The 54,027-nt window shown below is 71.4% G+C and carries 60 protein-coding genes and 1 pseudogene; 32 read left to right on the forward strand and 29 right to left on the reverse strand.

Annotation, left to right across the window (positions count from 1 at the left end; all coding sequences use genetic code 11):
* From AB0I79_RS54925 to AB0I79_RS54940, 4 genes are all read right to left on the reverse strand, one after another.
* A partial coding sequence (locus AB0I79_RS54925; RefSeq protein ID WP_357892556.1) for a fatty acid desaturase occupies window positions 1-698 on the reverse strand: 698 nt, incomplete at its 3' end.
* Window positions 699-725: 27 nt separating this feature from the next.
* Window positions 726-1,037, reverse strand: a complete 312-nt coding sequence (locus AB0I79_RS54930; RefSeq protein WP_357892559.1) for a UBP-type zinc finger domain-containing protein — start codon at window positions 1,035-1,037, stop codon at window positions 726-728.
* Window positions 1,038-1,270: 233 nt separating this feature from the next.
* Entirely contained in the window at window positions 1,271-2,647 is a 1,377-nt protein-coding gene (locus AB0I79_RS54935; RefSeq protein ID WP_357892562.1) for a hypothetical protein, read from the reverse strand.
* 137 nt (window positions 2,648-2,784) lie between these two features.
* A complete protein-coding gene (locus tag AB0I79_RS54940) occupies window positions 2,785-3,204 on the reverse strand; it encodes an HIT domain-containing protein (protein WP_357892565.1) in 420 nt (139 codons plus the stop codon).
* A gap of 166 nt (window positions 3,205-3,370) precedes the next feature.
* On the opposite strand from AB0I79_RS54940, the gene AB0I79_RS54945 reads away from it, so the two are divergent.
* Window positions 3,371-4,345, forward strand: coding sequence for a hypothetical protein (locus AB0I79_RS54945; RefSeq protein ID WP_357892568.1), 975 nt, complete (start codon window positions 3,371-3,373; stop codon window positions 4,343-4,345).
* A gap of 39 nt (window positions 4,346-4,384) precedes the next feature.
* Window positions 4,385-4,661, forward strand: a pseudogene (locus AB0I79_RS54950) (ATP-binding cassette domain-containing protein); the annotation flags it as partial.
* Between the two features lie 112 nt (window positions 4,662-4,773).
* Here AB0I79_RS54950 and AB0I79_RS54955 read toward each other — a convergent pair.
* Both AB0I79_RS54955 and AB0I79_RS54960 read right to left on the reverse strand, forming a co-directional pair.
* Complete coding sequence (locus tag AB0I79_RS54955; RefSeq protein ID WP_357892571.1) at window positions 4,774-6,198, reverse strand: serine hydrolase domain-containing protein; 1,425 nt, start codon at window positions 6,196-6,198, stop codon at window positions 4,774-4,776.
* A 119-nt stretch (window positions 6,199-6,317) separates the two neighbouring features.
* Window positions 6,318-7,133, reverse strand: coding sequence for a class I SAM-dependent methyltransferase (locus AB0I79_RS54960; RefSeq protein ID WP_357892574.1), 816 nt, complete (start codon window positions 7,131-7,133; stop codon window positions 6,318-6,320).
* An 87-nt stretch (window positions 7,134-7,220) separates the two neighbouring features.
* Here AB0I79_RS54960 and AB0I79_RS54965 point away from each other — a divergent pair, with 87 nt between their 5' ends.
* Together AB0I79_RS54965 and AB0I79_RS54970 are read left to right on the forward strand one after the other, a co-directional pair.
* Window positions 7,221-7,703: a MarR family transcriptional regulator gene (locus tag AB0I79_RS54965; RefSeq protein WP_357892577.1), complete on the forward strand. Its 483-nt coding sequence runs from the start codon at window positions 7,221-7,223 to the stop codon at window positions 7,701-7,703.
* A gap of 167 nt (window positions 7,704-7,870) precedes the next feature.
* Window positions 7,871-8,005 (forward strand): hypothetical protein, encoded by a 135-nt coding sequence (locus AB0I79_RS54970; RefSeq protein WP_357892580.1) that lies wholly within the window; start codon window positions 7,871-7,873, stop codon window positions 8,003-8,005.
* 124 nt (window positions 8,006-8,129) lie between these two features.
* On the opposite strand, the gene AB0I79_RS54975 is transcribed toward AB0I79_RS54970, so the two are convergent.
* The 7 genes from AB0I79_RS54975 to AB0I79_RS55005 form a co-directional block, all read right to left on the reverse strand.
* Window positions 8,130-8,612, reverse strand: coding sequence for a DUF4189 domain-containing protein (locus AB0I79_RS54975; protein ID WP_357892722.1), 483 nt, complete (start codon window positions 8,610-8,612; stop codon window positions 8,130-8,132).
* A gap of 285 nt (window positions 8,613-8,897) precedes the next feature.
* Complete coding sequence (locus AB0I79_RS54980; protein WP_357892583.1) at window positions 8,898-9,323, reverse strand: hypothetical protein; 426 nt, start codon at window positions 9,321-9,323, stop codon at window positions 8,898-8,900.
* A gap of 615 nt (window positions 9,324-9,938) precedes the next feature.
* Entirely contained in the window at window positions 9,939-10,652 is a 714-nt protein-coding gene (locus AB0I79_RS54985; protein ID WP_357892586.1) for an alpha/beta hydrolase, read from the reverse strand.
* A 58-nt stretch (window positions 10,653-10,710) separates the two neighbouring features.
* Window positions 10,711-11,331 carry a response regulator transcription factor gene (locus AB0I79_RS54990; RefSeq protein ID WP_357892589.1) on the reverse strand — a complete coding sequence of 207 codons (621 nt, stop codon included), beginning with the start codon at window positions 11,329-11,331 and terminating at the stop codon, window positions 10,711-10,713.
* Window positions 11,328-12,536, reverse strand: coding sequence for a sensor histidine kinase (locus AB0I79_RS54995; RefSeq protein ID WP_357892592.1), 1,209 nt, complete (start codon window positions 12,534-12,536; stop codon window positions 11,328-11,330). The genes AB0I79_RS54990 and AB0I79_RS54995 overlap by 4 nt, the downstream gene beginning before the upstream one ends.
* Before the next feature lie 34 nt (window positions 12,537-12,570).
* A complete protein-coding gene (locus AB0I79_RS55000) occupies window positions 12,571-14,388 on the reverse strand; it encodes a hypothetical protein (protein WP_357892595.1) in 1,818 nt (605 codons plus the stop codon).
* On the reverse strand, window positions 14,373-15,140 hold the full coding sequence (locus AB0I79_RS55005; protein WP_357892597.1) for an ABC transporter ATP-binding protein: 768 nt from the start codon (window positions 15,138-15,140) through the stop codon (window positions 14,373-14,375). Before AB0I79_RS55005 ends, AB0I79_RS55000 begins: the two co-directional genes overlap by 16 nt.
* A 429-nt stretch (window positions 15,141-15,569) precedes the next feature.
* Here AB0I79_RS55005 and AB0I79_RS55010 point away from each other — a divergent pair, with 429 nt between their 5' ends.
* A complete protein-coding gene (locus AB0I79_RS55010) occupies window positions 15,570-16,442 on the forward strand; it encodes a class I SAM-dependent methyltransferase (protein ID WP_357892599.1) in 873 nt (290 codons plus the stop codon).
* A gap of 126 nt (window positions 16,443-16,568) precedes the next feature.
* On the opposite strand, the gene AB0I79_RS55015 is transcribed toward AB0I79_RS55010, so the two are convergent.
* Genes AB0I79_RS55015 through AB0I79_RS55025 form a run of 3 tightly spaced genes read right to left on the reverse strand, consistent with a single transcriptional unit; the run spans window position 16,569 to window position 18,143 of the window.
* A complete protein-coding gene (locus tag AB0I79_RS55015) occupies window positions 16,569-17,309 on the reverse strand; it encodes a sulfite exporter TauE/SafE family protein (RefSeq protein ID WP_357892601.1) in 741 nt (246 codons plus the stop codon).
* Entirely contained in the window at window positions 17,306-17,677 is a 372-nt protein-coding gene (locus AB0I79_RS55020; protein ID WP_357892603.1) for a nuclear transport factor 2 family protein, read from the reverse strand. The genes AB0I79_RS55015 and AB0I79_RS55020 overlap by 4 nt, the downstream gene beginning before the upstream one ends.
* The gene (locus AB0I79_RS55025) at window positions 17,670-18,143 is read right to left on the reverse strand and encodes a hypothetical protein (protein ID WP_357892605.1); all 474 of its coding nucleotides are present in this window, start codon (window positions 18,141-18,143) and stop codon (window positions 17,670-17,672) included. The genes AB0I79_RS55020 and AB0I79_RS55025 overlap by 8 nt, the downstream gene beginning before the upstream one ends.
* 70 nt (window positions 18,144-18,213) lie before the next feature.
* On the opposite strand from AB0I79_RS55025, the gene AB0I79_RS55030 reads away from it, so the two are divergent.
* Window positions 18,214-18,690 carry an Lrp/AsnC family transcriptional regulator gene (locus tag AB0I79_RS55030; RefSeq protein WP_357892607.1) on the forward strand — a complete coding sequence of 159 codons (477 nt, stop codon included), beginning with the start codon at window positions 18,214-18,216 and terminating at the stop codon, window positions 18,688-18,690.
* Window positions 18,691-18,721: 31 nt separating this feature from the next.
* On the opposite strand, the gene AB0I79_RS55035 is transcribed toward AB0I79_RS55030, so the two are convergent.
* Complete coding sequence (locus AB0I79_RS55035; protein WP_357892609.1) at window positions 18,722-19,357, reverse strand: TetR/AcrR family transcriptional regulator C-terminal domain-containing protein; 636 nt, start codon at window positions 19,355-19,357, stop codon at window positions 18,722-18,724.
* 69 nt (window positions 19,358-19,426) lie between these two features.
* Here AB0I79_RS55035 and AB0I79_RS55040 point away from each other — a divergent pair, with 69 nt between their 5' ends.
* The 3 genes from AB0I79_RS55040 to AB0I79_RS55050 are packed head-to-tail and all read left to right on the forward strand — an operon-like array spanning window position 19,427 to window position 21,802.
* Window positions 19,427-20,386 carry a zinc-binding alcohol dehydrogenase family protein gene (locus AB0I79_RS55040; RefSeq protein WP_357892611.1) on the forward strand — a complete coding sequence of 320 codons (960 nt, stop codon included), beginning with the start codon at window positions 19,427-19,429 and terminating at the stop codon, window positions 20,384-20,386.
* Between the two features lie 37 nt (window positions 20,387-20,423).
* Window positions 20,424-21,614, forward strand: coding sequence for an FAD-dependent monooxygenase (locus tag AB0I79_RS55045; RefSeq protein WP_357892612.1), 1,191 nt, complete (start codon window positions 20,424-20,426; stop codon window positions 21,612-21,614).
* Window positions 21,611-21,802 carry a hypothetical protein gene (locus AB0I79_RS55050; protein ID WP_357892614.1) on the forward strand — a complete coding sequence of 64 codons (192 nt, stop codon included), beginning with the start codon at window positions 21,611-21,613 and terminating at the stop codon, window positions 21,800-21,802. The genes AB0I79_RS55045 and AB0I79_RS55050 overlap by 4 nt, the downstream gene beginning before the upstream one ends.
* 226 nt (window positions 21,803-22,028) lie before the next feature.
* Here AB0I79_RS55050 and AB0I79_RS55055 read toward each other — a convergent pair whose 3' ends face one another.
* Together AB0I79_RS55055 and AB0I79_RS55060 are read right to left on the reverse strand one after the other, a co-directional pair.
* Window positions 22,029-22,457: a hypothetical protein gene (locus tag AB0I79_RS55055; protein ID WP_357892616.1), complete on the reverse strand. Its 429-nt coding sequence runs from the start codon at window positions 22,455-22,457 to the stop codon at window positions 22,029-22,031.
* 394 nt (window positions 22,458-22,851) lie between these two features.
* A complete protein-coding gene (locus AB0I79_RS55060) occupies window positions 22,852-24,375 on the reverse strand; it encodes a hypothetical protein (RefSeq protein ID WP_357892618.1) in 1,524 nt (507 codons plus the stop codon).
* A gap of 644 nt (window positions 24,376-25,019) precedes the next feature.
* Here AB0I79_RS55060 and AB0I79_RS55065 point away from each other — a divergent pair.
* The 8 genes from AB0I79_RS55065 to AB0I79_RS55100 all read left to right on the forward strand — a co-directional run bounded on the left by AB0I79_RS55065 (window position 25,020) and on the right by AB0I79_RS55100 (window position 33,198).
* Window positions 25,020-26,897 carry an AfsR/SARP family transcriptional regulator gene (locus AB0I79_RS55065; RefSeq protein WP_357892620.1) on the forward strand — a complete coding sequence of 626 codons (1,878 nt, stop codon included), beginning with the start codon at window positions 25,020-25,022 and terminating at the stop codon, window positions 26,895-26,897.
* A 156-nt stretch (window positions 26,898-27,053) separates the two neighbouring features.
* Window positions 27,054-27,254, forward strand: coding sequence for a hypothetical protein (locus AB0I79_RS55070; RefSeq protein WP_357892622.1), 201 nt, complete (start codon window positions 27,054-27,056; stop codon window positions 27,252-27,254).
* A gap of 31 nt (window positions 27,255-27,285) precedes the next feature.
* Window positions 27,286-27,816: a MauE/DoxX family redox-associated membrane protein gene (locus AB0I79_RS55075; protein ID WP_357892624.1), complete on the forward strand. Its 531-nt coding sequence runs from the start codon at window positions 27,286-27,288 to the stop codon at window positions 27,814-27,816.
* 9 nt (window positions 27,817-27,825) lie between these two features.
* Window positions 27,826-28,335: a hypothetical protein gene (locus AB0I79_RS55080; protein WP_357892626.1), complete on the forward strand. Its 510-nt coding sequence runs from the start codon at window positions 27,826-27,828 to the stop codon at window positions 28,333-28,335.
* The gene (locus tag AB0I79_RS55085; RefSeq protein ID WP_357892628.1) at window positions 28,332-30,197 is read left to right on the forward strand and encodes an ABC transporter ATP-binding protein; all 1,866 of its coding nucleotides are present in this window, start codon (window positions 28,332-28,334) and stop codon (window positions 30,195-30,197) included. The genes AB0I79_RS55080 and AB0I79_RS55085 overlap by 4 nt, the downstream gene beginning before the upstream one ends.
* On the forward strand, window positions 30,194-30,667 hold the full coding sequence (locus tag AB0I79_RS55090) for a S26 family signal peptidase (RefSeq protein ID WP_357892629.1): 474 nt from the start codon (window positions 30,194-30,196) through the stop codon (window positions 30,665-30,667). Before AB0I79_RS55085 ends, AB0I79_RS55090 begins: the two co-directional genes overlap by 4 nt.
* A 129-nt stretch (window positions 30,668-30,796) precedes the next feature.
* Window positions 30,797-32,893, forward strand: a complete 2,097-nt coding sequence (locus AB0I79_RS55095; protein ID WP_357892630.1) for an AfsR/SARP family transcriptional regulator — start codon at window positions 30,797-30,799, stop codon at window positions 32,891-32,893.
* A 110-nt stretch (window positions 32,894-33,003) separates the two neighbouring features.
* The gene (locus AB0I79_RS55100; protein WP_357892631.1) at window positions 33,004-33,198 is read left to right on the forward strand and encodes a hypothetical protein; all 195 of its coding nucleotides are present in this window, start codon (window positions 33,004-33,006) and stop codon (window positions 33,196-33,198) included.
* On the opposite strand, the gene AB0I79_RS55105 is transcribed toward AB0I79_RS55100, so the two are convergent.
* Window positions 33,195-33,545, reverse strand: a complete 351-nt coding sequence (locus tag AB0I79_RS55105; RefSeq protein WP_357892633.1) for a hypothetical protein — start codon at window positions 33,543-33,545, stop codon at window positions 33,195-33,197. The genes AB0I79_RS55100 and AB0I79_RS55105 overlap by 4 nt on opposite strands.
* A 209-nt stretch (window positions 33,546-33,754) precedes the next feature.
* On the opposite strand from AB0I79_RS55105, the gene AB0I79_RS55110 reads away from it, so the two are divergent.
* The 8 genes from AB0I79_RS55110 to AB0I79_RS55145 all read left to right on the forward strand — a co-directional run bounded on the left by AB0I79_RS55110 (window position 33,755) and on the right by AB0I79_RS55145 (window position 38,306).
* Window positions 33,755-34,270 carry a MauE/DoxX family redox-associated membrane protein gene (locus AB0I79_RS55110; RefSeq protein ID WP_357892635.1) on the forward strand — a complete coding sequence of 172 codons (516 nt, stop codon included), beginning with the start codon at window positions 33,755-33,757 and terminating at the stop codon, window positions 34,268-34,270.
* A 10-nt stretch (window positions 34,271-34,280) separates the two neighbouring features.
* Window positions 34,281-34,799 (forward strand): hypothetical protein, encoded by a 519-nt coding sequence (locus AB0I79_RS55115; protein ID WP_357892637.1) that lies wholly within the window; start codon window positions 34,281-34,283, stop codon window positions 34,797-34,799.
* A 10-nt stretch (window positions 34,800-34,809) separates the two neighbouring features.
* A complete protein-coding gene (locus AB0I79_RS55120) occupies window positions 34,810-34,968 on the forward strand; it encodes a hypothetical protein (RefSeq protein WP_357892639.1) in 159 nt (52 codons plus the stop codon).
* A gap of 18 nt (window positions 34,969-34,986) precedes the next feature.
* Entirely contained in the window at window positions 34,987-35,529 is a 543-nt protein-coding gene (locus tag AB0I79_RS55125; protein WP_357892641.1) for a hypothetical protein, read from the forward strand.
* A gap of 48 nt (window positions 35,530-35,577) precedes the next feature.
* Window positions 35,578-36,096, forward strand: a complete 519-nt coding sequence (locus tag AB0I79_RS55130; RefSeq protein ID WP_357892643.1) for a hypothetical protein — start codon at window positions 35,578-35,580, stop codon at window positions 36,094-36,096.
* The gene (locus AB0I79_RS55135) at window positions 36,096-36,623 is read left to right on the forward strand and encodes a hypothetical protein (RefSeq protein ID WP_357892645.1); all 528 of its coding nucleotides are present in this window, start codon (window positions 36,096-36,098) and stop codon (window positions 36,621-36,623) included. Before AB0I79_RS55130 ends, AB0I79_RS55135 begins: the two co-directional genes overlap by 1 nt.
* Window positions 36,620-36,952 (forward strand): hypothetical protein, encoded by a 333-nt coding sequence (locus AB0I79_RS55140; RefSeq protein WP_357892647.1) that lies wholly within the window; start codon window positions 36,620-36,622, stop codon window positions 36,950-36,952. Before AB0I79_RS55135 ends, AB0I79_RS55140 begins: the two co-directional genes overlap by 4 nt.
* 169 nt (window positions 36,953-37,121) lie before the next feature.
* Entirely contained in the window at window positions 37,122-38,306 is a 1,185-nt protein-coding gene (locus AB0I79_RS55145) for a DUF2786 domain-containing protein (RefSeq protein ID WP_357892649.1), read from the forward strand.
* Between the two features lie 115 nt (window positions 38,307-38,421).
* On the opposite strand, the gene AB0I79_RS55150 is transcribed toward AB0I79_RS55145, so the two are convergent.
* From AB0I79_RS55150 to AB0I79_RS55165, 4 genes are all read right to left on the reverse strand, one after another.
* Window positions 38,422-39,156, reverse strand: a complete 735-nt coding sequence (locus AB0I79_RS55150; protein WP_357892651.1) for an FtsX-like permease family protein — start codon at window positions 39,154-39,156, stop codon at window positions 38,422-38,424.
* A gap of 30 nt (window positions 39,157-39,186) precedes the next feature.
* Complete coding sequence (locus AB0I79_RS55155) at window positions 39,187-39,828, reverse strand: TetR/AcrR family transcriptional regulator (protein WP_357892653.1); 642 nt, start codon at window positions 39,826-39,828, stop codon at window positions 39,187-39,189.
* A 20-nt stretch (window positions 39,829-39,848) separates the two neighbouring features.
* Window positions 39,849-40,499, reverse strand: coding sequence for a hypothetical protein (locus AB0I79_RS55160; RefSeq protein ID WP_357892655.1), 651 nt, complete (start codon window positions 40,497-40,499; stop codon window positions 39,849-39,851).
* A 305-nt stretch (window positions 40,500-40,804) separates the two neighbouring features.
* Window positions 40,805-41,368: a nuclear transport factor 2 family protein gene (locus tag AB0I79_RS55165; protein WP_357892657.1), complete on the reverse strand. Its 564-nt coding sequence runs from the start codon at window positions 41,366-41,368 to the stop codon at window positions 40,805-40,807.
* A gap of 96 nt (window positions 41,369-41,464) precedes the next feature.
* Here AB0I79_RS55165 and AB0I79_RS55170 point away from each other — a divergent pair, with 96 nt between their 5' ends.
* Window positions 41,465-41,992: a nuclear transport factor 2 family protein gene (locus AB0I79_RS55170; RefSeq protein WP_357892659.1), complete on the forward strand. Its 528-nt coding sequence runs from the start codon at window positions 41,465-41,467 to the stop codon at window positions 41,990-41,992.
* A gap of 133 nt (window positions 41,993-42,125) precedes the next feature.
* On the opposite strand, the gene AB0I79_RS55175 is transcribed toward AB0I79_RS55170, so the two are convergent.
* Window positions 42,126-43,769 carry an AMP-binding protein gene (locus AB0I79_RS55175; RefSeq protein ID WP_357892661.1) on the reverse strand — a complete coding sequence of 548 codons (1,644 nt, stop codon included), beginning with the start codon at window positions 43,767-43,769 and terminating at the stop codon, window positions 42,126-42,128.
* A 44-nt stretch (window positions 43,770-43,813) separates the two neighbouring features.
* Window positions 43,814-44,653 carry a YafY family protein gene (locus AB0I79_RS55180; protein WP_357892663.1) on the reverse strand — a complete coding sequence of 280 codons (840 nt, stop codon included), beginning with the start codon at window positions 44,651-44,653 and terminating at the stop codon, window positions 43,814-43,816.
* A gap of 61 nt (window positions 44,654-44,714) precedes the next feature.
* On the opposite strand from AB0I79_RS55180, the gene AB0I79_RS55185 reads away from it, so the two are divergent.
* The 3 genes from AB0I79_RS55185 (at window position 44,715) to AB0I79_RS55195 (ending at window position 48,196) form a co-directional block, all read left to right on the forward strand.
* Window positions 44,715-45,611 (forward strand): NAD(P)H-binding protein, encoded by an 897-nt coding sequence (locus AB0I79_RS55185; RefSeq protein WP_357892665.1) that lies wholly within the window; start codon window positions 44,715-44,717, stop codon window positions 45,609-45,611.
* A gap of 280 nt (window positions 45,612-45,891) precedes the next feature.
* Entirely contained in the window at window positions 45,892-47,322 is a 1,431-nt protein-coding gene (locus tag AB0I79_RS55190) for an MFS transporter (protein ID WP_357892667.1), read from the forward strand.
* A gap of 268 nt (window positions 47,323-47,590) precedes the next feature.
* Entirely contained in the window at window positions 47,591-48,196 is a 606-nt protein-coding gene (locus AB0I79_RS55195) for an ADP-ribosylglycohydrolase family protein (protein WP_357892724.1), read from the forward strand.
* Here AB0I79_RS55195 and AB0I79_RS55200 read toward each other — a convergent pair.
* Complete coding sequence (locus AB0I79_RS55200; protein ID WP_357892669.1) at window positions 48,166-49,038, reverse strand: oxidoreductase; 873 nt, start codon at window positions 49,036-49,038, stop codon at window positions 48,166-48,168. The genes AB0I79_RS55195 and AB0I79_RS55200 overlap by 31 nt on opposite strands.
* A gap of 70 nt (window positions 49,039-49,108) precedes the next feature.
* Window positions 49,109-49,861, reverse strand: a complete 753-nt coding sequence (locus tag AB0I79_RS55205; RefSeq protein ID WP_357892671.1) for an alpha/beta hydrolase — start codon at window positions 49,859-49,861, stop codon at window positions 49,109-49,111.
* Between the two features lie 95 nt (window positions 49,862-49,956).
* On the opposite strand from AB0I79_RS55205, the gene AB0I79_RS55210 reads away from it, so the two are divergent.
* From AB0I79_RS55210 to AB0I79_RS55220, 3 genes are all read left to right on the forward strand, one after another.
* A complete protein-coding gene (locus AB0I79_RS55210) occupies window positions 49,957-50,880 on the forward strand; it encodes a LysR family transcriptional regulator (RefSeq protein ID WP_357892673.1) in 924 nt (307 codons plus the stop codon).
* A 227-nt stretch (window positions 50,881-51,107) separates the two neighbouring features.
* Entirely contained in the window at window positions 51,108-52,292 is a 1,185-nt protein-coding gene (locus tag AB0I79_RS55215) for a histidine kinase (RefSeq protein WP_357892675.1), read from the forward strand.
* Window positions 52,289-52,978, forward strand: a complete 690-nt coding sequence (locus tag AB0I79_RS55220; protein ID WP_357892676.1) for a response regulator transcription factor — start codon at window positions 52,289-52,291, stop codon at window positions 52,976-52,978. The genes AB0I79_RS55215 and AB0I79_RS55220 overlap by 4 nt, the downstream gene beginning before the upstream one ends.
* A gap of 36 nt (window positions 52,979-53,014) precedes the next feature.
* On the opposite strand, the gene AB0I79_RS55225 is transcribed toward AB0I79_RS55220, so the two are convergent.
* Window positions 53,015-53,911 (reverse strand): CPBP family intramembrane glutamic endopeptidase, encoded by an 897-nt coding sequence (locus AB0I79_RS55225; protein ID WP_357892678.1) that lies wholly within the window; start codon window positions 53,909-53,911, stop codon window positions 53,015-53,017.
* Window positions 53,912-54,027 lie beyond the last annotated feature (116 nt).

Consider the following 54,027-nt stretch of genomic DNA (forward strand, 5'->3'; position numbering starts at 1 on the left):
CAGGTGACGTGCTGCAGCAGCGCGACGCGGATCAGCCCGGCCCACAGGAAGGCGGTCAGCCCGCCGTACAGGGTGCCGGTGATCGCCCAGCCCGCCGCGAACGGCAGCGCCAGCGACAGCGCGCACAGCGCGGGAAAGGCGCGGGCGACGCGGCGCATGGCCGGGTCGGCCAGCAGGTCCGGGGCGTAGCGCTCGGCCGGGGTCGGATCGCCGTCGAACAGCCAGCCCAGATGGGCGTGGGCAAGCCCCCGAAGCTGCCCGCGCAGGCCGGTGCCGTACCGGTAGGGAGAGTGCGGATCGCCCGGCCGGTCGGTGAAGGCGTGATGGCGGCGATGCACCGCCACCCAGTCGATCACGTTGCCCTGGAAGCCCATGGACCCGGCAACCGCCAGCACCACCCGCAACCAGGGCCGGGCGGTGAAGGAGGCATGGGTGAGCTGCCGGTGGAAGCCGACCGTCACCCCCAGGCCGGTCACCACGTACAGGACGGCGGCCAGCAGCAGATCGGTGAGCATGACTCCCTGCCCCCACGCCAGGAAGACCGCGACCGCGAGCGCGACGAACGGCACGACCACGATCCCCGCCGTCAGTCCCACCTGGAGCCGACCGGCGGGAACGTGCTCTTCCGCCCCGGGGAAGGGCGAGGTGCCGTCGTAGTCCTGACGGCGTTCCGCCGCCTGCTCGGAAATGGTGGTCATAGGTTCTCTTTCGTCTCGTTCATGCGTCTATACGGTGCGGCGGTGCACGTAGCACCAGCGCCAGGTGGATCCGGGTTCCAGGGTGGCCACGACCGGGTGGTCGGTCTCCTCGTAGTGGGCGCGGGCGTGGCCACCTCGCGCATCGTCGGAACAGGCCACCCACCCGCAGCTCAGGCACACCAGCAACCGCGTCCAGACCCGGCCGAGTGCCAGGCACGCCGTGCACTCGGGCGGTCCGTACGCCACGGTCGAGGGCTGGTCGGCGTGATCACAGCGCGGAGCCTGACCGTTCAGGCCCGCGCGGTCGGTCGCCTTCGTTCCTTGTGCGTCCAGGGTCATCACGACGCCCTCACGGTGACAGCGACGCAGGTTGCGCCGTCTGGTCACCAACAGTCAAGGGGACCAGCGGGCCGAGGGAAACACGCAATCCCAGCTCGTCTCATCAGCTACGGCGATTGCGGGGCTCCCGGCAGGAGGACGAGGCGAGCCCGGTAGAGGGCCTTGTGCCGGTACGAGCCGTGCCGGGGAACCCGTCCGAGGACACCGGCCGACGTACAGCCGGCCCGAGCCGGTCAGCCGGTGTAGCGCAGGATGTGGACGCCCTGGTTCTTGTCGGAGATGTAGATGTAGCCACGCCGGTCCACGACCACGTCCTCCGTCTGGGCCACGAGCCTGTCTTCGGGCATCGGGCCGTACCTGCGGGTGGGGTCGGGCGGGACGAAATAGCCGACCTCGCGCGGCAGCCGGGTGTTCGAGACGTCGTAGACCCGTAGGCCGGCGTTGAAGTGCGCGACGTAGAACAGGTCGCCCTGCCGCTGCACGTCGGGGTGGTGCTGGTGGTGGTTGATGTTGTGCGGCCCGCTCCAGCCGCCCCTGCCGGAGAAGTCCGGGTACGGGGCTCCGGGCGGTGGCTCCGGCGTCGGCAGCAGCGACAGCAGCCACGGGTCGGCCGGGTCGGAGATGTCGACGATCGAGGCGTGCGGCGCGGCGCCCTTGCCGTAGGAGACGTCCTCGGAGTTGGCGAAGGCGATCTTCCTGTCCGGGATGGGCAGCACGCCGTGCACCCCGAAGCGGGAGTGGAAGGGCGGGCTGAAGTTCAGCCCGCCGACCGGCTTGGGCGCGGTCACGTCGGAGATGTCCAGCACGATCAGTCCGGCGGCGCCGTAGGGCAGGTAGGCGAGGTCGCCGGCCACGTACGGGGGGCCGTGCAAGGACACGTCGGCGCCGTTGGCGCAGCAGAAGCCGTGCGTGTGCGGGCGCCGCGGCGAGGGCGAGCTCCCCTCGCCGTCGCGCTGCCCGGGCACCCACCAGCGTCCCACCTCCCGGGGCCGGGCCGGGTCGCCGATGTCGACGATGGTGTAGATGTTGCCGCGAAACCCCTTCGCCCCGGCCGCCACGTGCACGTGGCGGCCGCCCGGATAGAGGTTGCGGTGCGTGCCGGTCCCGCCGGTCGTGTAGTGGCCGAGCCTGCGGGGGCGTACCGGGTCCTTGATGTCCCAGACGTACAGGCCCTCCTCGAAGGCGGCGGCGGGGTCGCCGCCGAAGTTCGGGAAGATCTGCTCCAGCGCGGTCACCATGAGGTCGCCGTGCAGATCGACCTGCAGCGTCCAGGTGTCCTCGGGCCCCGGCACGAACGCCACCACCTCCGGCCGCCGCGGATCGGTGACGTCCACGACGCTCCAGCCGGAGTGCCAGAAGTGGCCGGTGTAGAGATACCACCTCCCCTTCGCCTGGCGAATCGCCATCTTGAAGGCCGGCCGGTGATCCATGTCGGTGTAGCCGACGACCTCCACGTTGCGGGCGAACTGCCCCCTCGGACCCGCGGTCACCGCGTCGGCCTGCGCCGGTGCGGGGACCGCCTGGGTGGCCGCCAGGGCGGAGGCCGCCGTCAGCGAGGTACGCAACGCCTGCCGCCGGGACACCCCGATGCCTTGTCGCTCGACTTCCACGTCTCTCCTCACGCAGACGATCAAGAACGCGACCAGCCAAGCCGACCCCCGGTGAAATCTCCCGAAAGATCATCTTTATCCGGTCGAGCGTCCCGACGGGCCCTTGATCGAAACCGCGCGAAGCCGGCGGGCCGCTTTCAGGAGGCCGCGGCGGTCCTGATGTGATCGGCCAGTGGCGCCAGCGACGACAGCGGCAGTTCGCGATGCGTCCATGCCTGCCTGAGATCCTCGGGGGTGTAGCGGGGCAGCAGGTGAAGGTGGAAGTGGAAGACGGTCTGCCAGGCCGTGGGGCCGGTGGCGTGCCAGATGTTCATCCCGCCCGGTTCCAGCGCGCGCCGCAGCAGGGCGGCGCTGTGCACGGCGGCCCCCATCAGCAGGCCCGCCCGGTCCGGGCCGATGTCGGTCAGGTCCCGGCAGTGCTCGCGGGGGACGACCAGGGTGTGGCCGCGCGTCGCCTGCGAGATGTCGAGGAAGGCGACCGCGTGCTGGTCCGAATAAATGATCTCCGAGGGGATCTCTCCGGCAACGATGCCGCAGAACGTACAGGTTCCGGTCATGACCGCCCTTCCTCCCACATGATCGAGCCAGAGTGTAGCGACGCCTCCCGGGCGACGAGGAAATTTGCCCGCCTCAGCGCCTTTTTGTCCCATTAGTGAGCTGGTCACCCCCGATCGGTGATCCCGTCTCTGGTTCGTGAACCCGCACGTCAGCAGGCTTTGTTGCATGACGAACACACTGAAGCCGGCGCATCGGCCGCTGGCCTACTGCACGGCCGCGATGGCGCTCCTGGCGGTCGTGAGCGGCATCGGGCTCATCGTGGACGAGCGGACCGTGCTGGGCGAGGCTGTCTGGCTCAAGCCGTTGAAGTTCTCCGTGTCCTTCGCGCTGTACGCGATCACGCTGGCCTGGCTGATCGGCCAGATGGACCGCTGGCGGCGGACGATGTGGTGGCTGGGCACCGTGATCGTCGCGGGCTTCGTCGTCCCGGAGGTCTCCGCCATCACCTTCCAGGCCGTCCGTGGGGTGAGCAGCCACTTCAACCTCACTCCCGGGCTGGACGAGACCGTGTTCATGGTCATGGGCGGCGCCGCCTACCTCGGCTGGCTGTCAACCTTCGCCCTGGGCGTCTTCCTGGTGCTCCAGCGCCGCGTGGACCGGGCCATGGCCTGGGCGATCCCGCTGGGCTTCGTCATCTCCCTGGCAGGCATGTCCGTCGGCTACCTGATGACCGCCCCGACCCCTGACCAGGCGCTGAGCCTGGCCGCCGGGCTCGACCTGACCACCATCGGCGCGCACGGCGTCGGCGTGACCGGTGCCGGCTCCGGCATGCCGCTCACCGGCTGGGAGACCGGCGCCGGTGACCTGCGCGTCGCGCACTTCGTCGGCATCCATGCCCTCCAGGTGCTCCCGCTGCTCGCCGTCGTGCTCAGCCGCCTGTCGTGGCGCATCCTGGACGGCGCCAGGACCGGCCTCGTGGTCGTCGCCGCCGCAGGCTACGCGGGCCTCACCGGCCTGCTGCTCTGGCAGGCCCAGCGCGGCCAGGCCCTCATCCACCCGGACGCCCGGACCATCGCGGCGGCCGCATCGCTCGCCGCGCTCGTCGTCCTCGCCGCGGCGGCCGTCCTCGCCTGCGCCGCCCGGCGCGCACCCGCCGCCGCCCCGGCACCCGCCTCCGCCCCGGCGCCCGCCGCCGGCTGATTCGGCCGGGCCCGGGCACTGGACGGGCTGGACCTGCGCGTGCGGACCGGGGAGGTGCACGGCTTCCTCGGCCCGAACGGAGCCGGCAAGTCGACCACCATCAGGACCCTGCTGGGGCTGCTGCGCGCCGACCCCGGCCGGGCCGTGCTGCTGGGCGGCGACCCGTGGCGCGACGCGGCCGAGCCGCACCGGCGGCCGGCGGCCGGCGTACGTGCCGGGCGACGTGAGCCTGTGGCCGGGCCTGACCGGCGGCGAGGTGATCGACCTGCTCGGGCGGCTGCGCGGCGGCCTGGACGCGGCCCGCCGGGCGGAGCTGCTGGAGCCGGACCTCAGGCATGGATACCCGAGGTACCGGCCGCTGCGGTGAGCGATGGACACGGCGTCCGCGCGGTGCGCGAGCCTGCCGGACCTCGCCCCGCCCCCGGCGGTCAGGCCCGGCGGGCCAGGCGGCCGCCGCCGTTGCGAAAGCGCGCCTGGCCGTCGCGGACGTCGTGGTAGGAGACGAGCAGCAGGCGCAGGTATCCGTCGAACGCCTGCGGCGGGTAGCCGGCGGGCGCGAACAGGCCGGGCCGGATCTGCACGTAGCGCTGCGGCGGGGCGGCGGTGCTGCCGCCTGCGAACGCGGTGAAGATCCGCTCCTGGGCGGCGTCCGCCGGCTCGTAGGTGGTCCGCTCCTCCAGCTGGCCGTCCACGATGCTGACGTCGATGCGGAGCTGGTCGGAGCGGTAGGTGCCCACGTAGGGGGTCAGGTCGGCGTCCGGCTGCACGTCGGTGACCAGGGCGGGGATGGCGACGCCGAGGTGCTCGCCGAGCAGCCACTGCAGGAGCTGATCCTGCAGCATGATCGCCCCGGGGGTGTTGCCGAAGGCGGTGAACACCAGGTCGTGCTCGGGGACGACACACAGCAGGGACACCCCGCCGGGCGACGCACCCGACATGGCCAGGACGGTCGTGTCGCCGAACGGGTAGCACACCCAGCCCATGCCCATCGGCGGCACGTTCGGGGTGCGCATGTCGAAGGAGACCTGCTGCATCAGCGCCGTGGACGCCGCCGACAGGACGCGCGTGCCGGACGGGGAGATCCCGCCCGCGAGGTGGGTGCGTCCGAACGCGAGCAGGTCGGCGACGGTGCCGATCGGGGTGCCGCCGGCCGGCCCCCAGGTGTCGGGCAGCGTGAACATGCCGGTGGGCCTGGCCGCCATGGTCTCGGGGTCGGGGAAGTGGCCGATCGCCGTGCTGCGCAGGATGGCCTGCTCGGCCGAGGTGCTGGAGTCGCGCATGCCGACGGGCCCGTAGATGTCGCGCCGCAGCAGGTCGGGGAAGGGCAGGCCGGTCACCACCTCCAGCAGGCGGCCGGCGACGATCATGCCGCCGTTGGAGTAGCTGAGCTGCTCGCCCGGCTCGAACAGGGTGCCGCAGCCGCCCGCCAGGCCGGCGACGTACGTCTTGAGGGCGTCGCGGCCCTTGGCGTCGGGGAAGAACAGGTCCGCGTCGATGCCGTTGGTGTGGGAGATCAGGTGCCGGACGAGGATCTTGTCCGCCGCTCCCGGCACGTTCAGCGCGAATTCCGGCAGGTACGCCACGACCGGCGTGTCGAGGTCCAGCACGCCCTGGTCCACCTGCTGCAGGACCAGCGTGGTGGTCAGGACCTTGGTGACGGAGCCGAACAGGAACCCGGTGTCCTCGCGCATCGGCGCGCCGGTGGCCACGTTCGCCGTGCCGTGGGCGACGATGATCTGCTCGCCGCCGTGGTGGACTCCGGCGACGAATCCGGGGACCTGGTCGGAGGCGCAGAAGGCGGCAACCTGCTCGCGGATCCGGGCTTCGACGGTGTGCAGTGCGTTGTCGTTCATGTGGACGATCGTCGAACCTTGCCCCAGGGGCAAGGTCAAGCCCCGCACCGGGAAATCCGGAGATTCACCCCGTCGCCCGTCCCGACCTCCGGAACGCGACCGCGCAGCCCCGCTCGCGCTCAGAACCGGAGGCGCACGATGCGGGTGGATCGTTTCATGCCCGGCAGCAGGTTCATGAGGCGGTACATGCGGCGGATGTTCGCGGGGGCCTTGGCCATCAGGATCGGGGAGTCGTTCATCGGCGCCTCGTCGACGTACTCGAGCCTCGGGTGCCAGTCGGCCAGCGCGGCCGGGGTGTCGAAGCCGCAGTGGAACCGGGCGTCGTATCTGCGCAGCGTGGGATCCCATCTCGAGGTGCGCCACGCCCAGACCGACACCGTGTCGAGCTGGATCTGGCCGGTGGGGAAGGCGTCGGCGACGCTGGTCAGCAGCCGCCGGACGTCCGGCTCGGTCAGGTACGGCACCAGCCCCTCGGCGATCACCAGCACCGGCCGGTCGTGGGGGACGCGTTCCAGCCAGGCCAGGTCGGTGACGCTGGAGCCGATCACGGTGTAGTGCTCGCGCGGCGGCAGGAATCGTCGCCGCAGCTCGATGACGGCGGGATAGTCCAGGTCGTACCAGTCGACGGTGGCGGGCGGGTCGATCCGGTACGCCCGGGCGTCGAGGCCGCACCCCAGGTGCAGGACCACCGCGTCAAGGTGATCGGCCAGGAAGCTCCGGGCCCAGTCGTCGTGGGCCTTGGCGCGGACCACGGCCACGAGGCCCAGCTGGCTGGTGCCGAATCTGCGCTGGTCGTAGCCGGGGTCAAGGCGGCGCATCACCTGCTCGGCGTACTCGTCGCCGAGGATCGGGTCCGGCAGCCGGTTGTCCAGGGCCTTGGCCTTGAGGACGGGGCTGAGGGTCTTCTGCACTCCGACGAGTTCGGTCTCCTTCACACCAGCGACGCTACTCTTGTTTCACGAAATTCGTGAAGTATCTGAATGATCTAAACTGTGAGGCTCACGACGAGGGAGGGAGCCGCGGTGACGCGAGCGGACGAGGGCGCCATCGCCGGTTTCCGGGAACGGTTCGCGCAGATCATGGTCGAATCCGGCATGCCCCGGATGGCCGCGCGCGTGTACGCCGCCCTGCTGGTCACCGACTCCGGCAAGCTGTCGGCCGCGGAGCTCGCCGAGCAACTGGGCGTCGGCGCGCCGGCGATCTCGGGGGCGGTCAAGTACCTGATGCGGGTGCGGCTGGTCGAACGTGGCCGCGAACCCGGTACGCGGCACGACTTCTGCCGGATCCACGAGCACACCTGGAGCCACTTCATCAGCCAGTCCGACCCGATGCTGGTCCGGGTGCAGGCCGGCGCCGACGAGGGCACCGCGCTCCTGGGCCTCGACTCCCCCGCCGGGCAACGGCTGGAGGAGACCCGTCGGTTCTTCGCGTTCATGCGCGAGGAGATCAAGCAGTCGATGGCGAAGTGGTCGCAGCTCCAGGCGGCAGAACGCGAAGCGGGCTGAACGGCAGAACCTTCCCGAGCCGGCCGCCGCACCGCACCGGTTCTTCGCGCGGATCATCTCCCGCGCAGGCACGTCGGCGCCGCCGCAGCTCCGCGAGCATCAGGGCCGAGTCGTTGCCGGCCAGGCCGGCGCCGCTGGTCACATGGGCCCGATCTCCTCGAACGGAGGTGCCGGCCCGTCCGGAGCGCGCCGCCGCCGACGACGGCGCGCTCGACGACGACGGCGGCGGCAACCTGCCCACCGCAGCCGAGCACATCGCCGCTCCGCCGTGGGAACCGGGCGCTCCGCCGTCGACTCGGTGACCGGCCCCGGCGGGGATCACGCCGAGCGGCTGTGACTTCACGCGCCCGCCGGTTCCGTCACCGGGCTCGCCCGGCCACCGCATCCATCCAGCTCAACGAAGCAAAAATGGCTACCGTACCAGCGTTATCGCCTGGTGCACTGGTAGACGATCCAGCGGCCGCCGCCCGCGTTGGCGACGGCGTTCCTCTTCGCCCTGGCGGGCGTGCTCCCCCTACCGCCCCAGTAGACGTTTCTCCTGGCGTTGTAGGCGACGGCGCCACACCCGTTGGCGAAGGTGACGAGGACCTTGCAGCTGGAGCGGCCGCATTCCTTCAGTGCCCGCCGCTTGGCGGCACCCACTGTTCCGTAGTCCCAGGACCTGCCGGTACGGCCGTCCCGCGCCACAGCAATGGCGCCGTAGTAGTAGCGTGCTTGGCTTTCCCCCGCAGTGGCCGTTGTGGCCGACGTGGCCGCAGTAGCTGCTGCGGGGAACGCCGTAGCCAGCACTCCGCTCGCCATAAAGACGCAAGCGGCCACGGCGGTGAGCTTCTTGCCTAGCTGCACGATGTCTTCCCTTTCACGCCGTCCAAGCGGACGGCAAGCGCGGTTGGTGAGGAAAGTATGCATTGTGCCGCTTGCAAACCACTGAAACCGGTGAATGCTCAAGGGAACGATGTGAAGGCCGGCAGCGGAACGGGCAGGGGTCGAGCCGCTTGCGCGCCTCGTGGACCGATGCCGCGCCGCGGTACTCCCCGCCGGCTGACCGCGCCTTCAGGTACTTCGCGCCGACCTCCACCGCGGTCGCCAGAGCGTCCGCGACCTCCCACATTGGCCGCGTGGCGAAGCCACGCCAGGTTACCGGGCTGACGACCGCGGCGAGCGGCGAGCCCGAAGGCCCGCCGCTCGGGGAGGTCAGCTGATGAAGAATTCGTTGCTGCGTGCGGTGGATACGCTGCCGTCGCCGAGACGTAGTACGGCGACGAACTCGTACAGGCCGTTGGGCTGGAAGTCGGCCGCGTTGATCGAGAAGGTCGACTGCTTGACGTAGCCGTTGTTGTTCGCCTGCGGACCCACCGAGGCCCAGCCATCGCCGGGGACGCCGGCCTGTTCGTTGAGGACCCTGGGAGCGAAGGTGGTGGTGTTGCCCGAGGTCGAACGCGCGCTCAGGATGAGCTGGTAGTTGACCTTGTGGTCACCCGCCGAATCGCTCGCGTCGGCCTGCATCATCAGGTGGAACGGCGAACGCGGATTTCCACCGACCTCGTTGGGGGTGTCGTCCATCGTGCCGTTGGCGACGCTGGAGACATAGAGTCGTACGATCTTCACATCTGTGGCCATATCAGGCCTCCTTCGGGCTGGAGCGTCCGAGCTCGTGTCCCAGTCGCCGGCAGGACGCCCGGGATGCCATCCACTCCCCGACCGTTCTGGGTCGAGGCGGCCTTCCCCACTGAAGGAAGGCATGGCGAATCCGTCGAGAGCCGAGCCAGTGAAATGAAATCGGCAGATCATCGGGATCTGCCCGACTCTGGAAACCTGCGCCTCGCAAGGCCGATGGGTTCCCGTCACAGAGTCCAGACGCGTGCCTTACCGCCCGAAATTTGTAAGACACCCCATGCATACACCCTTCCTCCGAATACGCCAACACGCGTTCATGACCCGGCACAACCAACTTCTTGAAAACCATGAGATCATCGCAGGTCAGAGCCATACCGCACGACTATTTCCGGGGCGTCATTCCGACGTGACCATATCTCCGAAAATCTATATCCGATCGGCCTCTTCAATGAGACAGCCGCCACGACAGTCGGGAGAATGTGAAAATCCGAGATTTCGTCGCAGCGCTGTCCGATCAAGCGTTCTCGCCGGCGCCGCACCTTTGTCGGCAGCATGTGCGGCGCCGAAACCCGTCCCATGGCAGTTGCTACGCTGCTTCGCCTCCGGCGCCGACGTCGGTCACGCCGGGTCCGCCGCCGTCCGCCAGGCCTTGCGATCGAGGATGACGACGGCGGCGGCCACGAGGGCCCAGGCGGTCAGGCCCAGCCACTCCATGCGCAGTCCGTAGCCGCTGGTCCAGGGCACGCCGGGGTCGCGCAGGTTCTGCAGGATCAGCACGTTGCGGGGGCCGTGACCCGTCACGGTGACGGGCGGCTCGATCGGGCGGAAGCGCCAGCGGGCGCAGGGCCACACCTTGGCCGGCATGCCGTTGGTGAGGGGATAGGCGCGGCGGTCGGAGGCGACTTCTCGCTGGTAGGCCCTCAGGTCGACGGGCCAGGCGACGTCGCCGCAGACGACGGCGAACAGGGCGGCGAGCCCGTTGTCGGCCGGCACGGCGCTGGCCGGACGGCGGCGCGGGGGCGAGCGGCGGTCGCGACGCCCGCTCGCGCTGATGATCGGTGTCTTCGCGCCGGCGCTGGTGATGATCGCGCTCCTGCTCCTGGCCGGGGTGTTCGCCGAACTCTTCTTCCCGAGGATCCAGCAGATCCGCCTGGCGGTGCTCGGCCTGGCCCCGGTCGCCTTCCTGGCCGGGCTGCTCCAGGCGCGGCTGGCGCGGGTGTCCGTGGGCGATCTCGTGGTGGAGCTGCGGGCGGAGCCCGTGGACCTGCGCGGGCCGCCGGCCAGGGCGTTGCGTGATCCGTCGTCGTCGCTGGTGTACCCACCAGCCGCCATCTGCGCCGTTCCTGCAGGTGGGCGAGGGTGGGCTCCGGTACGGCGGGTGGTTGGCCGACTAACTGAGCAAACCGCGTCGATACCCCTCGCCGACGGCGGCGGCGCGGTCGCGGACGCCGAGTTTGTCGTAGATGTGCAGCAGGTGGGTCTTGATGCTGGCCTCGCTGATGAAGAGTTTGGCGGCCGCCTGGCGATTGGAGGCGCCGTCGGCAACAAGGGCGAGAACCTGCAGCTCGCGGTCGGTGAGGGCGGCCTTGACCGGTCGGCGCACCTGGCCCATCAGGCGGCCGGCGACGGAGGGTGACAGGACCGGCTCGCCGGCGGCTGCGGCGCGGACTGCGCGCAGGAGTTCGTCGGTGGGGGCGTCTTTGAGGAGGTAGCCGGTGGCGCCGGCTTCGATGGCGGGCAGGACGTCGCAGTCGCCGTCGAAGGTGGTCAGGACGAGGGTCTTGATGTGGGGGTGGGAGTGGCGCAGGGCGGTGATGGCGCTGACGCCGTCCGTTTCGGGCATGCGCAGGTCCATGAGGACGATGTCGACCTTGAGGGCGGTGGCGCGGTCGATGCCTTCGCGGCCGTTGGCGGCTTCGCCGGCGACGTGGATGTCGGGTTCGGCTTCGAAGGCGGCGCGCAGGCCGTGGCGGACGATGGGGTGATCGTCGACGATGAGGAGGCGGATCACCGGGGGTTTCCTTGGAGTGCGGGGATGGTGGCGCTGACGGCGGTGCCCTCGCCGGGCGTGCTCTCGATTTCGAGGGAGCCGCCGATGCCGCGTAGGCGTTGTCTCATGCTGCTGAGCCCGAATCCTTCGCCGCTGGGGTTGTGGATGCCGGTGCCGTCGTCGCGGATGTCGAGCAGGACCACGGCGCCGGTGTAGGAGAGGGTGAGGCCGGCGCGAGTGGCGCCCGCGTGTTTGGCGACGTTGGCGAGGGCTTCCTGCGCGACGCGGAAGAGGGTGACCTCGATGGCCGGGCTGAGAGGAACGCGGTCGCCGGTCACTTCGACGTGGAGGTCGACGCCGGTGCTCTGGCTCCAGTCGCGGGCCAGGGTGGTCATGGCTTCGGGGAGGTGGGCGTCCTCGAGCTGGTGGGGCTGGAGGGCGGCGACGGAGCGGCGAGCTTCGGTAAGGCTGTCCTGGGCGAGGTTGAGCGCGAGTTCGACGTGGGTGGCGGAGTCCTCGAGGCGCTGGGCGGCCCGTAGCTGGGTGATGATGCCGGCGAGGCCCTGGGCGAGGGTGTCGTGGATCTCGCGGGCCATGCGCTGGCGTTCGTCGAGGATGCCGGCCTGGTGGGCCTGAGTAAGGAGCTGGGCGTGGAGGCCGGCGTTCTCCTCCATGGCGGCCTGGAGGTCGCTGGCTGCCTTGCGGTATTTGCGCTGCCGATCCTCGATCTTGATGCCCGCGATGTGGCCGCCGCCGATGGCGACGGTCTGCACGACGATGATCGCCAGATAGAAGACGATGAGCTGGACGGTGGCCTGGGCCCAGTCGAGCGTCGAGCCGTACAGGACGAAGGAGGTGGCGGCGACGGCGGCGAAGGTCCACCTGGAAGGAGCGAAGTCGGCGGCGAGGAATAGTCCGGTGATGCAGTAGATGAGGAAGCTTGGGTGGTGAAGGGTCAGCAGCGCGGCCGTGGCCAGGACGCCGACGAAGTGAACGGTGACGGCGACCCGGCGTCCGCGCACGGCGGCGGGGAGGAGGGTGTGGGCGCCGAGACACCAGGCGAGGGCCAGGGCGGTGAGCGCGAGAGTACGGGGGATCCCGCCTTCGGGCTGGACGGGTGAGGCCAGGCTGATGACCAGGGAAGCGGCGAGGGTGACGTAGGGGACGATCTCGACGACGCGCTGGAAGCGTCGCTCCCAGGGGGAAGGCGGGAAGGGGTCGTTCATCCGGGGGCGCCCTCCTCTCGGGTGCGGATGGGTTTCAGCTGGTGGTGACCGACGAGGACGAGCTTAGGCGCATGGGGATCAGGATGGCGTAGCCGTACATGAGCAGCCCCAGGGCGATCATGAAGATGATGGTGGGCCATTGCCAGACCGGCGGGAGATGAAGGGCGAGGAACCATCCGCGGTCCTCGATGCCGACGATCTTCATGACCATGGGCACGACTCCTTGGGGGAACAGCGGAAGCCAGGCAATGGTGTAGCTGATCGTGACGCCGATGCGGTGCTGGATGGGCAGGTCCGCGGTGGTGGGCTTGTCAGCCTGGGGCGCCGGGCCGTGCTTCATGAGGTTGAGCAGATCGATCCCGTGGTTCTCGAGTCTGCGGTAGGCGATCCTGCCGAGTCCCCAGGCGCTGAGGGCGCCGGTCAGCACACCTGTGGCGGTGCCGGCCCAAGGGTGGAGGAGGATGGCGCCGGCCGCGGGCAGGGCGGTGGCGGGGACCGCGAGGAGCACGAGCCAGGCGAGGCTGGTTTCGGCGGTTTCGTCGGCGCCGGTGCTGAGCGGGTTGCCGCCGCGCTTGTGGGGGTCGGTCCCGGGGACGAGCGAGGTGACGGCGAGCAGGACGATGATCCCGGCACCGCCGCCGAGGAGGGCGGGGAGCAGGCCGAGTACCCACGGCCAGGCCCAGGTCTGGCCGCTGACGAGGGTACCGGCCAGGGAGAGGATGACGGCGGCCGGGCCGACGACGAGGAGCCAGGCCCGCTGGCGGCCACGTACGTCGGCGCGCTCCGCGCCGGGGATCATGAGGGTGAGCCAGAGGGCGGTCCCGTCGGCGCCGTAGAGGTTGGCCGAGGACGCGGCGGCCATCACGATCGCGATGAGTCCCGTGAAGGGGACCATGATCCAGGCGTCGAGGGCGAGGAGCAGGAGGGGGGTGACGATGGCGTAGGAGAAGGCGGTGGCGAGGAGCTGGATGCGGACGAGGTCACGCCACCAGGCGCGCAGTTCCTTGGCGGCGGCGATGCGGGCGCCGCCGGTGGCGGGGAAGGGCCGGGGCGTGCCCCGGCGGGGCGGCACACCCCCGCGTGCGGCCGAGACGACGCGCCGCGCCAGCAGGCCGGCCCAGGCGGCCAGGAGGAGGGCGATCACGCCGGCGTTGGCGGCGAGGATGGCGAGGGCGAGAGGCCAGGGGGCTTCGATGGCGGCCACGCCCCATCCGGAGGGCAGGACGCGGACGAGGATCTGGGACCAGGCGGCGGCGTCGGTGCCGCCCAGAGCCACGACGGGTGCCCAGCCGTTGCTGCACAGGGCGATGGCGGTGCCGGTCACGATGCCGACGGCGGCCGCGGTGGCACGCGATCTGACGAACAGCCCGATGAGCGCCACGATGACGCGGGAGATCATCACCATGGTGATGAGCGTGGCGAGGGCTGCTGCCAGGCCGATGAGCACTCCGGCTGGGCCGAAGCGCCAGCCGTACACGGGCAGGGACAGCAGGGCGATGAGATTGACCGCGGGTGCGGGGCCCGCGAAAGCTCCGGCGAGCAGGGCCGTCGCGATCCGGCCTGGCGTAGCCGGGAGCATGGAGAAGTATTCGGGGCGCAGAGCCTCGCTGCCGCCTCCGATGAAGATGGGGCCGAAGATCCAGCCGGCGAGCCACACGGCCAGCGTGAGAGGCAGATAGGCGGGCCACAGGACGGCGACGGCGATCGTTCCGAAGGCCAGGAGCAGCCCGCCCGAGACGCCGGCGTAGAGGTTGGCGGCATCATCGCCGCGCAGGGAGTTGCGCATGATCGCCAGCCGCATGCGGATCATGGGCTGGGCGGCGACCGGGCCGGAGGTCAGGAGGTGAGCCATGCCAGCCCCTCCGTTCCACCGGTACGGGCGCCGACGAGGTCGACGAAGGCGTCCTCCAGGTTTCCGGCGCCGCGTACATCGGCCAGCGGCCCGGCGGCCACGACGCGGCCGTCGGAGATGACGCCCACGTGGTCACAGAGCTGCTCGACGAGGGCCATAACGTGGCTGGAGATGATCACCGAACCGCCGTTGGCGGCGAACCTGCGCAGGATGGTCCTGATCGTGGCCGCGGAGACAGGATCGACGGCCTCGAAGGGCTCGTCCAGGACGAGCAGGCGGGGCGCGTGCAGGAGCGCGACGGCCAGGCCGATCTTCTTGCGCATGCCGGTGGAGTATTCGATGACCAGGGTCCGCTCGGCGGAGTCGAGTTCGAGGATCTGGAGGAGTTCGTCGGTGCGCTCGGCGACGACGGCGGGAGGCAGGCCACGCAGCAGGCCGAGGTAGGTGAGGACCTCGCGGCCGGTGAGCCGTTCCGGCATGGCGTTGCCATCGGGCAGCACGCCGATCAGCGCCTTGGCCTGAACGGTGTCACGCCAGACGTCGACGCCGAAGATCTCGGCGCTGCCGGCGTCGGGGCGGAGCAGGCCGACGGCCATGGCCAGGGTGGTGGTCTTGCCTGCTCCGTTGGGTCCGACCAGGCCGTAGAAGGATCCGGCGGGGACGGTGAGGTGGATGTCGTCGGCGGCCAGGTGGCCGCCGAAGGCTTTGCGGAGTCCGGTGGTGCGGAGGGCGGGTTCCCGGTGTGTTGGCATGCCTTGAGAATCGCGCGGGGCGGGGGGTGGCGGATCGTCCGGCCGGAGAGCGGGATGGTGGATTCCGGCATCAACCGATCGGTTGATGCCGGAAGGGGGCGACCCGCCCGCCGGAACCGAAGTGCCGACTTGCCCATCGGTATCGGGACTTCGTGGGTGCCGCAGAAGAGAGTTCTTCGCTCAGCACGGCCGTTTCCCCGAGGGGCGCTCCGAGGTGCTGGACGACGCAGTCGCGTTCGTCGCCGCCCAGGTGAAGGCCCCCGCCGCCGAGCTGAGCTGGTTCGAGTGGCAGGGCCGCACCGCCGAGCGCCACCGGGCGCACGTCCGCACATTGCTGTATGGGCATGCGCCCACTATGGTGGGCGCATGCCCATTACGACGCAAGAGCAATCACACCCTTCCGAGAACGAGCCTCACAAGGCCCGGCAGATGGCGGAGTCGTTCGGGGCGGACGTCGAACGCTACGACCGGGCCCGGCCCCGCTATCCCGACGCCCTGGTGGAGCGGATCGTCGCCGCCAGCCCCGGTCCCGACGTCCTCGACGTCGGCTGCGGCACCGGCATCGAGGCCAGGCAGTTCCAGGCGGCCGGCTGCACGGTGCTGGGCGTCGATCCGGACGCGCGGATGGCCGAGTTCGCGCGGCGCAGCGGGGTCGAGGTCGAGGTGGCGACGTTCGAGGCCTGGGATCCGGCCGGACGGTCGTTCGACGCGGTCGTCGCGGGCCAGGCCTGGCACTGGGTGGACCCGGTAGCGGGCGTGGTCAAGGCGGCGCAGGTGCTGCGGCCCGGTGGCCTGCTGGCGGTGTTCGCGCACGCCTTCGCCCCTCCCCCCGCCGTCGCGGAGGCCTTCGCCACGGTCTACCGGCGGGTGGTGCCAGACTCGCCGTTCCAGGGCCAGGCGCCGAGGCAGGCCCTGGACATCTACCAGACGATGTTCGCCAAGTTCTCCGACGGGATCCGGGAGGCCGGCAGCGGGTTCAGCGACCCGGAGCAGTGGCGATTCGATTGGGAGCAGTCCTACACCCGCGATGAATGGCTGGATCTGCTGCCCACGACCGGCGGCCTCACCCGGCTCCCGGCGGACAAGCTGGCCGAGGTGCTGGCAGGCGTCGGGACTGCCATCGACGAGATCGGGGGCAGGTTCACGATGACGTACACCACGCTGGCGGTCGCCGCGGCGCTGACCGCCACGCCCGCGCAGGCCACCACCGGCAGCCTGACGTCCCACGCGCGCGGCGCGGGCTTCGGCGCCCGTCGGCAACCGCCGGCCGCTGCCGCTCATCCAGATCGCGCGGACAGCTGAACCACGTTCCCGGCGTGATCGATCCTCCTTCCACGTAGTCATTCGCCACGCGCGGCTTGTGAGCGGCGTCGAGGGCGCGTCATCGTGCAGGCCGAGTGACCGATCACGTCGCTTCCCGCACCGAGGTCAACCGGCGTACGAGTCCCAGCCCAGCTTGAGCGCGACCGCAAGCCCGCAGGCGGCGGCGAGGTAGCGCAGGCTGTGACCGGGCAGGCGGCGCGCGATCTTGGGCCCGACCCAGCCACCGAGCAGGAAGCCGGCCGCCAGCGGGAGCGCCGCGCTCCAGTCCACCGGCCCGAAGAGCGCGAAGCCGACCGCGGCCACCGCGTTGGCCAGGCCGGACAGCACGTTCTTCATCGCGTTCAGCTTGGCGGCCGGATGGTCGAACATGGCGGTCAGGAGGGCGAACAGCAGGATGCCGCCGGCCGCGCCGAAGTAGCCGGTGTAGCAGGTGACGGCGAACAGCGCGATCCGCCCCAGCGTCCCGTGCTCACCCCGCCCGCCGCCGGAGGGCGGGCGGACCAGCAGGAGCGAGGCCATCGCGATCAGCCAGGGCGCGATGAGCTCGAACGTCCTGGCCGGCGTCACCAGCAGCAGGAGCGCGCCGGCCGCGCCGCCCAGTGCGGCGATCGGGCCGAGCCGGAGCATCCGCCGGCCCTCCCCGGCCAGCTCGGGGCGGGACCCGGCGGCGGCGCCGACGCCGGTGAAGGCGAGGGCGACGGTGTTGGTGACGTTCGCGGTGAGCGGCGGCAGACCGAAGGCGAGCAGGGCGGGATAGGAGACGATCGAGGCGAGGCTCACCACCGTGCTCACCACGCCGGCCGCAAGGCCGACACCGAGCAGGCCGAGGACGTTTCCGGCGATCACCCGCGGGTCTTCCTGTAGGCGTCCTTGAGACAGATCTTCCCGTCGCGGAAGCGCCACAGGTCGATGCCGTACTCGCGGTACGGCGACCCGTCATCGGCCACGAGGTGGTACGTCCAGGTGCACACGGCCCACTCGCCGTTCATGAGCGGCTCGCCCTGCTCGATGACCGCACCGGCATCGTGCTCGAACATGGCACGGAAGCCATCGGCCAACTCGGCATGCCCTCGGAAGGTGCGGCCCGGCTCGGGACCGACGGACGCGGCGTAGACAGCGTCCTCGGTCATCAGCTCCAGCAGTCCGCCGACGTCACGCCGGGCCCAGGCGTCCGCGAAGCGTTCCAGGCACTCACGCGGGCTCGTCTCAGACATGATCGTTGTACTCCTGTGCGAGGTAGGCGTCCAGATCCGGGCCATCGGGGTTGGCCAGGACGTGCGTGATCCAGGCACGCCGCTCGAAGTCGGTGACGCTCAGCTCCCACACGCACCCGGCCGCCTCGCCCGGGTGCGACGCGAGTTGCTCAGGCCGGTCGGCCGGCGCGGAAAGGATCCGCTGGTGGACCTCGTTCTTCTCGGCCCACCAGCAAGCCAGCGCGTAGCAGAGTCGGGGCGCGTCGTGAGCGATGACGAACCCGACACCGTACCGGCCGGGGGCGACGGCGGGCGTGGGGAGCGCTTCCCGTGCGGCACGCAGGGCGGCCTCGGCGACTTGCGCGCGGGCAGGCCGCCCGTACGGCGCGATCGTGTACAGCTTGACGACCCAGTCACCCAGCTCGGCCCGGCGCAGGAAACGCACGACGCGCGGCTGGTACGGAAGGTCAAGCGACGGCGGACGCATGCATCGCTCCTTAGTAAGTAAGGTAATATCGATCATTTCCTTTATATGCTGAGGCTATCGGAGGGTTCCCGTGGCTGTGCAGCCCCTGGACGCCATCAACCGCATCCTGCTGGCGGAGCTCTCCCGCGACGGACGCAAGACCGTCCGCGCGCTCGCCCCGCTCGTGGGGTTGTCCGAGCCCTCCGTACGCGACCGGCTGGACAAGCTCTCCCGGGATGGAGTGATCACCGGCTACCGCGCGGTTGTCGAACCGGCGGCGGTCGGCGCGGGCACGGCCGCGTTCATCGCCCTGCGGTTCAGCTCCGAGCCCGGGGCCAAGGCGGAGGTCAACGCGGCTCTGGAGCGAGAGCCTTGCGTACTGGAGGTGCACGAGGTGGCAGGCGAGGACTGCTACCTGATCAAGGTCAGGGTGGGCACCACCGTCGACCTGGCCGACGCGCTCGACCGTATCCGCGCGATCCCGGCGATCTCACACACCAACTCCACGGTCGTCCTGCGCACGGTCTTCGAACGGCCCGTCACCATCGAGGCCGGACAGCCGAACTGACCGGACCCGCGAGCTGGCCGACCGGGAGCCGTCAGCGCAACCGAGCCGCCAGCCCGTCGAGCACGACGCCGAGCTGCCGTTCGAACCTCCGGTCCCCGTCGTCGCGGAGGTGCCCGGCGGCCTTGACCAGATCGGCACCTTCACCCAGCCACGCATCGCGCTCGGCGAGCGAGTACCGGTCCGGGTCGGCGCCGGCAGACTGGCTGCGCTCCTGCTCCTCGATCACGAAGCCGACCACGAACGCGGTGACCAGGTCGACGGCGTCGTCCGCCTCGGCCAGCGAGAACCCGGCCGCGGTCAAGCGCCCGAGCCAGGGGTCCTTCGCCTTCACCACTTCGGGGTCGGAGAAGCGAGTGCCGCTGAAGATGCGCGCTCCGTCCCGGTGGAGCAGGTACTCCGAGCGCAGGACGCGGGCGTAGGCGGCCATGTCGTCCCGCCAGCCGGCGCCGGGAGCGATCTCCGCGAGGGCGTGGATGACGCGGCGCATGACGAACGTGCTCATCTCGTCGAGCAGTTCCTGCTTGTTGCGGACGTGCCAGTACAGCGCGGGGGCTCCCACGCCGAGCCGGGAGGCGAGCGCGCGGACGGTGAGAGCGTCCATGCCCTTCTCGTTGAGCAGTTCGAGCGCCACCGCCACGATCCGCTCTCGCGTGATGCCCTTCGCCACGGTTGACAGCTTAACAAAGTTCAGGCACGGTGGGTGACATCCGAATTGAACTTAGTTCAGGAGCGTGTCATGCGTGCTGCAGTCGTCAACACCCCTGGATCGACACCCGTCTGCGCGGACTTCCCCGACCCGGAACAGCAGCCGGGCCGCTCACCGCTGAGGCTCGTGGGCGCGGGTCTGCACCACGTCGTCCGCGGGCTGGCCTCCGGCCGCCACTACGGCAGCGACCACGCCTACCCCCTCGTGCCGGGCGTCGACGCCGTGGCCCGGACCGGCGACGGGCGGCTGGTCTACACGGGCCTCGCCCGGTCACCGTGGGGAACGATGGCCGAATGGATGGTCACCCCGTTCGAGGTGGAGCTGCCCGCCGGGGCCGATCCGCTCGCGGTCGCCGCCGGCATGAACCCCGCCATGGCGGGCTGGATGCCGCTGACCACCCACCGCAAGGAGGCCGGCGAGCTCGGCACCGTGCTGGTGCTCGGGGCGACCGGCATGTCGGGCAGCCTGGCCGTGCGGGCGGCACTGTCCCTCGGCGCGAAGCAGGTCATCGCCGCCGGACGCGATCACGAGGCGCTGGAGCGGCTGCGCGGCCTCGGCGCCGTCACCGTCCCGCTCGCCGCCGCGGCGCCCGACGCCAGGGCGACCGCCCTCGCCGCCGCCGTCGCCGAGGCACAGCCCACGCTCGTGCTCGACCTCGTGTGGGGCCCCGTCGCCGAGGCCACCTTCGCCGCGCTGGGGAAGGCCGGCACGGACGACGGCAGCGCGTCGATCGACTACGTGCAGATCGGCTCGCTCGCCGGAACCGAGGCGGCGCTGCCCGCGGCACTGCTGCGCAGCCGGCGGATCCGGATCAGCGGCAGCGGCGCGGGCTCGGTCTCCAAGGCCGAGATGATCAGCGAGATTCCCGAGATCATCGCCCGGTTCGCCGACGGCACCTTCGACGCGCCGTACACCGACTACCCGCTCAGCCGCGTCGGCGAGGCCTGGGCGCATCGAGGGCACACCCGCGCCGTCGTCGTCCCGGACTGACCGAGCCCCCCACTCAAGCAGAAAGGGAAACGGCATCATGCGGAAACGCGCATTGGTCGTCGGGCTCGGGATCGCCGGCATGTCCGCGGCGATCGGGCTGCGGCAGGCCGGATGGCGGCCGGTTGTCGTCGAACGGGCCCCGGAACGTCGAAAGGGCGGCTACTTCGTCGGCCTCATGACGGAGGGCAGGCAGGCCGCCACCGACCTCGGCATCGCCGGCCACCTGCACACCCGCAACCCGCCCGACGGCGGGAAGACGTGGTCGCTGACCCGGCGCGGGAACCGTGAGCCGGGCCTGGGATACCTGCACCAGCCGGGCAAACCCGCGGCAGTGGTCCGCGGGGACATCGAAGCCGCGCTCTGGCAAGGCACCCGCGGGGACGGGACGAGCGAGCCCATCGACGTGCGGTTCGCGACGAGACCCGTCGAGATCGACGACACCGGTACCGACGTGCGAGTGCTGCTCGAGGACGCCGGTACCGGCGCGCGACACTGCGAGACCTTCGACCTGGTCGTCGGCGCCGACGGACTGCGATCGAACGTGCGCCGCATGGTCTTCGGCCCGCACGAGGACTACATGACCAAGTGGGACGCGATGATCTGCGCGTTCCAGCTCCAGGAACAGGTGCCGTCCTTCGCACGGGCGGACAGCATCATCAGCGCCCGCGCGGGCCGTGCGGTGTGGGTGTTCGGGTTCGCCGACCGGCCCCCGACCGCCCTGTTGACCTACCGGACCGGGGACATCGAAGAACAGTTCACCGGATCCAGGGTCGAGCGGCTGTGCACCGTCTTCTCCGAGATGGACGACCCCGTGGTGCGGCACACCCTGGACTCCTTGGAACGGACGCCGGATTTCCTGTTCGACTCGGTGCACCAGGTGAAGATGCCCCGGTGGAGCAGAGGAAAGGTCGTTCTCGTGGCCGATGCGGCGTGGTGCCCGAATCTCTACTCGGGAATGGGGGCCACCTCCGGGCTGCGAGGTGGCGCCGAGCTCGGCCGGGCCTTGCGGGAGAACCCGGACGACCTCGACGCCGCGCTGACCGCCTGGGAGTCGCGGCTGCGCCCGTTCATCGGGAAGCATCAGCGGATCGCCCGGGTGAAGCAGCAGATGTTCGTGCCGTCGAGCCGTCCCGCCGAAGCCCTTCGCTCGGTGGTCCTGCGCCTGGCGTGCACGGCGCGAGAGCGCAGGTTGGCCAAGGCCCGTGCCGCGGAAGGAACCGCATCGTGACCGTAACCATCGCCGAAGAGCCGTGGGACAGCGCGGACGGCGTCCGGCTGCGCCGGGCCATGCAGGTCGAACTGGCCGCCCGCTACAACCTGCCCGACCAGGAGACCGAACCGCCGACCGCCGAACCCATCAGCCCGACGAGAGGCTTTGTCCCCCGTGCGAGCCACCGCAAGTGTCCACTGTGGTGACGATCCCGAGCCGTCGATTCATGGCGTTCGAGGTGGTCACGCTGCTGCTGCCGTAGGCCATGCACCCCGGGCAGCGTGCCCCCGGCCCGGAATGCAGGCGCCGGCAGGTGGAGCACTCCCTCTTGGCCATGTGCCCACGAGGGGTCTCCGTTGCTGCGGGGCTGGAGCCGGGCGGGCGGCGGCGTGCGGTCGGACCGTCCGCCCGGAGTCCGGTGCGAATCCGGCGTCAGGGGCGCGGTTGGGTGTCCCAGACGATGGAGACGGAGACGCTCGGCCAAGGGAAGCCGATGGCCATTCCGTATTCGCTGGCTCCGAGCTGTTTGGCCGCGTTGGCTTGGACGTGCGCCAAGAGGTTCGTCAGTTCGCGTAGCTTTAGCGCGATCTTCATCGACCAGCCCGCTAGGCTCTGACGTAGTGGGCTTTCTGGACCGTAGAAACGGACGCAAGCGTCTGAGATGAGAGACGCCCATGCATCGACTGCCGCTAGTAGTTCGGTCGGGTCTTGTGCTTGGTTCTCCTCTCTGGTGACGTCTTCGCTGTAACTGCTGCGGATATCGTCCAGCAGCCGTTCGAAGCCGCGTTCGTCTCCCGCTCCTCCGAGTTCGTGAGCGCGTGAAGCGACCTCTCCACGGAGGTCGAGATCGGGCCCGTGCATGTCATCCCCCTGCAAACTGGTTCTTGATCACAGCTTGTGGAGGGGAGGCGGGAATGTCACGTCTGACATGCGGGCGGCCCTGCTCGGAGGGACCCGGCCGCGTGAGCTGCCGGATTTGGACGCCAGGGCGGCGGCCGGTGGCCTGGATGGAGGCCGAACGGGCCAGCCTTCACACGGCAACCGCCTACGCCGCCGACCCTGGCCAGCCCGAGCACGCCGTCGCGATCCCGATGCTGGGGTTCCTGCGGGTACACGGCCGCTGGAAGGGCCATGACGACGGTCGCGGTGCCCATGAGAGCCGCCGGCACTGATAAGGCCATTGCCGCATTTCTCTTCGAGAGCACCGCAGACCGCATGTTTCAGCCCCAGAAGTTACGCCGGGCAGCGTCGCGGGTCAGGCGTTCGGCTTCTCGACGGTGACGACCTGGCTGGCCTCCGCTGGTCCGGTACGGGCGTCGCCGGCCCACCGTACGGTGTAGGTGTACTCGCCCGCCTCCGGCGTGTCGATGAACCGGTACGACCCGAAGTCGCTGACCCTCGCCCGCCACTCGACGGTGTCGCCACCGTCGACGTTGAGACTGCGCCGGACGGTGATGGAGCCCCCTCTCGGCGGAGTGGTGCCATCGGCCTGCAACGTTCCGCTGAAGACCAGCGTCGTGCCGGCGATCGCGCTCGTCGGCCCCGTCAGCGTGATCACGGCCTGGTATCTGACCTCCATGGTGACCGAGGCCTTGCTCCAGCGGTGCTCACCGTCGCCGTTCCAGAGCACGGTGTAGGTGGTCTGCCCGCCGGTCGGGGGCGTGTCGGTGATGGAGAAGGTTCCGTCCGCAGCGGTGGTCGCGCTGGGCAGCGTCGCGGTGGTGCCGTCGGCAAGTGTGCGGGTCACGATGAGGGGCTGCGCGCCCGGGGCCGGTTCGTCGGCGAACGTCAGTTGCCCGGTCATGGTGAACGGTCGCTGCGCCGTCCCGCCGGGCTCCGCCGTCAACGTCAGCGTGCTCGCCGGCAGGGTCGCGTCGTGTATCCGCCACAGGTAGAGGTGGTCGGTGTCCGACTTCACCAGGCTGTAGACGTCCCGGCCGACGTACGCGGTGCTTCCGCTCACCACTTCGCCTTGTGGAGGGGTCGTGGCGTAGACCTCGGTGCCCGAGGCACTGTCGTACAGCGTCATCCCGACGCCCGACGTGCGTCCGCCCGCGATGTAGGCGCCGTCCAGACTGACGGCGACGGAGCTCGGGTAGCCCTCGGCCTCGGGCCCTTTCTCATAGTCGCGCACCTGGGCCAAGGTGGTGGCGTCCCACATGGTGAAGGCGTCCGGGAGCCTGAATGCCGAGATGATGTGCGAGCCGTCCGGGGTGACCGCGATGTCTTCCAGCCCGGCGTTGTAGTTGGTGTGTCCGTCGATCTCGCCGCGCAGGACGGGAGCGGCGCCGCTCACGTCGTAGACGAACAGGTCGGCCGGGCTGCCTGAGAATTCGCCGACCACCAGCGTGTCTCCAGCCGCCGCGATGTACGGGGACGCTTTGAGCAGGGAGGTGTCGGCCACTGCCGGCTGGGACGTCGGTGCGGACAGATCGAAGCCGAGGACGCCGGTGGCGTCGCAGCCGTAGCCGACCCACAGCCGTTCGCCGGTGAGTGCCAGGCTGAAGGGGCATCCGTAGGCGGCGAGGTCGATGCGCCGGGTGATCTCCCGCGTAGCGGTGTCGATCTCGGCCACCTCCTTGGAGCCCTGCAGCGCCGCGTACACACGAGTGCCGTCGGCCGTCATGGCCAGGCCGGAGGCGCCGGACACGCCGGTGATGGTCCCCTGGACCTCGCCGGCCCTGTCGGCGACAACGATGCGATCGTCGATGGACACGACGACCTTGTCGCCTCCGACCACCAGGTCACCGCCATAGGCGAAGGCCCCGAGGTCGGTCATGGAATCCTCGGCCGAGGCCGTGGGGGCCAGGGTGACGAGGAGACCGGCGGTCAAGGCCAGGACGCCGCCTAACGCGGCCGGCCATGATGCGGTGGACCTGCGACGTATCGCGGGTAAGAGGCGCACGTGGTTCTCCGCTCATGAGAGGTGAAGAAGACGAAACGCCCTGATCAAGCCAGACGAGGACATCTCGGGTCAATATCGACGATCAGTAGTTACCAATGATCATCGATGCGGGATCGGTCACCTATGGTGATCGCAGCAGGTCGGAAGTCTGGTAAGTGGCATCAAATCGTGACCATGGTGGGACTCCGGTGGGTAGGCACTTCGCCTGCGCGTGGGAAATGCATTGGGGTCGGTGATGCTGTGGCCGCCCGCCAGATGGCAGCCCGCCTGCGCGGCGACGGCCGCCCCGCCCTCATTACCTCAGCCGCATCGCGGATCCCCTCCGGGGGAGGTCGCGGGCCCGGGAAACCGCTGCTCAACAGGGCAACCTGACAGGAGATTCACCCGGCGGCGACGCCGTGATCAGGGGCTCGGAAAAGACCCGGGATAGCCATTTCCCGGGCGACGCGGTGAGGGTAACTTGGATCTTTGCTCGGGCTGGACTCGGGGTGTCCGGCCGGTGTGAAAGGCGGGATCGATTGCGATTTCAACTCCTCGGCCCGATGCGGATCCAGCCCGCCGGCACGCCGCTGCGCATCGCGGCTCCCAAGCAGCGCACGCTCCTCGCCATGCTGCTCGCGCACGAGGGGCGGCCCGTGCCGGTCTCCTCGCTGGTGGCCGAGGTGTGGGACGAGCGGCCGCCGTCCTCGGCGGTGGCGAACCTGCGGACGTACCTCATGCGGCTGCGTCACCTGCTCTCCCCCGACGGCCACCCGGGCGGGGAGCGGCTGGTCACCTCCGACGGCGGCTACCTGCTGCGGGTGGAGCCCGCCGAGTTCGACCTCGCCCAGTTCGAGGCGTCGTCCGTGCGTGCCCGCCGGTCCCGTGAGCGGGGGGAGCTGGAGGCGGCGCACGACGAGTACGCCGCGGCCCTGGCGCTGTGGCGGGGAACGCCGGTCGAGGACGTGCCGCTGGGGCCGTCCCTGCGCGAGGTCGTCGCCCACCTGACCGAGCGGTACCTGAGCACCGTCGAGGAGTTCACGGAGGTGCAGTTCGCGCTCGGCAGGCACGCGGCGGCGGCCGAGCGGCTGCGCGCGCTGACGGTGCGCCACCCGCTGCGGGAGGGGTTACGCGGGCGGCTCATGGTCGCGCTGTACCGGTGCGGCGACGTGGCCGGGGCGCTCGATGCCTTCCGGACGGCCCGCCAGGCCCTGGCCGACGAGCTCCACGTGGAACCCGGCCCGGAGCTGCGCCGCCTGCACCAGGCGATCCTGCGCCGGGAACCGGACGTGGAACCGCCGGGCGTCCACATCCCCGACCGCCGCCCCCGGCCACGGCCACGGCAGCTGCCCCGGGAACCGGCGGTGTTCACGGGCCGCTCCACCGAACTCTCCCTCGCCACCCAGGCCCTCCGCCGCGACGACCCCCCAGCCGCACCACCGCCCCATGCGACCGGCCCCGCCACGCCGCCGTCCTGGGATGCCGGGAGAGGGCCGCGGGTGCTGGCGCTGCACGGGCCCGCCGGGGCCGGGAAGTCGGCGCTGGCGTTGCGGGCCGCGCACCTGGCCGCCGGGCACTACCCCGACGGCCGCCTCTACTCCGACATGCAGGGTTGCGCCCCCGAGCTGGCCCCGCTGCGGCCCACCGAGGTGCTCGGCCGGTTCCTGCGGGCGCTGGGCGTGCCGCACGGCGACGTGCCGGCCACGCAGGCCGAGGCGGCGGCGGTCTACCAGTCGATGCTGGCCGACCGGCGGGTGCTGGTGTTCCTCGACAACGCCGCCGACGCCGCGCAGGTGGCGCCCCTGCTGCCGGCCGGCGACGGGTGCGCGGCGGTGGTCACGAGCCGTCCCATGCTGAGCACCCTGGACGCCGTGCACGTCTCCGTCGGCCTGCTCGGCCAGGCGGAGTCCGTACGGATGCTGGCCCTGCTCGCGGGCGAGGCCCGGGTGGCCGCCGAGCCTGCGGCCGCGGCCGACATCGCGCTCCTGTGCGGTCACCAGCCGCTGGCGCTGCGCATCGCCGCCGCCCGCCTGGCCGGCCGCCCCGACTGGTCGCTCGCCCGCTTCGCCGAGCGGCTGCGCGACCGCGGGCGCAGGCTCGACGAGCTGCAGACGGCCGGTCTGAGCGTGCGCTCCTCCTTCGAGGCGAGCCTGGCCGCGCTGAAGGAGTGCCCGGGCAAGGACGTCGCGATGCGCGCCTTCCGCCTGTTCGGCGCGGCCGACCTGCCGGAGATCGGCCTGGCGCACGCCGCCGAGCTGCTCGGCGTCGCCGCGGAGGAGGCGGAGGCCGCCCTCGACGAGCTGATGAAGGCCCGCCTGCTGGAGCTGATCGGCGCCGACCGGTTCCGGATGCCCGAACTGCTGCGCATCTTCGCCGGCGAACTCGCCACTCCCCTGAAGCACGCCACCCCGCTGTAGCGCTTCCGGGAAGCGCCTCGGTTCGGGGAGCGCCACCTCGCTGTAGTGGTTTCGGGAGCGTCCCGTCCCGTTGTAGCGGCCGTGTATCTCCCTTGTAGGCCCTCTCCTTACCGTCGTGACCGACTCGCTACGGCGGAAGGAAAGGTGGTTTTCCTCATGACCGCAACCCTGCGCGTCCTCGGCGACCGGGTGCTCGAACGGCTGGTGCCGAGGGCCACGGCGAAGGCGGACACCAGCTACTACAAGCGCTGTGCCTGCTACACCAGCCCGGTCGTCGAAGTCATGAAGCTGTGCCACGTGGTCGGCGGCACGTCCGGATGCACCGGCTGCATCTACTACTTCCTGCGTCCCTGCTGACGGCGGCGCCGGGCGGCCGGGTGGACGAGCGATGACGTTCTATCTGCTGATGACCTGCCGGCTGCTGCTGGCCGGGGTCTTCGTGGTGGCGCTGGCGGGCAAGGTACGCGGCCGTGCCGCCTTCGCGGCGTTCACCGCCTCCATCAGGGCGCTCGGCCTGCTGCCACGGCCCTGGGCAGCGGTGGCGGCGTACGCGCTGGTGGCGGCCGAGCTCGTGACGGCGGCCCTGCTGCTGGCCACCCGCGTGGCGGGGCTCGCCGCGGCGGCCGTGACCCTGGCGGTCATGACCGGCGGCGTCCTGGCCGCGCTGCTCCGGGGGCGGCGGGCGCCGTGCCGCTGTTTCGGTCCCTCCACCCGTCCGCTCGGCCGCACGCACGTGGCCCGCAACCTGCTGCTGATCGCGGTCGCCGGCGCCGGGCTGGCCGCCGGCGGCTCCGGCGACCCCGCCCATCCCGCCGGGCTCGTCCTGTCGGCGGTCGCCGCCGCCGTGGGCGTGCTGATCGTCGTACGGCTCGACGATCTCGCGGCCCTGTTCTCCGCCCCCTCCCACGTCCGGAAGTGAGATCGCCCGATGCCCTTCCTGATCGCCGCCGTCGTCCTGGTCGGCGTGCTGTGCCTGTTCGACCTGCTGCTGACGTTCGCGGTGCTGCGCCGGCTGCGCGAGCACACCGCGGAGCTGGAGCGCCTGGCCGGTGAGCCGCGGACGCTGCCCTACGACCCGTCGTTCCTGATCGGCCGCGCGCTGCCCGGGACGGCCGCGAACACCGAGCCCCGCCCGCGGCTGGTGGCGTTCTTCGACGCCGGCTGCGACACCTGCCACGAGCACGCGCCGGTGTTCGCGGCGGCGGTCCGGCCGGGCATGTCCCTGGCGTTCGTCACCGGCGCGGGCCCGCAGCTGCGCAGCCTGGTGGACGCGGTCGGCGGCGCGGCCACGGTGGTCTCGGGCGAGGACGCGGACGCCGTGGTGGCCGAGCTCGGCATCCAGGCGTTCCCCATGTTCCTGCGGCTCGACGCGGACGGCAGGATCACCCAGGCGGACATGGACGTGGAACGCCTGGCCGAGACGGCCGCGACGGTATGAGCGCGGCGACCGCCGGGGACCTGCCGCGCCGGCCGTTGCGGCACGCCGCCACGGTGGCGCTGCTGGCCTGGCGGGCCGCGCCGGGGCCGGCGGCGTGCCAGCTGGCGGTCACGCTGGTCACCGGCCTGCTGCCGACCGGCACCGTGTGGGGGACGAAGCTCCTCGTCGACGGGCTCACCGCCGCGGACGCGGGCCCGGCCTTCCGCGCGGCCGGGCTGCTCGCCCTGCTCGGGCTGGCGGCAGGGGTCGTGCCGCACGTCACGGCGTACCTGCGGGCGGAGCTCGACCGGCGGCTGGACCGGCTGCTGCAGGACCGGCTCTACGCCTCCGTCACCGGTTTCCAGGGTCTGTCGCGTTTCGAGAGCCCGGCGTTCCTCGACCGGCTGCGCATGGCGGCGGAGGCGACCGGAGGCTCTCTCACACCGTTGACCTCCGGCCTGTTCGACGCCGTACGCAACGTGATCGCGCTGGTCAGCCTGCTGATCAGCCTGCTGGTGCTGAGCCCGGCCATGGCGGGGCTGGTGACGGCGGCGGCCGTGCCCGCCCTGATCGCGCGGATGGCCATGGTCAGGCGGCGCGTCGGGACGCTGGCGGGGCTGTCGGCCACGGCGCGGCGGCAGATCCTGTACTCCTCGCTGATCACCGACGTGAAGGCGGCCAAAGAGGTCCGGATGTTCGGGCTCGGCGGCTTCCTCAAGTCCAGGGTGCTCGGTGCGCTCGCGGCGGCCCAGGAGGGTGAGCGGCGGCTCGACCGGCGGGAGGCGCTCACCCAGTCGCTGCTCGCCCTGCTGTCCACGGCGGTCTCCGGCGCGGGCCTGCTGTGGGCGGTGTCCGCCGCGCTGGACGGGCGGCTGAGCCTGGGTGACGCCACGGCGTTCGCCGCCGCCGTGGCCGGGACGCAGGCCGCGCTCGTCGGGCTGGTCGAGACCGTGGCCGGCGCGCATCACGCGCTGCTGCTGTTCGGCTACCACGCCGAGGTCACGTCGCTGCCGGACGACCTGCCCGCGCCGTCCCGCCGTCCCGGCGAGCTGCCCGCGCTGCGGCGCGGCATCGAGCTGCTCGACGTGTGGTTCCGCTACGACGACGCCCATCCGTGGGTGCTGCGCGGCGTCACCCTGACCATCCCGTACGGCGCCACGGTGGCGCTGGTGGGCCTCAACGGCGCCGGCAAGAGCACCCTGATCAAGCTGCTGTGCCGCTTCTACGACCCCTCTCGTGGCTCGATCCGCTGGGACGGCGTGGACCTGCGCGAGGTGCCGCCCGCCGAGCTGCGCCGCAGGATGGGCGTGCTGTTCCAGGACTACATGTGCTACGACCTCACCGCCGCCGAGAACATTGCCATGGGCGAGATCGAGGCGCTGCACGACCGCCCCCGCATCGAGGGCGCGGCGCGGCTGGCGGGCGTGCACGACGTCGTGCGGGCGCTGCCGCGCGGCTACGACACGATGCTGAGCCGCATCTTCTTCCACGAGGAGGAGGAGGAGGCGGACGAGGCCGGGGTGGTGCTCTCCGGCGGGCAGTGGCAGCGGCTGGCGCTGGCCCGCACCCTGCTCCGCGAGGGCCGTGACCTGCTCGTCCTCGACGAGCCGAGCGCCGGCCTGGACGCCCGCGCCGAGCACGAGATCCACACCCGCCTGGCCCGGCACCGCGCCGGCCGCACGAGCCTGCTCGTCTCCCACCGGCTCGGCGCGGTACGGGCGGCGGACCTGATCGTCGTCCTGCGCGACGGGGAGATCGCCGAGCGGGGCACGCACGACGAGCTGATGGCCGACGGTGGCGGTTACGCCGAGCTGTTCGACCTGCAGGCCAGGGACTACCTGGCCGGGGCCGCCGTCACCGAGGTTCACGAGGGGTGCCGATGAACGCGGCCGGATGGGTGCTGTGCGGGGTGTCCGCGGCGGGGCTCGCGCTGGTCGCGGTCCTGTGGCGGGCACGCCGCGCCTACGTGGTGGTCACCGTGGAGGGCTCCAGCATGGCGCCGGCGCTGGCGGACGGCGACCGGGTCCTGGTACGGCGGCGGCGGGCCGGGCAGGTGCGCCGGGGCGACGTCGTCGTGCTCGAGCCGCCGCTGGACCCGTCCGGCCCGTACCAGGCGGGGCCGCCCGCGGCGGACGGGAGCCGCTGGAACATCAAACGCGCCACCGCCCTCCCCGGCGACCCGCTGCCGCCGGGGGTGCCCGCGCCCGGCGGGGTGGACCGGGTACCGGCCGGGACGGTGGTCGTCCTCGGCGACAACCCCCTGGACAGCATCGACTCCCGCCACCGCGGCCTCTTCCCCGCCGACCGGATCCTCGGGGTGGCACTACGCAGGCTGAACGGCCCGGCCAGGTAGACGCACCGGACAAGGCGGCATCAGCCGAGCGGCATCAGGCGGGCGACATCACCCGAGCGACATCAGCCGAGCGGCATCAGGCAGGGGACATCAGGCACGCGACATCAGGCCGGTGACGGAAGCAGACACGTGAGGTTCCAGCTGCTCGGGCCCCTCCGCGTCCAGCCGACGGGGACGCCCATCCAGATCTCGGCGCGCAAGCAGCGCACCGTCATCGCCATGCTGCTCGCGCATGCCGGACGCGCCGTGCCGATCCGTTCCCTGGTGACGGAGGTCTGGGACGGCTGCCCGCCGCGCTCGGCCGTGCCGAACCTGCACACGTACGTCATGCAGCTGCGTCACGTCCTGTCGGCCGCCGATCCCCCGGCGGGCAGCCGGCTGGTGACCTCCGACGGCGGCTACCTGCTGCTGGTCGAGCCGCCCGAACTGGACCTGTTCCTGTTCGAGGAGCAGCTCGCGCGGGCCAGGAAGGCCTTGTCCGGCAAGGACCTCGGGGCGGCGGAGGCGACGTACGCGCACGCCCTCGGGATGTGGCGCGGCACCCCCGCCCAGGACGTCCCCCTCGGTCCGGCCCTGCGCAACGTGGTCGCCGACCTGACCGACCGCTACCTGAGCACGGTGGAGGAACACATCGACGTCCAGCTGGCACTCGGCGCGCACCGGGCGGCCGCCGGACGGCTCCGCGCCCTGACCGGGCGGTACCCGCTGCGCGAACGCCTCCACGCCCAGCTCATGCTGGCGCTCTACCGCTGCGGCGACATGCCGGGAGCCCTGGAGGCGTTCTCGGCGGCCCGCCACGCCCTGGCGGAGGAGCTGGGCCTGGACCCGGGCGCCGAGCTGCGCCGCCTCCACCGGGCGATCCTGAACCATGACGCGGACCCGGGCCCCGCAGGCGTTCTCGCGGGCGTCTCGGTCATCAACCTCCGCGGCAACCACCCGGCCCAACGCCCCCGCCTCTTGCCCCCGATCCCACCGACCTTCGTCGATCGCCCCCAGGTACTCGTGCTCGCCACAACCGCCCTGGGCGCACCGCCCCCGGCGGACCAGCGGAGGGAACGGACGCCCAGCCCGGCCCACCCCCCGGACGCCCAGGCGATCCGGCACCACGCCCCGGACGGGCCCTGGGACGTGCGGGCGGCGGTCCCGCCACACGACCGGGACGAGCCACCGGTCCGCCGGACGGCCGGACCCCATGACCCGGGTGGGCCCCAGGCCACTCAGACGGTCGCGCCGCACGACCCGGATGGCGCCCCGGCCGGCCAGGACGGCGTGGGCGGGGTGCGGGTGGTGGCGTTGCACGGGGGCGGCGGGAACGGGAAGTCGGCGTTGGCGCTGCGGGTGGCGCAGCGGGTGGCCGGGCGGTACGCCGACGGCCTGCTCTACGCCGACCTGCGGGGATCGAGTGCCGGCGTACCGCCCGCGCGGCCGGTCGAGGTGCTCGGGCATTTCCTGCGCGCGTTGGGTGTGCCGGGTCGTGAGGTGCCGGTGACGGAGGCCGAGGCGGCGGCCCTGTACCGGTCGATGCTGGCCGGTCGCAGGGTCCTGGTGGTGCTCGACAACGCGACCGGTGCCGCGCAGGTGGCGCCGCTGGTCCCGCCGGGCGACGGGTGTGCCGCGCTGGTCACCTGCCGGGGAGTGCCGGCGACCCTGGACGCGGTGCCGATCGCGGTGGGCCTGCTGGAGGAGGCGGAGGCCGTACGGCTGCTGGCGTTGCTGGCGGGCGGGCCCCGGGTGGCCGCCGAGCCCGGGGCGGCGGCGGATGTGACCCGTTCGTGCGGCTACCTCCCGCTGGCGGTGCGGGCGGCGGGCACCCGGCTGGCCGGGCGCCCGGACCTGTCCCTGGAGACCTTCGCCGCACGGTTACGGGACCGGGGCAGCCGCCTGGACCTGCTGCCGGGTGTCCGTTCCTGTTTCCGGGCTGGTTACGATCAGCTGTCCGAGCGGTCGGACGCGGCCCGGGCCTTCCGGTTGCTGGGCGCGCTGGACCTGCCCGAGGTCGACGTGGCGGTGACGGCGGCGCTGCTGGGGGTGCCGGCGGGGCCGGCGGAGGCCGCGCTCGACGTGCTGGTCGAGCTCCGCCTGCTGGAGCCCGCGCCCGGTGGCCGACTGCGCATGCACGACCTGGTCAGGCTGGTGGCGGCAGAGCTGTGCGCCATCCGCGACACCCCCGAGGAGCGATCCCGGGCCCTGCGACGGGCCCGGCGGGCGACCCTGCGGCACGGATAGCGACCACGCCGTACAACCGCTCGCGACCGCGCTGTAGCGCGGGTATACGGGTGGCTGTATGCGGTGCCGATAACTTTCAGGAACACCCCCCGCAGAAGGAGACAATCGCCATGACAGGCGTCCTGGAACGGCTCGGCGACCGCGTGCTCGGCAGGCTCGTGCCCAAGGCCACCGCGAGCGCCGACACCTCCTACTACGTCACCTGCTCCTGCACGAACATGGTGCGCAAGCGCAAGCTGTGCCACGTCGTCGGCGGCACGTCCGGCTGCACCGGCTGCATCTACGTCGACGTCTGGGTCTGCTAGCGCAGGGTGTAGGTGAAGCAGCCCGCGGCGCGGCCGATGCCGACCGTGATGCGCACATGCCCGTCGGGCGGCAGCAGGATCTGGCCGGGGTAGATCTTGTCCTTGGACGGCGAGCCGTCGTCGTTGAGCACGGTGGAGGTCGCGGAGGCGTCGCGCACGTAGTAGGCGACAGTCCCCGACTCGACGTGCTCGACCCGGATCAGCGCCTCGGCCCGCCCCTTGCCGGGATCCTGCGCCACCCACAGCTTGGCCACGCCGCCGCGCTGCTCGCGCAGAACCGCGCCGAACGGCCCGGCCCGTACGCCGCCCGCCGCGGCGCCCTCGTCCCCGGCGCGGTCCGCGTCCACGCAGGGCACCCCGTCGCCGGACGGGGTCGGGGGCGGCGAGACGGACGTCGTCCAGCCCACGGTGCTCGGCGGCGGCTCCTGAGCCGCGGCCTGTTTCTGGGCGGGCGACCCCGCGGAACAAGCGCCTGACAGAAATAGCAACGCCGAGAACGGAAGAAATGCCGACCTTCTCATTCGTCAAAGTATTACCAGCGTCCACGATGATGTCCATGGATGCCGCCGATTTCGCGGGAATAGGTTGCGGGCTGCTCGCCGCGCTTTTCCTGGCGAGCGGCGTGCCGAAAATCAGGCGGCCGTTCGGGCTGGCGCTCGCGCTGATCCGTTTCGGCGTCGTCAAGCGGGTGCGGCCCGGCCTGGGCCGGGCGCTCGGTGTCGTGGAGGTGGCGGCGGGCGTGGCCGTGGCGGTCAGCCCGGTCCTGTTCCCGGCCGCCTTGGCCGCGCTCGCGCTGCTGGTGGCGTTCACCGCGGTGGTCGTGCGGTCGGTGCTGGCGGGGCAGAGCGTGGAGTGCGCCTGCTTCGGCACCGGCGAGACGACCTCGTGGGCGACGGTGGCGCGCAACCTCGTCCTGATCGGCGTCGCGGCGTTCCTCGCCGCCGTGCCGGCGGTCCCGAGCATGGAGCAGCGAATTTCGGGATTGCTCATCGGCGGGGCGATCACGTGTGGATATCTGCTGATTTCCACGCTGGCCGTGCTCAAGCCTTTCAGCGTCCGGATCGACGGGTGAATGGAACGTCATGGGATACACCGCGTTGTTCGTCGTGTGCGCCGTCTGGCTCATTCTGCTTTCGCTCGGCCTTTTGGTCGTACGCCGTGAATTGTCGATTCTGCAGGACCGCGTGGCGGTGAGCGGGGCCGCGCCGGCCGACGGGCTCGCCGTCGGAGCGGTCGCGCCGCCCTTCCCCGGACTGCGCGACAACGACGTGGTCATGTTCTTCTTCGGCGACTGCGAGCCCTGCCACGAGGTGGCGACGGAGGTCGCGCGCTCGTCCGACCCGGCCGGGTTCGCCTGCGTGGTCAGCGACGGCACCATGCCGGGCTCGGCGGAGGGCTTCCGGCGGATCCTGCACGAGGACTCGCGCGCGCTCATCGGCGCGGAGGCCGGCGCCGTCCGTGAACGGTACAAGGTGCACTCGGGCCCGTTCGGCGTGGCGGTGTCGGGCGGCCTGGTGGTGGCCAAGGGCGTGCTGCGGTACGCCGACGACATCGAGCAGCTCTACCACGCCGCCTACGGCCCGGCCCCGGTCGGCAGGTGAGGAGACACCGATGCCCACCCTCCTGACCAGCCCGCGGACCAGACCGGCACTGGCGCTCCTGCCGGCTGTGCTGGGCCTGCTCGCGGGCCATTTCCTGGGGCTGCAGCCCTGGGCCCTGCTCGTCGTGGCCGCGCTCGTCGTGGGGATCGCGCAGCAGACCCTCCCTTGAGGCCCCAACGTGATCATCATGATCACGCGCGCCCGCGTGTCCGGGTGCTTCGGTTCCTCGGTGGTGGCCGGTGCCGTCCTCGTGCTGTCGGCGATGACGGGCGCGGCGCTCGCCGGGGCTTCGGCCGGTCTCCTCGGCGCGGCCGTGGAGCCCTCACTGCGGGCGTTGCTCGCGGTGGCCGCGGTGACGGTCTCCGTCGCCGGCGCGGCGTTCAAGCCGGTCCCCTGGCAGCTGGACCGGGAGACCGACACGCGCTGGCTGGGCTACAACGACTGGCGCACCGCCGCGTACAACGGGTTCGCGCTCGGGCTCGGCTTCACCACGCGCATCGGCTTCTGGCTCTGGTACGTGGTGCCGCTGGCCGCCTTCGCCACGGCCGACCCGCTGCTCGCAGCGGCCGGTTACGTCGTCTTCGCGCTGACGCGGGTGGGCCTGTCCGCGCTGCTCACGTCGATGGACGTGTACGTCTCGGGCGGCATCGCGCGCGCCCGCATGATCACCGATCCGCTGGCCGTCGCCGCGCTCTGCGCGCTCTACCCCGTGCTCGCGCCCCTGCTGTAACCCCCCCGAAAAGCCCCCGTAGTAACCCCCCAAAGAAAGGAAGCAGTAATGAAGGAGGAATCGACCAGACGCGGGCTGTTCGCCGGCATCCTCCGGGATCCGGCCGGCGCCACGCCGCTGCCCCCGTCCGACGCCCCCATCGGGGTCCTGGTCAGCGGCGCCGGCCAGGACGTGACGGTGCGCCGTTACGGCGCCTCGGCCGGCGTCGCCGCGGCCGCGCCCGTCGCGGCGAAGGCGGAGGAACTGCCCTACGGCTGGACGCTGCGGCCCGGCGACCTCGTCGTCATCGACGAGTCCGTCCCGGGATCTCCCGTGGCGGTCACCCTGCACCGCAACGTGCACGGCACCGTGGCGGAGGTGTCCGAGGACCGCATCACGGTCAACGGGCAGGTCTGCCTGCTCGATCCGCGCACGCTGCACTACGAGGGCATGGCGGGCGAGCCGTCCGCCAGGCCGCTGGCCCAGCCGCTGAAGCCGGGCGACAGCGTCGTCCTGGAGTGCTTCGACAACCGCGTGGACGGCACCCTGACCGTGCACTTCATGCGGCGGCTCAGTCGGGCGGCCTGATGGAACAGGTTCTGGCCGTGGTGCTGGTGGCGGCCTGCGTCGTCCTCACGGTGGCCTTCCTGGCCTGCCTGCGGGGAATCGCCGAGCTCCGGCTGCGCCTGACGGGGCGCGGCATGGATCCCAGCGCCCAGCTGATCATCGGCAGGAAGCTCCCCGAGAGCCTGGTCGGGCTCATCCCCGACGCGACGCAGGACGCGCTGGTGCTGTTCATGTCCAGCACCTGCGGCACGTGTCACGGCCTCGCGGCGAGTCTGGGCGAGTTCGAGGGCCGGCAGACGGTGGCGATCGTCGCCGGCGACTCCGCCTCGGACCTGCTCGCGACGCTCCCGCCGCACGTCGCGGCCTTCGACGGCGAACGGGCCAAGGCCGTGGACGCCGACCTGCCGATGGCGATGTTTCCCACCGTGCTCCTGCAGCGCGACGGGTTCCTGGTCGCCTTCGCCAGCGGCAGCGACGCCGACAGCGCCGCGGACCTCGAAGTGCTGTGGGAACAGAGATTGGACGTACCAGAGGGGATGAGCGCATGATCGTCGAGCACGTGAAGAAGACGCGGCTGACGAGGAGCAAGTTCCTCGCCGTCGCCGGGGCGACCATCGTCGGGGTCGCCAGCAACGCCTGGTTCCCCGGCCGGGCCGAGGCGGCGCCGGACGGCTGCTACGGCTACCCGAGCTGCAGCTGCTGCTCGGCCACGACGTGCTGCGCGAGCGGCTGCACCAAGCGGTACAGCTGCGGCGGCAAGCAGTGCTGGACGACGTGCGCCTACCTGGGCAGCACGCTGTACCGCTTCGACTGCTGCGACTTCACCAAGAGCGGCGCGGGGTGCATCTGCCGGGTGAATCACCGGGCCTGCACCTGACCCGGGGCGCGGTGCGGTGGGCGCCGCCGCCGCCCACCGCACCGATCGCCTCCCCCGCCGAGAAGTCGCGAGGAAACCGCTGTCCCGCCCAGCCGATGGCGACGAAGAGCTCAAGGCTCCGTCACGGTAGGGTTCTGGCGGACTTTCTTCAAGGTGGACGGCAGCACGTGTGAGTAAGGCAAATGAGCTGATCGGCGCGGCGATGGAGGCCCTCGCCCGCGAGGACGAGGCAGCCTTCGACTCCGCCGCCGCCTTCCTGGCCGACCGGGACGACGCCGATCGCGTGCTGGTGGAGGTCGTGACCCGTGCGATCTCGGGGTTGTGGCGGAACGGCTGGCAGCCCGCCGACGTGGTCAGGATCGCGGCCAGACGGCTGACCGACTGGCACGGGCGGGTGGCGGCTGACCTCATCGCCTGGGAGATGCGGGCCTACGCGCCGGCCACCGTGGATGAGCGCTGGCGCGACCAGCTCGCCGCCCTGGAGGCCGCGGTGTGGTGGAAGGGCGGCTACCTGGCGGCGCGGCAGGCACGCGACGGGGTCAGCCGGCTGATGACCGTCTCCGGCGGGCTGGAGCTGATGGGGTTGCTGACCGGGCTGCCCCGGCTGGAGTCGTTGAGCCCGCCGCCCGGGACCGCTCGCCGTACGGTCCAGGCGCGCCCGCGCGCGGTCAGCGAGAAGACGTTCGCGCGGGTGCGGGCGCTGCTGGCCAAGGCGGAGTCGACGACGTACGAGGCGGAGGCGGAGACGTTCACGTCGGCGGCGCAGAGCCTGATGGCCAAGTACAACATCGACGCGGCGATGCTGGACGCTCAGCCAGGCGGAGCTGAGGCCCCGGCAGGCATCCGGGTCGGCATCGACGCGCCGTACGAGCACCCCAAGGCCGTGCTGCTCGACCGCGTCGCCGAGGCCAACAGGTGCCGGGTGATCTGGTCGAAGGAGCTGGGGTTCGCCACCGTGCTGGGGTTCTGGGCGGACCTGTCCTGGGTGGAGGTGCTGTTCACCTCGCTGCTGGTGCAGGCGCAGACCGCGCTGGTGAACTCGGGTACCAAGAAGCACGGCACCGGCCGGTCGAGGAGCAAGACGTTCCGCCAGTCGTTCCTGTCGGCGTTCGCCTCCAGGATCGGGGAGCGGCTCGCCGAGGCCACGGCGGGTGCGGTCGCGCAGGAGAGCGACAGCCGGGGCACCGACCTGGTTCCGGTGCTGGCGGCCCGCGAACAGGAGGTGGAGCAGGCGGTCGAGCGCATGTTCCCGAACCTGGTCTCGCACAGGGCCCGCACGTCCTGGGACCGGGAGGGCTGGGCGGCCGGCCGTACCGCCGCCGACCAGGCCAGCCTCGGGACACGGGACCGATAGCGGGATGTGGAGGTGGGGCGCGGCGCGGCAAGCCGAACACCAGCCCACTCAGCTCCGCCAGACCGACGACTCGGCCTTGGCACCTCACACGCACCGCGCTCTGCGCCGGATCGGCTCAGGCCCGGGGCATCGCGACCGTCTTGATCCGGCTCGCGGCCAGTACGGCCGTCAGCACCGCGAGGACACCGCAGAGGCCGATCACCCCGATGACCGGTTGCCAGGGCACGTCGACGGCCACGAGCCCGGACAGTTGCGCCAGAGCGGCGTACAGGCCGAGCAGCCCGAGCCCGGTCGCGACGGCCGCCAGGACCACGCCCACCGCCACCACCAGCAGTGCCTCGGCCATGACGTACCGCAGGACCTGGGCCTTGGCCGCGCCGAGCAGGCGCAGGGCAGCGTGTTCGCCCGCCCGGTCAGGGGCCGCCATGAGCAGCGTGTTGACCAGGGCGATCACGGTGCAGCTCAGCATGATGCCGAGCACCACCAGCAGGCCGAGACGGCTGGCGGTGGTGCCGCGGTCCCTGGCGGTGGCGGCCCAGGCGGCCTTGGTCACGGCGCGAGCGTTGTGTCCGTCGGTGGCCCGCTCCAGGGCCTGCCGGACCTCGGTGGCGGAGGCGCCGGGCCGCAGTCTCACGTACGCGAGCGACGGCGGGGCGGACAGGGCGTGCGAGGAGGCGACGTAGGGGTCCGCAGCCGAGCGAGCGCCGAGCAGCGCGACGACCGTGAAGGTGGCCCGGCTGCCGTCGGCCCGCCACCACGTCACACGCTGCCCCAGGGGCAGTTCCCAGGTGGGTGAGACGGCGATCGTGTCGTCCCGCAGGTCGGCGAGCGCTCCGGCGGTGACCGGCACCGCCTCGTTGCCGGGCCGGGAACGCGATGGTCAGAGGTTCGGCGGCGGGTTCAGGAGTTCGCGGGCCAGGGCTTGGCCCCACCACCGCTCGACCCGGTCCGGGGACCAGCCGCGTTCGGCGGTGAGCGTGGTGTAGACGTCGATGCTGCACATGCCCGCGTAGATGTCGGCGGCAGTCCGCACGTCCAGGCCCGGGCGGAGGGTGCCGGTCTGCCACGAGGAGAACACCGCCACGCGGGTCTCGTCGGCGCGGGCACGGCTCTCGCGGTAGAGGGCGGCCAGTTCCGGCTCCGTACGGGCGGCTTCGCGCAGGGGCACGATGACGTCTCCGGCGTGTTCGAACAGCCGCCGGTCGAAGGCCGCCATGACCGCGAGCTGCCGCTCGGGCGTGGCCTCCGGTGCCTCCAGTTCGGCGAGTTGCCTGGAGGGGTCGGCGGACAGGCCGGCGGCGTCCACCAGTGCCCGCGTCAGCCCGGCCTTGTTGCCGTACACCGAGTAGACCGTCGGCACGGAGACTCCCGCCTCGCGTGCGACGTCGCGTACGGTGGTCGCCGTCCATCCCCGCGCGACGAAGAGCCGGCGCGCGGCCTGGGCGATCTCGGCGCGGGTCTCCATCGCCTGTGCCGTGCGGCGGAGCGAGTCGTAACGGCGCCGGGTCCCCTCTGCGCTCATGATGGGTAGCGTAGAGGAAGCTATCGCAGCAGCAGGGACAGGCTGTACGCCACTATCCAGGTGATCCAGCCCAGCCACCCGATCAGCCCCGCCGGGCCGAGGCGGTTGCCGCCCTCGACGTTGTACGGGGCGGCGAGCGAGGCGACGAGAAGCAGCGCGGCGCTGAGGTACCCGAGGCACGCCTGCCAGAGGGGAACGAGACCGCCACCGACGCCGGCGGCGGTGAAGCCGAGCAGTGCCATGGCCAGGAAGGCCTGGTTGAACCCGAACAGCACGTTGCTCATGCCCCACAGGCCCGCCATGGAGCCGTGTCCGTGGCGGGCGGCGGTGGCCATGCCGAACCGGAGCGCCTCGACGCAGGCGAACGTCGCGTTCTGCAGCAGCACTCCGGCGAAGCCCACCAGCGCCCATGCCCTCTGATCGGCGCTTCCGTCCCACAGCACCGACAGCAGCCCGGCCGCGAAGAGCGTGAGGCACAGCCACGTCACCGGTACGAGCACCGACGGCTTCTTCAGCGCGTCCGCGACCTTCTCGTACGAGTCGGTGGCCGCTTCGAGGCCCTTGCCCGACGTCGGCAGCGGGAGGCCGGAGCGGAGGTAGATGACGTTGACGGCGACTCCGACGAGCACGAACCCGATCCCGCCCAGCCCTGACAGAACCATGAACTCCATGCCGGCGCTCCCCTGTTATTGAGTTAACGCTACTTATAATGAATATATAGCACGTCAATCGAGCGCAAGGCTGCCCCCTGCCGCGAGGTCAGCCGGCAGGCATCCGCCGATGCGCGCCGGAGAGCGGGTTGGGCATGGCGGCGTGGGAGACCTCCGCCTGGAACGGGCCGATGAAGGCCGCATGCCCGAACACTTCCAGGACCACGAGGCCGCGAGCCTGCGAGAGCCGGCGGTGGTACGGCTGCCGGCGGGCGCTTGGTAGTGCGCCATCACGGGGTCCTCTCCGAGGACCTCGTGACATCGGCTCATCGACCTTCCCGGACCGGCTCATCCACCGGAGGGACGTTCCCCCAGTATTCGTGCAACGCGCTGATCCGCTCGCCCGCGACCCTGACGATGATCGTCTCCCAGTTGAGGTAGCCGGCCGTGGAGGCGGAGGCGCCGCGCGAGTCGTACTCGTACAGCACCCGGTCCCCCATGGTGGTGACGCCGCGCCGATGGCCCTGCACCCGGTTGCCGTTGTCGGCGTGGAACCGCGCCCACGCGCCGATGGCCTGCCGCCCGGCCTCGCCCTCGTGCCGCCCTCGCCACTGGCCGTCCGGGAACCAGAAGGAGAAGCGCGGCGTCAGCATGGCCAGGAACGGCTCCCATTCCCCCGTACGCCAGCCATGGTCGAAACGGTCCATCGCCCGGTCGGCCACGCGCCTGACCCCTCCCGGGCCTTCGAAGGAGGCGCCGGCCGACGCGCGGGAGGCGGTGGCCAGGACGGTCGCGCCCGCGAGGGTGCCGACGGCGGCCCCGAGCAGCGTCCGCCGGGACCCGGTTCGGGAAGGATCATCGGTCATCCGGGTGTCGCTTCTGTCGATCATGAGATGGGATTAGAGCAAGAGCAACCGAAAGATGGCGTAAACAGCCGTCCGCGAGAACATCGGTGCTCGACCGCCTGATTTGGAGGATGAGGGCAGATGGCTGATCGCCAGGCGATGGCGCGCATGTGGGACGAGCACACCTCGGCCGAGTTCGTCACTCGCGACGTGGAGGCCACGATGCGCACCATGACGGACAATCCGAGCGTCATGCACGTGCCGACCGGCATGGGGGGTGTCGGCTTCGACGGCGTACGTGACTTCTATCGGCGGTGGTTCGTGGGGCGGAACGCGGCCGACATGTCCATCGAGTCGCTGAGCCGTACGGTCGGGGAGGCGAGCATCGTCGACGAGATGATGATCACCTTCACCCATGACATCGAGATCCCGTGGATCCTGCCCGGCGTGCCGGCGACGGGCAGGCAGGTGCGCGTCCCGGGGATCGCGATCGTGGGCTTCGAGGGGACAGCCGTCGCCAGCGAGCGCATCTACTGGGACCAAGCCTCCGTGCTCGCCCAGGTGGGCCTGCTCGACCAGGAAACGGTGAAACGACTGCCCGTCATCACCGATCCCCAGGGCCTGCTGGCCGGCACCGTGTCCCCCAACCAGTTGGCACAGCCTCGATAGCACAGGCTGCCGGGCGGCTCTCGTACCGGCCGAGAACACCGCCCGGATGCCTGCCTTGCGCCAACGTGGGTGGCCGGTCCTGACCGAAGTACGGCGACGTCCCCCGCGGATCGCGGCGCTGGACGCGATCCGGTCAGCAGGTGGCGCCGCGCTGCCTGAGCTGGTCCTTGCGCACCTTGCCGAGGTCGTTGCGAGGCAGGGCCGGGGCGAGGAGCAGGCGGGTGGGCAACTGCCAGCGGGACATGCCGCGGCCGGTCAGGTGGTCGCGCAGCTCCTCCAGGGACGGGGGCGGGTCGGCGGCGGGGACGACGACGGCGCAGGGCAGCTCGCCGTGTTCGGCGCTGGGGTAGCCCACCAGGGCCACGTCGGCGACGCCCGCGTGCTCGCGCAGGCCCTCCTCGACGTCGTGGACGGGGATCATGCTCGCGCCGGGGCCGGAGATGCGGTCGGCGGCGCGGCCGAGGTACTGCAGGCCGCCGCGCCCGTCGTCGCGGACGAGGTCGCCGGTGTCGTACCAGCCGTCGTGGTCGCGCGGGACCCAGACCGGGCGGCCGGTGTCGCGCCGGAAGGTGCCCAGGCAGACGGAGGGGCTACGCACGGCGAGCCGCCGGACGCCGCGCCCGGCGCCCGGCTCCTCCCGCAACCGCACCTCAACGCCACGGCGGGGGGTGCCGATGCTGCGGGCGGCCCAGCCTGGCGGGTCCGCCGCGCTGGTGCTGAGGCCGCCGCCGGTCTCGGTCATCCCCCAGTGGTTTATCAGCTCGGCGCCCAGGTGCTCGCGGATCAGCAGCGCGTCCGCCGCAGTCAGCGGCGCGGCGAGGCTGTTCAGCCTCCGCAGCCCGGGGAGCGGCCGCGGGCGCAGCCGCTGCTCGGCGGCCAGGTCGCGCAGCAGACGCGGAATGGCGATCATGGACATGGCCCGGTGCTCGGCCAGCAGGTCGAGCCAGTGCGCCGGGTCGGGGCTGTCGCTGATCAGCACGCGGCGGCGGCGCAGGACGGTCTCCAGCACGATCTTCCTGAATCCCGCGGGAACACCGATCACGCTCGCGACGGCGACCGGGTCCGGGACGGGTCCCTCGGCCCGGGAGATGGCCGCGTGCATGGTGTTGAAGCTGTGCAGGACACCCAGGGCGTCACCGGTCGTGCCCGAGGTGAAGGCCACCAGCGCCACCTCGTCGGCGCGCAGGGGCGTCGGCGGCGGGAGCGGACCGCGCGCGCCGCGTAGCCGGGCGTCGAAGTCGACGGCGGAGGTGGCCGCCGCGTCACCGAGGACCACGCGGTGGCGCAACTCGGGCAGCCCAGCGGCCGCCTCGGCCAGGACGCCGGCGTGCTCGACGCCGTCCCAGCGGTCCACGGTGACGCATACGCCCGCGCCGCAGACCCGCAGCCTGCGGCGCAGCTCGTGCGCGCCCATGCCCAGCTTGAGCGGCAGCACGACCGCGCCGAGGTGGGCGCAGGCCAGCGCGAGCGCGACGGCCTCCCACCAGTTGGGCAGCTGGAAGGCGACCACCTGGCCGCGCCGCACGCCCAGCCCGTGCAGGCCGGCGGCGAACCGGTCGGCCTGTTCACCCAGCTCGCCGAACGTCAGCGCGCGCGTCCGCTCCCTCCGGTGCGCCGACGAGCTGATGAGTGCGACCTGACCGGGGACGGCGGCACGGGCACGGGCGAGATCGTCGACGACGGTCTCCTCCCGCCAGTGGCCGGCGGCGCGGTAGCGCGCCGAGGTGATGGGATCAGGGTGGACGGTGGTGGCCAGCTCGCGCAGTTCGGCGTTCACGGCCCGGCACTTCCTCTCCTTTGCCTAGTATTGACAAGGAAGTACTACCCATAGTAATTCTTTGGTAACTTAGCGTGGCATACGGGCGATCCGCCGTCCACCGGTGCGGCGGCCCCCGACGCGCCGCCGCCTTCCGGTCCGGCGCCCGTGGCGGCGTGGCCGGGGCGGGGGCGGCGGCCGAAGTCGGTGGCCAGCCAGGCGGCGAGGTCCTCTGCCGGTCTGCGGCGCTCGCCGGGCCCCGGCTCCCCCGTCTCCGGCTGCCGCACCCGGTCGAGGCGGAACACCCGCCAGTCGCCGGCGTCGAGATCGTGGGCGAGGACGTACCAGTGGCCGCGGGCGTAGAGGCAGCGCACCGCCTCCACCCGCCGCTCGCTGGCCACCCCGTGCCGGTCGCGGTAGGCGAACCGGAGCACGAGGTCCTCACCGGCCGCCCGCAGCAGCACCGACAGGATCGCCGGGTCCACCTCCCCGCTCTCGCCGCCGGCGTTCTCGCTGCCCGCGGCGGCCTGGTCGAGCACGGTACGCAGCCGCCGCGGCAACACCCGCGACAGCTTGGCCAGCGCCCGCTGCGCGGCGTCTCCCGCGAGCACGCCCTCCGCCATGCGCAGAGCCGCGACCAGGGCGAGAACCTCGTCGTCCTGGAAGATCAACGGTGGCGTCCTGCTGCCGGGGCGCAGCGCGTAGTGGCCGCCCGGCCCTGGGCGGCTCTCGACCGCGTAGCCGAGGCGCTGCAGGCGGGCCACGTCACGCCGCACGGTGCGGGTGCTGACCGCCAGGCGCTCGGCCAGCTCACCCGCCGACCAGCCCGGCCTGGCCGCCAGCAGCTCCAGCAGGTGGAGGGTACGGCCGGCGGGATCGCCGTCGATCGGCTCGAAAACGGTCATGGTTCCAGTGTGCCGACCATCGCGGACAGGATCCGGCCACATCTCCTCGTACGGTGACGGCATGGAAATCGCCATCACCGCACCGTCCGGCAATGTCGGCCGCCACCTGGTCGGCCACCTCGTCCGCGCCGGCGTCCGCCCGCGCCTGCTGAGCCGCCACCCCGAACGGGCCCGAGCGGGCTGGGGCGACCTCGTGGACGCGCGCGAGGTGGACCTGCGGGACGCCGCGGCCGTCACCGAGGCGACCCGCGGCGTCGACGCGCTGTACCTGATCGTGCCGCCCGGCGAGGGCGACGACCCCGTGGCCGGCTACGCCGAGGCCGGCGAGGCCGTCGCCGCCGCGATCGCCGCCAACCAGGTCCCCCGGACCGTCCTGCAGAGCAGCGTGGGCGCGGAGCTGCGCAAGGGCGCCGGCGAGATCGACGGACTGGGCCACGTGGAGGAGACGCTGGACCGGCTCGCCGCCGCCCACCCCGGCCTGGCCGTCACCCATCTGCGGTGCGGCTACTTCTACAGCAACCTGCTGTTCGAGCTCGACGCCATCCGCTCGGGCTCCGTGGCCGTGCTCCTTCCCGCCGACCAGCGGTTCAGCTGGGTCGCGCCGGCCGACATCGCCATGGTGGGCGCGTCCCTGCTGCTGCGCCCCGACTGGTCGGGACGGCACGTACGCGCCGTGCACGGCCCCCGGGACCTGTCCTGGAACGACGCCATGGCCGTGGTCGGCGAGGTCCTCGGCCGCACCGTCACCGTCCGGCGCGTCGAGGACGACGTCATGCGCGCCACGCTGGCCGGAGCGGGCCTGACCGAGGCGCAGGTCGAGGCCATCATGGGCATGTCGACCGGGTTGCGCGACGGATTCGTGCCCGAGCAGCCCAGGACTCCGGAGACCACCACGGACACGACGCTCGGCGCGTGGGCCTGGGCCGAACTGCGCCCCGCCCTGGCCGCCTCGGGCTGAACCCGCCGCGGCCCCGCCCCGGCCCCGGCCAGGTAGCGCTCTGCCGAGGATGAGCGACGTTCAGGGTTGGAGCGTGGGTTGAGGCTTGCCCGCCCGCCGGCCTGGCCGCGAGCGGCGGATGGCGCGGAAGTTTCCGGCAACGGTTCAACGACATCGTGGAACGCATGAGTGCTGACCACTACGAACGGGTCGCCGGCCCGTCATCCGTCCAGCAGCCAGGAGACGAGCCCAGCTCCCCCTCGATCCGCGGAGGAGCGCAGAGCGTCCTGGAGGTGAGCCGGTGACCGCCACCCCACCCTCCACCCCGCCCGCCTGGCGGGAACTACTGGGCCGCGAGCACCTCGGCTCGGCGATCGTGCTGGCCGGCGGGGTGCTCGTCGGCGCGATCAACATCTACCTGGCGGCGAGCCTGCTGCCGACCGCGGTGGCCGAGCTCGGCGGCGCGAGCTTCTACGCCTGGAACATGACTGTCTACCTCGTCGCCATGGTGATCACGACGATGCTCACCGGCCGGTTCCTGACCCGGTGGGGCACCGTCGGCGCCTACCTCGCCGGCTTCGCCACGTTCACCGCGGGCTCGCTGGCCTGCGCGCTGAGCCCGGCGATGACGGTGCTCCTGCTCTCCCGGGGCGTGCAGGGGCTGGGAGCGGGGCTGCTGTCCGGGCTGGGATTCGCCGTCATCCGGTCGGCACTGCCTGCCCGGCTCTGGACGCGCGGCGCAGCGCTGATGTCGGCGATGTACGGCGTCGGCAACTTCGCCGGACCGGCACTCGGCGGCCTGTTCGCCCAGATCGGCTCGTGGCGGGGGGCGTTCGCGGCGATGGCCGTGATCGGGGCCGGGTGCGGCGTGCTCGTGCCGCGCGTCCTGCCGCACAGCCAGGACAGCGGGGAACGGGTGCCGATCCCGGCGGGGTCGCTACTGCTGATCACGGCCGCCGCCGCAGCGGTGAGCGTGGCCGGCGTCGTGGCCGGCACCCCGCAGAAGGCCGCCGGGATCGGGGTGGCGCTGCTGCTGGTGGCCGGGTTCGTCGCGCATGAGCGGCGCAGCGAGCACCGGGTCCTCCCGCGCACGACCTACCGCCCCGGTTCGTCGCTGAAGTGGGTCTATCTGACGCTTGGGCTGCTCGCCTTCGGCGTCGCGGTGGAGTCGTTCCTGCCGCTGTTCGGCCAGCGGCTGGCCGGGCTGCCGCCGCTCGTGGCGGGGTTCTTCGCCGCGGCCATCTCGCTCGGCTGGTCGGTGACCCAGATCGGGAGCTCGTCGGTGGCCGGGCAGCGCGCGGTGCGCCGGCTCCGCGTGCTCGGACCGCTGCTGCTCGCCGCCGGCCTCATCCTCCAGGGGCTGCTGCAGCGTACGGACCCGCCGGTCTGGCTGGTGCTGGTGTGGGTGCCGGTGCTGTTCGCCGCCGGGGCCGGGATCGGCCTCGCCTACCCGCACCTGTCCGTGGCGGCGATGTCGAGCACCCAGGATCCCGAGGAAGGCGGACGGGCCGCGGCGGGGGTCGCCACCGTGACGAGCCTGTCGATCGCGTTCGGCACGGCCGTCGCCGGGATGCTGATCAACCTGGGCGGCGACTCCACCCTCAACGCGGCCCGGTACACGCTGTTCGGCCTCGGGATCATCTGCGCGATCGGCGCCCTCACCGCCCACGCCGCCAACCGCCGGAGCCGGACGGATCCGGCCGATCAGGTCTCGCTCCCCCGGGCCTCGTGACCAGGTTCCCTGTTCGGCACCTTCACCTCCGCCTTCGTCAGGAGACCTCATGACCGACCAGTTCCTCTGGCCGGTCTACCTCGCCGGCCTACCCTCATCCGCCTTCTCGATCTCCGCCACGGGGCGGCCTCACTGATGCCGGCGGCCGGGGTGGAGACGAAGGTGGTGCGGGAGACCCGGGGCCACACCTCCCGCGCGTTCACCGCCGTCGGATGAAGTACGTCGGCGAACAGCCGACGTACTTCACAATGAGAGCGATGTCAGCTCCCTGACTGAAGTCGTCCACCAAGCCACCCTGTCGGCACAGGTCACCCACACCCATCCCGAGGCAGTGGCCGGCGCCGTGGCCATAGCGGTGGCGACAGCCGTGGCCGCAACAGAACCCGACCTGCCCTCCGGACACTTCCTCGATCACATCAGCGAACACGTACCCGCGAGCATGGTTCGCGACGGCATCGCCGAGGCCCGGCAACTCCTCACCATCAGCGACCCCGCGCTCGCCGCCCAGATGCTCGGGAACGGACGACAGGTCACCGCGCACGACACCGTGCCGTTCACCCTCTGGGTGGCAGCCCGCCAACGCCACGACTACGAGGCGGCCGTATGGACCACAGCGGTGGCCGGAGGGGACGTCGATACCACCTGCGCCATCGTCGGGGGCATCGTCGCCGTTGCCGAGGGCATCCACCTGCCACCGCAGTGGAGGAGACGCTGCGAACCCCTGCCGGACTGGGCAGGTGCCCCGCAGCGCTTTCCATGGCGTACTGACACGATTCTTACCCAACCTCGGCACCTGCCCGATGTTTCTGGTGATCTACAGCTCGGCCGGGTCAGATCGGCCGCTCAGGCGGCAGGCAGGGGAAACTTGATATGAGTGAGGAGTTCGGAAACCTCCCAGAGCTTTTGCGCAGTGTCATCGTCGAGTGCTTCGCCGGACAATTCTTCGAGGGCGGCGGGGCCGCGTACCCCGAACCGGCTGGGGCCGGAGAAGCTGGCGCCGGGAACGTTGCCGACGGTGGCCAGCAGGGTCGGTCGGGCCCCACCTTCGGGGCTTTGGGCCAGTAGCCGCGTTCCCAGTGCGAGGGTGTGGTCAAGGATCCGCCGGCCGGTGGTCATGGTGAATCCGGTGGCTGCCCAGCCGGGATGCGCTGCCGTGGCCAGGATCGGTGAGCCGGCCCTGTTCAGGCGGCGCTGCAGCTCTCGGGTGAACAGCAGGTTGGCCAGCTTGGTCTGTCCGTAGGCGCCGAACGGCCGGTAGGGCCGTCGTTGCCACTGCAGGTCCTCGAAGTCGATGCGTGCGCCGCGGTAATTGGTGGAGGACACGGTGATCACCCGCCTGGTGATCTGGCTCAGGAGCAGATTCGTCAAGGCGAAGTGCCCGAGATGGTTGACGCCGAGCTGGCTCTCGAAGCCGTCGGTGGTGTGCTGCAGGGTGTGGGTCATGGAACCGGCGTTGTTGATCAGATAGTCGATGGGGCCGTCCGTCGTGCGGGCGAACTCACGCACGGAGGCCAGCGACCCGAGGTCGAGCGGGCGTGACTCGGTGAGGCCGCCTATCTCGGCGGCGGCCGCGCGGCCGCGGGTCTGGTCGCGCACGGCGAGGATGACCCGTGCGCCCTTCGCCGCCAGTGCGGCAGCGGTGGCCTTGCCGATGCCGCTGCTGCCGCCGGTGATGATGACGGTCCGGCCGGTCTGATCGGGGATGTGCATGGTCATGAGGTGAAGGCGGTCTTTCCGTGATCGTGTTGCGTGGTGTTCAAGATCGATGGCTTCCGGATGTGCGGCTTCACAGGCTGTCCCAGAAGTCCGACATCATGCGGGCGGTCCGGGCCGGGTCCTGAAGCATCCACCAGTGACCGAGCGCGTCGAGGTCGACGGCACGGGCGCCGGCGCGCTGGGCGGCGCGGTGGCGGAGGGCAACGCTGCCGGCAGTGAGGTCGTCGGTGGCCACGGGAACCAGACCGGGCCGGGCTGCTGCCGCCGGCAGATTGCGCCCGCGTTCGGCCAGCATGTCCTCGGGTACGGAGCGGTACAGCGACAGAATGGCTCTGCCCATCTCGGGGCCCTGCCCGAGCGCCACCTGGCCGGCCGCTGACTCCGGGATGCCCCACGAGATCATGCGCGCCGTCCGTTCCGCGGCGTCTCCCGAGAAGGTTTCCTCGATGTGGCGTTCCCCATCCCCCGGCGTCTGCCAGGTCTTTGCGATCTCATGCCACGAGAAGTCCGGTTCGTACCCGCCAATGGTGTCGCTGATCCAGCTGCGCACCAGGTCGGGACGGGCCATCGCGACTTCCAGCACGTAACCGCCGCCGAAGTCGTGACCGACCAGGTCCACCGGGGTCCTGAGCTGCGACAGTTCGTCAATGAGCCAATCCCGGTAGTCCAGGAAGGTGGCACCGAAGCCTGCAGGAAGTGCGGAGCCGAAGCCCGGAGGTGAGAGCCGGACCACGTCCTGCTGCTGGGACTTGGGCAGCTCGCTGATCAGAGGTGTCCAGACCGCAGAGGTCACCGGGACGCCGTGGACAAAGACAATGGTCATACGAGGCATGACACCACCAGACCGGCGTAGGCGTCCAAGACCTGCATGGCACCCCGTGATGCAAGAAGTGCATAACGGGGGACTAGTCTGGGGACATGCTTCCCGATCTGGACCTACGGCTGGTCCGGTACTTCACGGTCGTCGCCGAGCAGCTGAACTTCGCCCGGGCGGCCGAGGAACTGCATGTTGCCCAGCCTTCCCTGAGCCGTCAGATCCAGCGCCTGGAGAACACTCTCGGCGTGCGTCTGCTGGAGCGCACCACCCAGGGCAGCCGCCTTACCGCCGCAGGCGCGGCTTTCCTGCCCAAGGCACAGCAACTGCTGCACGGCGCCCAGCAGGCGGTCCAGACCGCCTTGGCCGCGGCGCCGGCGCGCACGATCACCATCGGGTACGTCGACGATCTCGTCATCACACCCGCCGTGCGCAACCTGCGCCAGCGATATCCCGACGCCCACGTCCGTACTCGTCACCTCGGCTCGCAGGACGCCTCCATGCTGCTGGAGCGGCAGGTCGATGTCCTGGTCACCCGTACGCCGCTGCCGATCCCAGCCGGGGATCTGGAGGTGACGGTCCTGTACTCCGAGCCCCGGGTCCTGCTCGTGCCCGCGACGCACCGCCTCGCGGGGAAAGAGACGGTCACGGCCGACGACATTGCCGCAGAACCACTCGTGGGCTGTACCGGGATGGGCGTCGAATGGACCACCTTCTGGCGGCTCGAACCCCGATCGGACAGTGAACCCGCCCCGGTGGGTCCTACCTTGGCCGAGACCTACGAGGACAAACTCGAGGCCATCATCGACGGCACCGCCATCGCCATCGTCCCCGCCGGCGACCGGCGCTACACCCTGCGCCCCGGCCTGGTCACCGTTGCGCTCGACGGGATCGAGCCTTGCCAGATCGTCGTAGCCACCCGGACCGCGGACACGAACCCACTCGTCACAGAGTTCGTGCGATCCGCGAAGGACCTCCTGGTCGGGCACATCACCAGCGTTACGGCCCCTCCCGCCCGTTCTGCGTAGTGTTGTCCCGCTGATGGGAGGGTTCCCGGGCGCGGTGTCACGACGGAAGGACCGCCGCGTTACGGCACCCGTCCCAGGCCCGGCATGCTGCCCGGTCAGCTGTCCGCTGCGGAGGTAGCGGGCGAGCGCTCCGGGACCGGCCACGACACTGAAGAGCAGCTTCCCGCGCGAGATGGCGAAAGCTCTGAGTGCCCCAGGTACGGGCAGAGGGCCATTAGACTACACCGATGATCGCGAGCGTTCCCCTGGCCGTCCGCTCATGGCCGATCTGGTGGAGAGCCCGGCATGCCTCGGTCAAGGACAGCGCGCTCGCGGTGACGCTCACTGCGCTGGCGTTCGTACCTACGCTGTCCGTCATCGGAGCGCAGCTCAGCGACCTGCCGAAGCGCCCGGCCGGCGCCTTGGCGGTGGTGCTGACCGTGGCGCAGTCGGCGCCGCTGGCGCTCCGCAGCCGTCACCCGGCGGCCTGCCTCGCCGTCATCGGCGCCGCCTTCGCCGTTCATCAGGCGCTCTGCTATCCGCAGACGTTCGCCAGCATCGGCTTCTACCTGGCCCTGTATACGGCCGGAGCTCAACAGTCCCGGCGGCGTCGCACGCTCGCGGCGGCGGTGAGCGCCGGCTACGCCGCGCTGGCGGTCGTCCTGAGCCAGTTGGGATCCCCCAACCGGATCTCGGACTTCCTCGCCTTCTACCTGGTTCTGGTGGTGATCTGGATGGCCGGCGTCGGCGTGCGCCGATGGCGGGCCGAGGAGGCCGAACGGCAGCGGCTCGGCGCGCTGGCGGCCAGCGCCGACGAACGCGCCCGCATCGCCCGTGAGCTGCACGACGTGGTCACCCATCACGTGACCGCCATAGTGGTGCAAGCCGACGCGGCACAGTTCCTGGTCGGCACCGCACCGGAACGCGCAGGGCAAGGACTGGCCGCCATCAGCGACACCGGCCGGCAGGCGCTGACGGAACTCCGGCATCTACTCGGTGTGCTGGAGGCGACCGGCGACGCCGCGCTCACGGACCGCACGCCGGCCCTCGGCAGGGTCGCCGACCTGGTCGAACAGGCCCGCGTCTCCGGCCAGCCCGTCGAACTGACCGAGCACGGTGAGCGCCTGCCCCGGCCCATCGACGTCGAGCTGGCCGCATACCGGGTGGTTCAGGAAGCCCTCACGAACGCCATCAAGCACGCGACGGGCCGGCCCACCAGGGTCACGGTCCACCACCGCGCCGACCACATCGACATCGAGGTGACCACCGACGGGTCCGCTCTCGCAGAAGGCCCCGCCGTGCCGTCCGGGGGACGAGGGCTGGACGGGCTGCGCCAGCGCCTACACATGCTGAACGGTGAGCTGACCGCCGCAGCCCGGCCCGGGGGCGGGTTCAGCGTCCGGGCCCTCATCCCGTCCAGGGGCACCGCATGACCAGTACGCCGATCCGGGTGCTCATCTGCGAGGACCACGAGCTGGTGCGCACCGGCTACACCACGGTCTTCTCCGCCCAGCCCGATATGGAGGTCGTCGGGGAGGCCGCGGACGGCCGCGCGGCGCTCGAGGCCGCCCGGCGGCTGCTGCCGGACGTCGTCGTGATGGACATCAGGATGCCCGTCCTGGACGGCATCGAGGCCACCAGGCGACTGGCCGGGCCCGGCGTCGCCGATCCGGTGAAGGTGCTGGTGGTGACCACGTTCAACGTCGACAAGTACGCCTACGAAGCGCTCAGGGCAGGCGCCAGCGGGTTCCTGCTCAAGGACGCGCGGCCGAAAGAACTGGTGGACGGCGTACGCACCATCGCGCGCGGTGACTCCCTGCTGGCACCCGCCGTCACCCGTGCCCTCATCGGCCGCTTCGCCGAGCGCTTGCGCCCCACCGACTCCTCCCGCACGGCCCTGCAGGAAGTCATGCGGGCACTGACGCAGCGGGAGCTGGAGGTACTCGAACAGCTCGCTGAGGGCCTGTCCAACGCGGAGATCGCCGGACGATTGTCCATCAGCGCCGAGACCGTCAAGACGTATGTGTCGCGGATCCTGACGAAACTCGACCTGCGGGGCCGTGTACAGGCGGTCGTTCTCGCCTATCGGGTGGGATTGGTGCCCGCCGATCAGGGCTGACGCGGCGTCGGCTCCCGCGGCCGGGCATCGTGCCGGTCAGGCGGAGAGCTTGGCGCGGTGCGGGCGGGGCCGGATCTGACCGGTGCGGGCGGCCCGCCGCAGCAGGAAGATCGTGGGCACCATGCAGACCAGCAGGGCGAAAAGGCTGGCCTCGGGGCCGAAGGTGCCGCCGGTCAGCGCGGCCGGACCCGACAGCGTGACGTTCAGCAGGCCCTCGGGCGGTACGCCCGACCCGGAGACCGTGACACCGAAAATCCCGGCCTGGGTGAAGTTCCAGGCGAAGTGCAGGCCTATGGGCAGCCACAGCGAGCGGGTGGCGACGTAGGCGGCGGCCAGCATGGCTCCGCCCGTCAAGGCGATCGCGAACGCGCCCCACAGGGTGGCGTTGGGGTTGACCAGGTGTATCGCACCGAACAGCAGCATGGATACGACCAGGGCGAGCACCGTGCCGATACGTTCCTCCATGATGCGGAACACCACCCCGCGGAACAGCAGTTCTTCGGCGACGGCGACGCTCGCCATCAGGCCCGCGGCGCCGAGGAAGCCGCCGAAGGAACCCCAGGAAACCTCCTGCCAGCCACCGAATACCGCGATCAGCACCATCAACCCGGCGAACAGGCTGAACCCGAGCACCGTGCCGCGCCGCAGCTGGGACCATCGGCCCGTCTTCCCGAGTTCGGAGATGTCCGGGCGGAGCTCGACGGCCCGGCACAACCAGTGGTAGCAGGCCACAGCGGTGATGGCCAGGCCGACGCCCACCGGCAGGGCGAGGATGGGGACGGGCGAGACGAGTTGGTTGATCCCGCCCGTCACCACCATCACACCGAACAACGCGACCAGCAGGACGGGGAATCGGAACCTGCGCAACCGGCCGCGGCCCGTGGCAGGGCCGGCTTGCGGGAGGGTACTTTCCGGGTGCTCCGGGGACGCCACGATCGCGATCCTCTCGATCAATTTCCGCGGTGTCTTCCGCGGCTTATGAGAGGTTAGGGATCGGAGCCGGGCGTGCCATCCCCCTGGAACGGACATCGCGGTAGCTCTCACGGGGG

This window comes from Nonomuraea sp. NPDC050202 (assembly GCF_040656115.1).
Taxonomy (GTDB): domain Bacteria; phylum Actinomycetota; class Actinomycetes; order Streptosporangiales; family Streptosporangiaceae; genus Nonomuraea.

Bases quoted from the DNA above. Each gene is read 5' to 3' on its own strand.
- AB0I79_RS54930 (WP_357892559.1), bottom strand. From the start codon at position 1,037: ATGACCCTGGACGCACAAGGAACGAAGGCGACCGACCGCGCGGGCCTG.
- AB0I79_RS54940 (WP_357892565.1), bottom strand. From the start codon at position 3,204: ATGACCGGAACCTGTACGTTCTGCGGCATCGTTGCCGGAGAGATCCCC.
- AB0I79_RS54945 (WP_357892568.1), top strand. From the start codon at position 3,371: ATGACGAACACACTGAAGCCGGCGCATCGGCCGCTGGCCTACTGCACG.
- AB0I79_RS54955 (WP_357892571.1), bottom strand. From the start codon at position 6,198: ATGAACGACAACGCACTGCACACCGTCGAAGCCCGGATCCGCGAGCAG.
- AB0I79_RS54975 (WP_357892722.1), bottom strand. From the start codon at position 8,612: ATGCATACTTTCCTCACCAACCGCGCTTGCCGTCCGCTTGGACGGCGT.
- AB0I79_RS54980 (WP_357892583.1), bottom strand. From the start codon at position 9,323: ATGGCCACAGATGTGAAGATCGTACGACTCTATGTCTCCAGCGTCGCC.
- AB0I79_RS54985 (WP_357892586.1), bottom strand. From the start codon at position 10,652: ATGGCGGCTGGTGGGTACACCAGCGACGACGACGGATCACGCAACGCC.
- AB0I79_RS54995 (WP_357892592.1), bottom strand. From the start codon at position 12,536: ATGAACGACCCCTTCCCGCCTTCCCCCTGGGAGCGACGCTTCCAGCGC.
- AB0I79_RS55000 (WP_357892595.1), bottom strand. From the start codon at position 14,388: ATGGCTCACCTCCTGACCTCCGGCCCGGTCGCCGCCCAGCCCATGATC.
- AB0I79_RS55005 (WP_357892597.1), bottom strand. From the start codon at position 15,140: ATGCCAACACACCGGGAACCCGCCCTCCGCACCACCGGACTCCGCAAA.
- AB0I79_RS55010 (WP_357892599.1), top strand. From the start codon at position 15,570: ATGGCGGAGTCGTTCGGGGCGGACGTCGAACGCTACGACCGGGCCCGG.
- AB0I79_RS55020 (WP_357892603.1), bottom strand. From the start codon at position 17,677: ATGTCTGAGACGAGCCCGCGTGAGTGCCTGGAACGCTTCGCGGACGCC.
- AB0I79_RS55025 (WP_357892605.1), bottom strand. From the start codon at position 18,143: ATGCGTCCGCCGTCGCTTGACCTTCCGTACCAGCCGCGCGTCGTGCGT.
- AB0I79_RS55040 (WP_357892611.1), top strand. From the start codon at position 19,427: ATGCGTGCTGCAGTCGTCAACACCCCTGGATCGACACCCGTCTGCGCG.
- AB0I79_RS55045 (WP_357892612.1), top strand. From the start codon at position 20,424: ATGCGGAAACGCGCATTGGTCGTCGGGCTCGGGATCGCCGGCATGTCC.
- AB0I79_RS55055 (WP_357892616.1), bottom strand. From the start codon at position 22,457: ATGCACGGGCCCGATCTCGACCTCCGTGGAGAGGTCGCTTCACGCGCT.
- AB0I79_RS55060 (WP_357892618.1), bottom strand. From the start codon at position 24,375: ATGACCGACCTCGGGGCCTTCGCCTATGGCGGTGACCTGGTGGTCGGA.
- AB0I79_RS55070 (WP_357892622.1), top strand. From the start codon at position 27,054: ATGACCGCAACCCTGCGCGTCCTCGGCGACCGGGTGCTCGAACGGCTG.
- AB0I79_RS55075 (WP_357892624.1), top strand. From the start codon at position 27,286: ATGACGTTCTATCTGCTGATGACCTGCCGGCTGCTGCTGGCCGGGGTC.
- AB0I79_RS55080 (WP_357892626.1), top strand. From the start codon at position 27,826: ATGCCCTTCCTGATCGCCGCCGTCGTCCTGGTCGGCGTGCTGTGCCTG.
- AB0I79_RS55085 (WP_357892628.1), top strand. From the start codon at position 28,332: ATGAGCGCGGCGACCGCCGGGGACCTGCCGCGCCGGCCGTTGCGGCAC.
- AB0I79_RS55090 (WP_357892629.1), top strand. From the start codon at position 30,194: ATGAACGCGGCCGGATGGGTGCTGTGCGGGGTGTCCGCGGCGGGGCTC.
- AB0I79_RS55100 (WP_357892631.1), top strand. From the start codon at position 33,004: ATGACAGGCGTCCTGGAACGGCTCGGCGACCGCGTGCTCGGCAGGCTC.
- AB0I79_RS55110 (WP_357892635.1), top strand. From the start codon at position 33,755: ATGGATGCCGCCGATTTCGCGGGAATAGGTTGCGGGCTGCTCGCCGCG.
- AB0I79_RS55115 (WP_357892637.1), top strand. From the start codon at position 34,281: ATGGGATACACCGCGTTGTTCGTCGTGTGCGCCGTCTGGCTCATTCTG.
- AB0I79_RS55120 (WP_357892639.1), top strand. From the start codon at position 34,810: ATGCCCACCCTCCTGACCAGCCCGCGGACCAGACCGGCACTGGCGCTC.
- AB0I79_RS55125 (WP_357892641.1), top strand. From the start codon at position 34,987: ATGATCACGCGCGCCCGCGTGTCCGGGTGCTTCGGTTCCTCGGTGGTG.
- AB0I79_RS55130 (WP_357892643.1), top strand. From the start codon at position 35,578: ATGAAGGAGGAATCGACCAGACGCGGGCTGTTCGCCGGCATCCTCCGG.
- AB0I79_RS55135 (WP_357892645.1), top strand. From the start codon at position 36,096: ATGGAACAGGTTCTGGCCGTGGTGCTGGTGGCGGCCTGCGTCGTCCTC.
- AB0I79_RS55140 (WP_357892647.1), top strand. From the start codon at position 36,620: ATGATCGTCGAGCACGTGAAGAAGACGCGGCTGACGAGGAGCAAGTTC.
- AB0I79_RS55155 (WP_357892653.1), bottom strand. From the start codon at position 39,828: ATGAGCGCAGAGGGGACCCGGCGCCGTTACGACTCGCTCCGCCGCACG.
- AB0I79_RS55160 (WP_357892655.1), bottom strand. From the start codon at position 40,499: ATGGAGTTCATGGTTCTGTCAGGGCTGGGCGGGATCGGGTTCGTGCTC.
- AB0I79_RS55165 (WP_357892657.1), bottom strand. From the start codon at position 41,368: ATGATCGACAGAAGCGACACCCGGATGACCGATGATCCTTCCCGAACC.
- AB0I79_RS55170 (WP_357892659.1), top strand. From the start codon at position 41,465: ATGGCTGATCGCCAGGCGATGGCGCGCATGTGGGACGAGCACACCTCG.
- AB0I79_RS55180 (WP_357892663.1), bottom strand. From the start codon at position 44,653: ATGACCGTTTTCGAGCCGATCGACGGCGATCCCGCCGGCCGTACCCTC.
- AB0I79_RS55185 (WP_357892665.1), top strand. From the start codon at position 44,715: ATGGAAATCGCCATCACCGCACCGTCCGGCAATGTCGGCCGCCACCTG.
- AB0I79_RS55200 (WP_357892669.1), bottom strand. From the start codon at position 49,038: ATGACCATGCACATCCCCGATCAGACCGGCCGGACCGTCATCATCACC.
- AB0I79_RS55205 (WP_357892671.1), bottom strand. From the start codon at position 49,861: ATGACCATTGTCTTTGTCCACGGCGTCCCGGTGACCTCTGCGGTCTGG.
- AB0I79_RS55210 (WP_357892673.1), top strand. From the start codon at position 49,957: ATGCTTCCCGATCTGGACCTACGGCTGGTCCGGTACTTCACGGTCGTC.
- AB0I79_RS55215 (WP_357892675.1), top strand. From the start codon at position 51,108: ATGATCGCGAGCGTTCCCCTGGCCGTCCGCTCATGGCCGATCTGGTGG.
- AB0I79_RS55220 (WP_357892676.1), top strand. From the start codon at position 52,289: ATGACCAGTACGCCGATCCGGGTGCTCATCTGCGAGGACCACGAGCTG.